The sequence below is a fragment of the Erwinia sp. E_sp_B01_1 genome (assembly GCF_036865545.1).
Classification (GTDB): Bacteria; Pseudomonadota; Gammaproteobacteria; order Enterobacterales; family Enterobacteriaceae; genus Erwinia.
In genome coordinates this window covers 4,542,916-4,600,586 of the sequence record NZ_CP142208.1, presented here as the reverse complement: position 1 = coordinate 4,600,586, position 57,671 = coordinate 4,542,916, and the positions used below count along the sequence as shown (strand labels likewise).

At 53.6% G+C, this 57,671-nt stretch carries 43 protein-coding genes, 9 tRNA genes, 3 rRNA genes and 3 pseudogenes (2 of these 58 only partly in view); 46 read left to right on the top strand and 12 right to left on the bottom strand.

Going from position 1 to position 57,671, the window contains the following annotated elements:
• The 9 genes from btuB to VRC33_RS21315 form a co-directional block, all read left to right on the top strand.
• Positions 1–1,615 carry the 3' portion of a TonB-dependent vitamin B12 receptor BtuB gene (btuB, locus tag VRC33_RS21355; RefSeq protein ID WP_338559240.1) on the top strand. It extends 260 nt beyond the left edge of the window, so the window shows 1,615 of its 1,875 coding nt (coding positions 261–1,875); the start codon falls outside the window, past its left edge; it ends in the stop codon at positions 1,613–1,615.
• The gene (gene murI, locus VRC33_RS21350) at positions 1,560–2,426 is read left to right on the top strand and encodes a glutamate racemase (RefSeq protein ID WP_338559238.1); all 867 of its coding nucleotides are present in this window, start codon (positions 1,560–1,562) and stop codon (positions 2,424–2,426) included. Before btuB ends, murI begins: the two co-directional genes overlap by 56 nt.
• Positions 2,427–2,784: 358 nt before the next feature.
• Positions 2,785–4,327, top strand: a 16S ribosomal RNA gene (locus tag VRC33_RS21345).
• A 75-nt stretch (positions 4,328–4,402) separates the two neighbouring features.
• Positions 4,403–4,479 (top strand) — tRNA-Ile (locus VRC33_RS21340).
• Between the two features lie 194 nt (positions 4,480–4,673).
• Positions 4,674–4,749 (top strand) — tRNA-Ala (locus tag VRC33_RS21335).
• Between the two features lie 202 nt (positions 4,750–4,951).
• Positions 4,952–7,858: ribosomal RNA gene (locus VRC33_RS21330) — 23S ribosomal RNA — on the top strand.
• A gap of 111 nt (positions 7,859–7,969) precedes the next feature.
• Positions 7,970–8,085, top strand: a 5S ribosomal RNA gene (rrf, locus tag VRC33_RS21325).
• Together the 16S, 23S and 5S rRNA genes with 4 tRNA genes alongside form the textbook arrangement of a ribosomal RNA operon.
• 115 nt (positions 8,086–8,200) lie before the next feature.
• Positions 8,201–8,277: transfer RNA gene (locus VRC33_RS21320), tRNA-Asp, on the top strand.
• A 7-nt stretch (positions 8,278–8,284) separates the two neighbouring features.
• Positions 8,285–8,360, top strand: a tRNA-Trp gene (locus VRC33_RS21315).
• A gap of 141 nt (positions 8,361–8,501) precedes the next feature.
• Here VRC33_RS21315 and hdfR read toward each other — a convergent pair.
• Positions 8,502–9,326: an HTH-type transcriptional regulator HdfR gene (gene hdfR / locus VRC33_RS21310; RefSeq protein WP_338559236.1), complete on the bottom strand. Its 825-nt coding sequence runs from the start codon at positions 9,324–9,326 to the stop codon at positions 8,502–8,504.
• 121 nt (positions 9,327–9,447) lie between these two features.
• Here hdfR and VRC33_RS21305 point away from each other — a divergent pair, with 121 nt between their 5' ends.
• Positions 9,448–9,786, top strand: a complete 339-nt coding sequence (locus tag VRC33_RS21305) for a DUF413 domain-containing protein (protein ID WP_338559234.1) — start codon at positions 9,448–9,450, stop codon at positions 9,784–9,786.
• 25 nt (positions 9,787–9,811) lie between these two features.
• On the opposite strand, the gene VRC33_RS21300 is transcribed toward VRC33_RS21305, so the two are convergent.
• Positions 9,812–11,332, bottom strand: a complete 1,521-nt coding sequence (locus VRC33_RS21300; RefSeq protein WP_338559232.1) for a YifB family Mg chelatase-like AAA ATPase — start codon at positions 11,330–11,332, stop codon at positions 9,812–9,814.
• Between the two features lie 347 nt (positions 11,333–11,679).
• Between VRC33_RS21300 and VRC33_RS21295 the strand changes: the two genes are divergently transcribed.
• The 6 genes from VRC33_RS21295 (at position 11,680) to ilvA (ending at position 18,229) form a co-directional block, all read left to right on the top strand.
• A complete protein-coding gene (locus VRC33_RS21295) occupies positions 11,680–11,778 on the top strand; it encodes an IlvGEDA operon leader peptide (RefSeq protein WP_338559229.1) in 99 nt (32 codons plus the stop codon).
• A 139-nt stretch (positions 11,779–11,917) separates the two neighbouring features.
• On the top strand, positions 11,918–13,567 hold the full coding sequence (gene ilvG, locus VRC33_RS21290) for an acetolactate synthase 2 catalytic subunit (protein ID WP_338559226.1): 1,650 nt from the start codon (positions 11,918–11,920) through the stop codon (positions 13,565–13,567).
• On the top strand, positions 13,564–13,821 hold the full coding sequence (gene ilvM, locus VRC33_RS21285; RefSeq protein ID WP_338559224.1) for an acetolactate synthase 2 small subunit: 258 nt from the start codon (positions 13,564–13,566) through the stop codon (positions 13,819–13,821). The genes ilvG and ilvM overlap by 4 nt, the downstream gene beginning before the upstream one ends.
• Positions 13,822–13,839: 18 nt before the next feature.
• Positions 13,840–14,769: a branched-chain amino acid transaminase gene (locus VRC33_RS21280; RefSeq protein ID WP_338559221.1), complete on the top strand. Its 930-nt coding sequence runs from the start codon at positions 13,840–13,842 to the stop codon at positions 14,767–14,769.
• A gap of 59 nt (positions 14,770–14,828) precedes the next feature.
• The gene (ilvD, locus tag VRC33_RS21275; RefSeq protein ID WP_338559219.1) at positions 14,829–16,679 is read left to right on the top strand and encodes a dihydroxy-acid dehydratase; all 1,851 of its coding nucleotides are present in this window, start codon (positions 14,829–14,831) and stop codon (positions 16,677–16,679) included.
• 5 nt (positions 16,680–16,684) lie between these two features.
• The gene (gene ilvA / locus VRC33_RS21270; RefSeq protein ID WP_338559217.1) at positions 16,685–18,229 is read left to right on the top strand and encodes a threonine ammonia-lyase, biosynthetic; all 1,545 of its coding nucleotides are present in this window, start codon (positions 16,685–16,687) and stop codon (positions 18,227–18,229) included.
• Here ilvA and ilvY read toward each other — a convergent pair whose 3' ends face one another.
• A complete protein-coding gene (gene ilvY, locus VRC33_RS21265; protein ID WP_338559215.1) occupies positions 18,230–19,111 on the bottom strand; it encodes an HTH-type transcriptional activator IlvY in 882 nt (293 codons plus the stop codon). It lies immediately after the preceding gene.
• A 164-nt stretch (positions 19,112–19,275) separates the two neighbouring features.
• Between ilvY and ilvC the strand changes: the two genes are divergently transcribed.
• Positions 19,276–20,754 (top strand): ketol-acid reductoisomerase, encoded by a 1,479-nt coding sequence (gene ilvC, locus VRC33_RS21260; protein WP_338559213.1) that lies wholly within the window; start codon positions 19,276–19,278, stop codon positions 20,752–20,754.
• 81 nt (positions 20,755–20,835) lie between these two features.
• Here ilvC and ppiC read toward each other — a convergent pair whose 3' ends face one another.
• The gene (ppiC, locus tag VRC33_RS21255; protein ID WP_338559210.1) at positions 20,836–21,117 is read right to left on the bottom strand and encodes a peptidylprolyl isomerase PpiC; all 282 of its coding nucleotides are present in this window, start codon (positions 21,115–21,117) and stop codon (positions 20,836–20,838) included.
• 89 nt (positions 21,118–21,206) lie between these two features.
• Here ppiC and rep point away from each other — a divergent pair, with 89 nt between their 5' ends.
• Positions 21,207–23,228 carry a DNA helicase Rep gene (gene rep, locus VRC33_RS21250; protein WP_338559207.1) on the top strand — a complete coding sequence of 674 codons (2,022 nt, stop codon included), beginning with the start codon at positions 21,207–21,209 and terminating at the stop codon, positions 23,226–23,228.
• Positions 23,229–23,257: 29 nt separating this feature from the next.
• Here rep and gppA read toward each other — a convergent pair whose 3' ends face one another.
• Together gppA and rhlB are read right to left on the bottom strand one after the other, a co-directional pair.
• A complete protein-coding gene (gene gppA / locus VRC33_RS21245; RefSeq protein ID WP_338559204.1) occupies positions 23,258–24,742 on the bottom strand; it encodes a guanosine-5'-triphosphate,3'-diphosphate diphosphatase in 1,485 nt (494 codons plus the stop codon).
• Between the two features lie 7 nt (positions 24,743–24,749).
• Entirely contained in the window at positions 24,750–26,042 is a 1,293-nt protein-coding gene (gene rhlB / locus VRC33_RS21240; protein WP_338559201.1) for an ATP-dependent RNA helicase RhlB, read from the bottom strand.
• A 116-nt stretch (positions 26,043–26,158) separates the two neighbouring features.
• Here rhlB and trxA point away from each other — a divergent pair, with 116 nt between their 5' ends.
• The 18 genes and pseudogenes from trxA (at position 26,159) to VRC33_RS21150 (ending at position 40,309) form a co-directional block, all read left to right on the top strand.
• A complete protein-coding gene (gene trxA / locus VRC33_RS21235; protein WP_034898144.1) occupies positions 26,159–26,491 on the top strand; it encodes a thioredoxin TrxA in 333 nt (110 codons plus the stop codon).
• 388 nt (positions 26,492–26,879) lie between these two features.
• Positions 26,880–28,139, top strand: a complete 1,260-nt coding sequence (gene rho, locus VRC33_RS21230; RefSeq protein ID WP_338559194.1) for a transcription termination factor Rho — start codon at positions 26,880–26,882, stop codon at positions 28,137–28,139.
• 308 nt (positions 28,140–28,447) lie between these two features.
• Positions 28,448–29,553 (top strand): annotated as a pseudogene (wecA, locus tag VRC33_RS21225) (UDP-N-acetylglucosamine--undecaprenyl-phosphate N-acetylglucosaminephosphotransferase).
• Between the two features lie 30 nt (positions 29,554–29,583).
• Positions 29,584–30,612 (top strand): ECA polysaccharide chain length modulation protein, encoded by a 1,029-nt coding sequence (gene wzzE, locus VRC33_RS21220; RefSeq protein ID WP_338559192.1) that lies wholly within the window; start codon positions 29,584–29,586, stop codon positions 30,610–30,612.
• Positions 30,613–30,658: 46 nt separating this feature from the next.
• Positions 30,659–31,789 carry a UDP-N-acetylglucosamine 2-epimerase (non-hydrolyzing) gene (wecB, locus tag VRC33_RS21215; protein WP_338559190.1) on the top strand — a complete coding sequence of 377 codons (1,131 nt, stop codon included), beginning with the start codon at positions 30,659–30,661 and terminating at the stop codon, positions 31,787–31,789.
• Positions 31,786–33,048 (top strand): UDP-N-acetyl-D-mannosamine dehydrogenase, encoded by a 1,263-nt coding sequence (gene wecC / locus VRC33_RS21210; protein WP_338564612.1) that lies wholly within the window; start codon positions 31,786–31,788, stop codon positions 33,046–33,048. The genes wecB and wecC overlap by 4 nt, the downstream gene beginning before the upstream one ends.
• Positions 33,045–33,188 (top strand): annotated as a pseudogene (locus tag VRC33_RS21205) (NAD-dependent epimerase/dehydratase family protein); the annotation flags it as partial. The gene wecC and the pseudogene VRC33_RS21205, both read left to right, overlap by 4 nt.
• A gap of 46 nt (positions 33,189–33,234) precedes the next feature.
• Positions 33,235–33,927 carry a dTDP-4-amino-4,6-dideoxy-D-galactose acyltransferase gene (gene rffC, locus VRC33_RS21200; protein WP_338559187.1) on the top strand — a complete coding sequence of 231 codons (693 nt, stop codon included), beginning with the start codon at positions 33,235–33,237 and terminating at the stop codon, positions 33,925–33,927.
• 4 nt (positions 33,928–33,931) lie between these two features.
• Entirely contained in the window at positions 33,932–35,062 is a 1,131-nt protein-coding gene (rffA, locus tag VRC33_RS21195) for a dTDP-4-amino-4,6-dideoxygalactose transaminase (protein ID WP_338559185.1), read from the top strand.
• Between the two features lies 1 nt (position 35,063).
• The gene (gene wzxE, locus VRC33_RS21190) at positions 35,064–36,356 is read left to right on the top strand and encodes a lipid III flippase WzxE (RefSeq protein ID WP_338559182.1); all 1,293 of its coding nucleotides are present in this window, start codon (positions 35,064–35,066) and stop codon (positions 36,354–36,356) included.
• Positions 36,310–37,382: pseudogene (locus VRC33_RS21185) on the top strand (TDP-N-acetylfucosamine:lipid II N-acetylfucosaminyltransferase). The gene wzxE and the pseudogene VRC33_RS21185 overlap by 47 nt, the downstream one beginning before the upstream one ends.
• Positions 37,379–38,719, top strand: coding sequence for an ECA oligosaccharide polymerase (wzyE, locus tag VRC33_RS21180; protein ID WP_338559180.1), 1,341 nt, complete (start codon positions 37,379–37,381; stop codon positions 38,717–38,719). The pseudogene VRC33_RS21185 and the gene wzyE overlap by 4 nt, the downstream one beginning before the upstream one ends.
• A gap of 53 nt (positions 38,720–38,772) precedes the next feature.
• Positions 38,773–39,513 carry a lipopolysaccharide N-acetylmannosaminouronosyltransferase gene (wecG, locus tag VRC33_RS21175; RefSeq protein WP_338576848.1) on the top strand — a complete coding sequence of 247 codons (741 nt, stop codon included), beginning with the start codon at positions 38,773–38,775 and terminating at the stop codon, positions 39,511–39,513.
• Between the two features lie 180 nt (positions 39,514–39,693).
• A tRNA-Arg gene (locus VRC33_RS21170) sits at positions 39,694–39,770 on the top strand.
• Between the two features lie 77 nt (positions 39,771–39,847).
• Positions 39,848–39,923, top strand: a tRNA-His gene (locus VRC33_RS21165).
• A 15-nt stretch (positions 39,924–39,938) separates the two neighbouring features.
• A tRNA-Leu gene (locus tag VRC33_RS21160) sits at positions 39,939–40,025 on the top strand.
• Between the two features lie 38 nt (positions 40,026–40,063).
• Positions 40,064–40,140, top strand: a tRNA-Pro gene (locus VRC33_RS21155).
• Between the two features lie 92 nt (positions 40,141–40,232).
• Positions 40,233–40,309 (top strand) — tRNA-Pro (locus VRC33_RS21150).
• 615 nt (positions 40,310–40,924) lie between these two features.
• Here the strand turns inward: VRC33_RS21150 and hemY are convergent.
• From hemY to hemC, 4 genes are read right to left on the bottom strand one after another with little or no spacing between them, the layout of a single operon-like run.
• A complete protein-coding gene (gene hemY, locus VRC33_RS21145; protein ID WP_338559178.1) occupies positions 40,925–42,115 on the bottom strand; it encodes a protoheme IX biogenesis protein HemY in 1,191 nt (396 codons plus the stop codon).
• A gap of 2 nt (positions 42,116–42,117) precedes the next feature.
• The gene (gene hemX / locus VRC33_RS21140) at positions 42,118–43,239 is read right to left on the bottom strand and encodes a uroporphyrinogen-III C-methyltransferase (RefSeq protein WP_338559175.1); all 1,122 of its coding nucleotides are present in this window, start codon (positions 43,237–43,239) and stop codon (positions 42,118–42,120) included.
• A 23-nt stretch (positions 43,240–43,262) separates the two neighbouring features.
• Entirely contained in the window at positions 43,263–44,003 is a 741-nt protein-coding gene (hemD, locus tag VRC33_RS21135) for a uroporphyrinogen-III synthase (protein ID WP_338559173.1), read from the bottom strand.
• Complete coding sequence (hemC, locus tag VRC33_RS21130; RefSeq protein WP_338559170.1) at positions 44,000–44,941, bottom strand: hydroxymethylbilane synthase; 942 nt, start codon at positions 44,939–44,941, stop codon at positions 44,000–44,002. The genes hemD and hemC overlap by 4 nt, the downstream gene beginning before the upstream one ends.
• Before the next feature lie 287 nt (positions 44,942–45,228).
• Here hemC and VRC33_RS21125 point away from each other — a divergent pair, with 287 nt between their 5' ends.
• The 8 genes from VRC33_RS21125 (at position 45,229) to corA (ending at position 54,896) form a co-directional block, all read left to right on the top strand.
• Positions 45,229–47,784 (top strand): class I adenylate cyclase, encoded by a 2,556-nt coding sequence (locus VRC33_RS21125; RefSeq protein WP_338576845.1) that lies wholly within the window; start codon positions 45,229–45,231, stop codon positions 47,782–47,784.
• A 116-nt stretch (positions 47,785–47,900) separates the two neighbouring features.
• Positions 47,901–48,185, top strand: coding sequence for a lipoprotein (locus VRC33_RS21120; protein ID WP_338564610.1), 285 nt, complete (start codon positions 47,901–47,903; stop codon positions 48,183–48,185).
• Positions 48,186–48,212: 27 nt separating this feature from the next.
• A complete protein-coding gene (dapF, locus tag VRC33_RS21115; RefSeq protein ID WP_338559168.1) occupies positions 48,213–49,037 on the top strand; it encodes a diaminopimelate epimerase in 825 nt (274 codons plus the stop codon).
• Positions 49,034–49,741, top strand: coding sequence for a DUF484 domain-containing protein (locus VRC33_RS21110; RefSeq protein ID WP_338559166.1), 708 nt, complete (start codon positions 49,034–49,036; stop codon positions 49,739–49,741). The genes dapF and VRC33_RS21110 overlap by 4 nt, the downstream gene beginning before the upstream one ends.
• Positions 49,738–50,646 (top strand): tyrosine recombinase XerC, encoded by a 909-nt coding sequence (xerC, locus tag VRC33_RS21105; protein ID WP_338559163.1) that lies wholly within the window; start codon positions 49,738–49,740, stop codon positions 50,644–50,646. The genes VRC33_RS21110 and xerC overlap by 4 nt, the downstream gene beginning before the upstream one ends.
• Positions 50,646–51,362: a 5-amino-6-(5-phospho-D-ribitylamino)uracil phosphatase YigB gene (gene yigB / locus VRC33_RS21100; protein WP_338559160.1), complete on the top strand. Its 717-nt coding sequence runs from the start codon at positions 50,646–50,648 to the stop codon at positions 51,360–51,362. The genes xerC and yigB overlap by 1 nt, the downstream gene beginning before the upstream one ends.
• Before the next feature lie 57 nt (positions 51,363–51,419).
• Complete coding sequence (gene uvrD, locus VRC33_RS21095; RefSeq protein ID WP_338559158.1) at positions 51,420–53,582, top strand: DNA helicase II; 2,163 nt, start codon at positions 51,420–51,422, stop codon at positions 53,580–53,582.
• A gap of 360 nt (positions 53,583–53,942) precedes the next feature.
• Entirely contained in the window at positions 53,943–54,896 is a 954-nt protein-coding gene (gene corA / locus VRC33_RS21090) for a magnesium/cobalt transporter CorA (protein ID WP_338559155.1), read from the top strand.
• Positions 54,897–54,940: 44 nt separating this feature from the next.
• On the opposite strand, the gene rarD is transcribed toward corA, so the two are convergent.
• Positions 54,941–55,837, bottom strand: a complete 897-nt coding sequence (rarD, locus tag VRC33_RS21085) for an EamA family transporter RarD (protein ID WP_338559153.1) — start codon at positions 55,835–55,837, stop codon at positions 54,941–54,943.
• Between the two features lie 58 nt (positions 55,838–55,895).
• Positions 55,896–56,366: a thioesterase family protein gene (locus tag VRC33_RS21080; protein WP_338564380.1), complete on the bottom strand. Its 471-nt coding sequence runs from the start codon at positions 56,364–56,366 to the stop codon at positions 55,896–55,898.
• A gap of 170 nt (positions 56,367–56,536) precedes the next feature.
• Here VRC33_RS21080 and pldA point away from each other — a divergent pair, with 170 nt between their 5' ends.
• The gene (gene pldA / locus VRC33_RS21075; RefSeq protein ID WP_338559151.1) at positions 56,537–57,415 is read left to right on the top strand and encodes a phospholipase A; all 879 of its coding nucleotides are present in this window, start codon (positions 56,537–56,539) and stop codon (positions 57,413–57,415) included.
• Between the two features lie 54 nt (positions 57,416–57,469).
• Positions 57,470–57,671, top strand: the beginning of a protein-coding gene (recQ, locus tag VRC33_RS21070; protein WP_338559149.1) for an ATP-dependent DNA helicase RecQ. The gene runs 1,625 nt beyond the window's last position; only the first 202 of its 1,827 coding nucleotides appear in the window; its start codon is at positions 57,470–57,472; its stop codon lies off the right edge, out of view.

The window sequence follows — 57,671 nt, the reverse complement described above, 5'->3', positions numbered from 1 at the left end:
AAGCTCTCTGTTTATTCGCGGCACCAACTCCAGCCACGTACTAGTCCTGATTGACGGTATTCGCCTGAACCAGGCGGGTATCACCGGTTCATCCGATCTCAGCCAAATCCCGATTTCGCTGGTTCAGCGTATCGAATATGTCCGTGGCGCACGTTCTGCTGTGTATGGTTCAGATGCAATTGGTGGTGTGGTGAACATCATCACCGGCCGTGATAAGCCGGGCACCACACTGACCGCCGGAGTCGGTTCTAAAGGTTATCAATCCTATGATGGCTCGACTCAGCAGATGCTGGGGCAAAATACCCGTGTCACGCTGGCCGGTAACTATACCTATACCAAAGGTTTCGACGCTGTAGCCAACTATCCGGATGTGTATGGCGATCCCGCGCAAAAAGATCGCGATGGCTTTATGAGCAAATCTCTTTATGGCTCTGTTGAACATCAATTCAGTGAAGAACTTAGCGGGTTTGTACGTGGTTATGGATATGACAATCGCACGGCTTACGACAACAGCCTCAGTTATAGCGTGCCGGGTGCGTTAGTAGATACGCGTCAGTTATACAGTCAGACGTGGGATACCGGACTGCGATTCAATCGTGACATTTATTCTACGCAGTTAATTGCCAGCTACAGTCATACCAAAGATTACAACTACGATCCTCGCCTGGGGCGTTATGCCGCTCCGGCCACGCTGGATGATGTGGAGCAATACAATCTGCAATGGGGAAATACCGTTGCGGTGGGTAATGGCACTGTTAGTGCGGGAGTGGACTGGCAGAAACAAACTTCTGAACCCAACACCAGTTATGTCAGTGAAGGGCAGGAGCAGCGTAATACGGGGATCTATGCCACCGCTCAACAGAAACTGGGTAGCGTGACGTTTGAAGGGGCTGTTCGCGGAGACGATAACAATGCTTTTGGCTGGCACAATACCTGGCAGACCAGCGCCTCCTGGGAGTTTGTTGATGGCTACAGCGCCTTCGCTTCCTATGGCACTGCTTTCAAAGCGCCTAACCTGAGCCAGGTTTACAGCGCTACTTACGGAAATCGCAATCTTGACCCTGAAAGCAGCAAGCAGTGGGAAGGGGGCTTCGAAGGACTGACCGGCCCGGTAAACTGGCGTCTTTCCGGTTACCGTAACGATATCGATAATCTTATCGATTCGGATCCCACAACTTACCGTTACGTTAATATAGACAAAGCTACTATCAAAGGCGTGGAAGCTACCGCTTCTTTCGATACCGGGCCAGTCAGTCATACGGTCTCTTATAACTATGTTGATCCCCGTGACGGCGACACCAATGAAGTCCTGCTTCGTCGCGCTAAGCAGCAAGTTAAATACCAACTTGATTACACTGTCTATGATTTCGACTGGTCACTGAGCTATCAGTATCTGGGCGAACGTTACGATAAGGATTACAACACTGATTATGTCACCCGCACGGTTAAACTGGGCGGCGTGAGTCTGTGGGATCTCGCCGTTTCGTATCCGGTCACTTCTCAGCTTACCGTTCGTGGTAGAATAGCCAACCTGTTCGATAAAGATTACGAGACAGTTTATGGCTATCAAACTGCAGGAAGGGAATATTACCTCAGCGGCAGCTACACCTTCTAAAGGGCGCCCCACCGTGCTGGTTTTTGATTCCGGCGTCGGTGGGCTCTCAGTCTATGACGAGCTCCGGCAGCTCATGCCGGATCTTCACTACCTTTATGCTTTCGATAACGTGGCCTTTCCTTACGGTGAAAAGTCCGAAGAGTTTATCGTCCACCGTGTTGTCGACATCGTAGAGGCTGTGACCCGCCGCTATCCCCTGGCGCTGGTGGTCATCGCCTGTAACTCTGCCAGTACCGTAACTCTCCCTGCGCTCCGCGCCCGTTTTGACTTCCCTGTAGTGGGCGTGGTTCCCGCTATTAAGCCTGCAGCACGTCTGACGCGTAATGGTATTGTAGGTTTACTGGCAACCCGTGGCACGGTTAAACGTCGCTATACCCATGAGTTAGTCTCGCGCTTTGCCAGTGAATGTAAAATAGAGATGCTTGGGTCGGCAGAGCTGGTGGAGCTGGCGGAAGCAAAACTGAAGGGTAAGCGGGTACCTGTTGAAGAGGTCAGGCGCATCCTGCAGCCGTGGCTACGAATGAAAGAGCCACCCGATACCGTAGTGCTGGGCTGCACTCATTTCCCTCTATTAAATGAAGAGCTACAACAGGTGTTGCCTGAAGGCACTCGTCTTGTTGATTCTGGCGCCGCAATAGCACGACGCACGGCCTGGCTTTTAGAGAATGAATCGCCAGAAGCATTATCTTCAGAGAGTAACTGCGCTTTTTGTATGGATATCACTGAAGAAGTTGTGCAATTAATGCCCGTTTTACAACGGTATGGCTTTGAAAAGCTCGAAAAACTGCCTCTTCAACCCATTTCTGGGTAAAAAGTAGTCGGTTGAAAAGTTTTTTGCATTTAGCGCTTGCGGCCTGTCAGGAACTCCCTATAATGCGCCTCCACTGACCCGGAACAACGACTTAACGGTCACCGCGTCAGGAAGAGAAAAGTGAGAAAATCCTTGACTCTTCAGCGGGAAAGAGTATTATCTCCTCCCCGCGCCACACGAAGATATGTGGCACCGCTCTTTAACAATTTATCAGACAATCTGTGTGGGCACTCGCAGGATTGATATCAGCGTCTTTGGACGCAAAAAATATCAAGCCTTAAGAGTGAACACATAATGAAATTCATTATGACGTTTTACACTTGAGCATCGCTGCACTTGTTGCAGCAAATCGAACTTTTAATTGAAGAGTTTGATCATGGCTCAGATTGAACGCTGGCGGCAGGCCTAACACATGCAAGTCGAACGGTAGCACAGAAGAGCTTGCTCTTTGGGTGACGAGTGGCGGACGGGTGAGTAATGTCTGGGAAACTGCCTGATGGAGGGGGATAACTACTGGAAACGGTAGCTAATACCGCATAACGTCTTCGGACCAAAGTGGGGGACCTTCGGGCCTCACGCCATCGGATGTGCCCAGATGGGATTAGCTAGTAGGTGGGGTAATGGCTCACCTAGGCGACGATCCCTAGCTGGTCTGAGAGGATGACCAGCCACACTGGAACTGAGACACGGTCCAGACTCCTACGGGAGGCAGCAGTGGGGAATATTGCACAATGGGCGCAAGCCTGATGCAGCCATGCCGCGTGTATGAAGAAGGCCTTCGGGTTGTAAAGTACTTTCAGCGGGGAGGAAGGCAATAAGGTTAATAACCTTGTTGATTGACGTTACCCGCAAAAGAAGCACCGGCTAACTCCGTGCCAGCAGCCGCGGTAATACGGAGGGTGCAAGCGTTAATCGGAATTACTGGGCGTAAAGCGCACGCAGGCGGTCTGTCAAGTCAGATGTGAAATCCCCGGGCTTAACCTGGGAACTGCATTTGAAACTGGCAGGCTAGAGTCTTGTAGAGGGGGGTAGAATTCCAGGTGTAGCGGTGAAATGCGTAGAGATCTGGAGGAATACCGGTGGCGAAGGCGGCCCCCTGGACAAAGACTGACGCTCAGGTGCGAAAGCGTGGGGAGCAAACAGGATTAGATACCCTGGTAGTCCACGCCGTAAACGATGTCGACTTGGAGGTTGTGCCCTTGAGGCGTGGCTTCCGGAGCTAACGCGTTAAGTCGACCGCCTGGGGAGTACGGCCGCAAGGTTAAAACTCAAATGAATTGACGGGGGCCCGCACAAGCGGTGGAGCATGTGGTTTAATTCGATGCAACGCGAAGAACCTTACCTGGCCTTGACATCCACGGAATTTGGCAGAGATGCCTTAGTGCCTTCGGGAACCGTGAGACAGGTGCTGCATGGCTGTCGTCAGCTCGTGTTGTGAAATGTTGGGTTAAGTCCCGCAACGAGCGCAACCCTTATCCTTTGTTGCCAGCGAGTAATGTCGGGAACTCAAAGGAGACTGCCGGTGACAAACCGGAGGAAGGTGGGGATGACGTCAAGTCATCATGGCCCTTACGGCCAGGGCTACACACGTGCTACAATGGCGCATACAAAGAGAAGCGACCTCGCGAGAGCAAGCGGACCTCATAAAGTGCGTCGTAGTCCGGATCGGAGTCTGCAACTCGACTCCGTGAAGTCGGAATCGCTAGTAATCGTAGATCAGAATGCTACGGTGAATACGTTCCCGGGCCTTGTACACACCGCCCGTCACACCATGGGAGTGGGTTGCAAAAGAAGTAGGTAGCTTAACCTTCGGGAGGGCGCTTACCACTTTGTGATTCATGACTGGGGTGAAGTCGTAACAAGGTAACCGTAGGGGAACCTGCGGTTGGATCACCTCCTTACCTGAAGATACTTTCCCGCGTAGTGTCCACACAGATTGTCTGATGAAAAAGTAACGAGCAGAAAAAAACCTCTACAGGCTTGTAGCTCAGGTGGTTAGAGCGCACCCCTGATAAGGGTGAGGTCGGTGGTTCAAGTCCACTCAGGCCTACCAAATTTCATCTCATGCGGCGTTATGCGCGCGGTCGTTTACGAAAGGTAAACTTCCCTTCCGCATGCCTTGCCTGAGAAGAAATTACATTTTTTCGTAAGAAAAAGAATGTAAGCGGTCGGAAGAAACGGTTATTCACGTCAGTGAAGAACAGCCTCCGGTTGAGTGGTAGTAGATGGTCTCTGCAGTAACTGTATGGGGCTATAGCTCAGCTGGGAGAGCGCCTGCCTTGCACGCAGGAGGTCAGCGGTTCGATCCCGCTTAGCTCCACCATACAGTTCACTAAAAAATACTTCAGAGCGTACCGGCAACGGTGTGCTGCGAAGTATTATGCTCTTTAACAATCCGGAACAAGCTGAAAATTGAAACGACGCGTCGTTTTCATTCTCCGTAATAAGAATGAAATTTACGATGCGGTCGAGTCTCTCAAATGCTTACAACAGACAGTGTCTTTCGGGACGCTTGTGGGTTGTGAGGTTAAGTGACTAAGCGTACACGGTGGATGCCTAGGCAGTCAGAGGCGATGAAGGGCGTGCTAATCTGCGATAAGCGTCGGTAAGGTGATATGAACCGTTATAACCGACGATACCCGAATGGGGAAACCCGGTGCACTTTGGTGCATCATTGCATGGTGAATACATAGCCATGCAAGGCGAACCTGGGGAACTGAAACATCTAAGTACCCAGAGGAAAAGAAATCAACCGAGATTCCCCCAGTAGCGGCGAGCGAACGGGGAACAGCCCAGAACCTGAATCAGTTTGTGCATCAGTGGAAGCGTCTGGAAAGTCGCAGGGTACAGGGTGATACTCCCGTACACGAAGATGCACTTGCTGTGAGTTCGATGAGTAGGGCGGGACACGTGACATCCTGTCTGAATATGGGGGGACCATCCTCCAAGGCTAAATACTCCTGACTGACCGATAGTGAACCAGTACCGTGAGGGAAAGGCGAAAAGAACCCCGGCGAGGGGAGTGAAACAGAACCTGAAACCGTGTACGTACAAGCAGTGGGAGCACCTTCGTGGTGTGACTGCGTACCTTTTGTATAATGGGTCAGCGACTTATATTCTGTAGCAAGGTTAACCGTATAGGGGAGCCGCAGGGAAACCGAGTCTTAACTGGGCGTTAAGTTGCAGGGTATAGACCCGAAACCCGGTGATCTAGCCATGGGCAGGTTGAAGGTTGGGTAACACTAACTGGAGGACCGAACCGACTAATGTTGAAAAATTAGCGGATGACTTGTGGCTGGGGGTGAAAGGCCAATCAAACCGGGAGATAGCTGGTTCTCCCCGAAAGCTATTTAGGTAGCGCCTCGTGAACTCATCTCCGGGGGTAGAGCACTGTTTCGGCTAGGGGGCCATCCCGGCTTACCAACCCGATGCAAACTGCGAATACCGGAGAATGTTATCACGGGAGACACACGGCGGGTGCTAACGTCCGTCGTGAAGAGGGAAACAACCCAGACCGCCAGCTAAGGTCCCAAAGTCATGGTTAAGTGGGAAACGATGTGGGAAGGCACAGACAGCCAGGATGTTGGCTTAGAAGCAGCCATCATTTAAAGAAAGCGTAATAGCTCACTGGTCGAGTCGGCCTGCGCGGAAGATGTAACGGGGCTAAACCATGCACCGAAGCTGCGGCAGCGACGCGTATGCGTTGTTGGGTAGGGGAGCGTTCTGTAAGCCGTCGAAGGTGGACCGTGAGGTCTGCTGGAGGTATCAGAAGTGCGAATGCTGACATAAGTAACGATAAAGCGGGTGAAAAGCCCGCTCGCCGGAAGACCAAGGGTTCCTGTCCAACGTTAATCGGGGCAGGGTGAGTCGACCCCTAAGGCGAGGCCGAAAGGCGTAGTCGATGGGAAACAGGTTAATATTCCTGTACTCGGTGTTACTGCGAAGGGGGGACGGAGAAGGCTATGTTGGCCGGGCGACGGTTGTCCCGGTTTAAGCGTGTAGGCTTGAGTTCCAGGCAAATCCGGAACTCTTTAAGGCTGAGGCGTGATGACGAGGCACCACGGTGCTGAAGCAACAAATGCCCTGCTTCCAGGAAAAGCCTCTAAGCATCAGGTAACACAGAATCGTACCCCAAACCGACACAGGTGGTCAGGTAGAGAATACCAAGGCGCTTGAGAGAACTCGGGTGAAGGAACTAGGCAAAATGGTGCCGTAACTTCGGGAGAAGGCACGCTGGCGCGTAGGTGATGGGACTTGCTCCCGGAGCTGAAGCCAGTCGAAGATACCAGCTGGCTGCAACTGTTTATTAAAAACACAGCACTGTGCAAACACGAAAGTGGACGTATACGGTGTGACGCCTGCCCGGTGCCGGAAGGTTAATTGATGGGGTTATCCGCAAGGAGAAGCTCTTGATCGAAGCCCCGGTAAACGGCGGCCGTAACTATAACGGTCCTAAGGTAGCGAAATTCCTTGTCGGGTAAGTTCCGACCTGCACGAATGGCGTAATGATGGCCAGGCTGTCTCCACCCGAGACTCAGTGAAATTGAACTCGCTGTGAAGATGCAGTGTACCCGCGGCAAGACGGAAAGACCCCGTGAACCTTTACTACAGCTTGACACTGAACATTGAGCCTTGATGTGTAGGATAGGTGGGAGGCTTTGAAGCGTGGACGCCAGTCTGCGTGGAGCCAACCTTGAAATACCACCCTTTAACGTTTGATGTTCTAACCTGGCGCCGTGATCCGGCGTGGGGACAGTGTCTGGTGGGTAGTTTGACTGGGGCGGTCTCCTCCTAAAGAGTAACGGAGGAGCACGAAGGTTAGCTAATCACGGTCGGACATCGTGAGGTTAGTGCAATGGCATAAGCTAGCTTGACTGCGAGAGTGACGGCTCGAGCAGGTGCGAAAGCAGGTCATAGTGATCCGGTGGTTCTGAATGGAAGGGCCATCGCTCAACGGATAAAAGGTACTCCGGGGATAACAGGCTGATACCGCCCAAGAGTTCATATCGACGGCGGTGTTTGGCACCTCGATGTCGGCTCATCACATCCTGGGGCTGAAGTAGGTCCCAAGGGTACGGCTGTTCGCCGTTTAAAGTGGTACGCGAGCTGGGTTTAGAACGTCGTGAGACAGTTCGGTCCCTATCTGCCGTGGGCGCTGGAAGATTGAGAGGGGTTGCTCCTAGTACGAGAGGACCGGAGTGAACGCACCACTGGTGTTCGGGTTGTCATGCCAATGGCATTGCCCGGTAGCTAAGTGCGGAAAAGATAAGCGCTGAAAGCATCTAAGCGCGAAACTTGCCTCGAGATGAATCTTCCCTGGGCCTTTAAGGCCCCTGAAGGGACGTTGAAGACTACGACGTTGATAGGCCGGGTGTGTAAGCGCAGCGATGCGTTGAGCTAACCGGTACTAATGACCCGTGAGGCTTAACCTTACAACACCAGAAGCGTTCTGGTGGGCGTCTGAGAGACGCAACGATTTTCAGCCTGTTCGATAACGGATTGATTTACGTGGCCTGCGAGGGCGGCGTGAACGACAGAATTTGCCTGGCGGCTTTAGCGCGGTGGTCCCACCTGACCCCATGCCGAACTCAGAAGTGAAACGCCGTAGCGCCGATGGTAGTGTGGGGTCTCCCCATGCGAGAGTAGGGAACTGCCAGGCATCAATTTAGAATAATGACAGGCTTTTAAGCGGTTATTGTTCATGACCTTACCCCTGACAAGGTAAGGGCGAAATACCTGATACAGACATTGTCTGCACTCAGTACAGAATCGGTGGAGCGGTAGTTCAGTTGGTTAGAATACCTGCCTGTCACGCAGGGGGTCGCGGGTTCGAGCCCCGTCCGTTCCGCCACCCTTTTAGGGGCGTAGTTCAATTGGTAGAGCACCGGTCTCCAAAACCGGGTGTTGGGAGTTCGAGTCTCTCCGCCCCTGCCATAAAAAAATAATCCTTTGCTTCGGCAAAGGATTTTTTTGCGTTGAATAAAGTCACTTTGGTTATTTAAAAGCCACCTTCCGGGCTTTACCCCACAAAAAATGGCCATTAATTGACCATTTTTTTGCTGATTAGCTTTTTTATTACTGTGTATTGACCGGGAATTTAAGCAGTTGTCGGATATGCGCTTGCTGATCGCTGTTCTGCAACCACACCGCATATAAAGGTCTTACAGCTACAGGCGTATCCGGAATAACGGTCAGATCGGGGTATTCGCCATGCCACATATCCGGTAAAAAAGCGCAGGCTCCGGTAGTATGCAGCAGCTGTCGGGTCAGATGAGCAGAGGTGGTAGTCAGCACGGGAATATCATCTGCCCCGGCCAGATAACTCTCATGTTGATGAAAATCCGCCCCCCATTCCAGCTTGATATAGTCATATTTCTCACGTTTTTCAGATTTTCGCGAGCGGTATAAGGTCAGGGAGATATGACCAATCTGCTGGCTGGTCAGTTCATCCATTTTCGGTGCCTCAGTGGTGATTAACAGATCCAACTGACGCTCATGAAGTTGTTTTACCAGCAAATGACGCTGTGCAACCCGGGCTTCAAGGTGCAGATTTTCCCGGTTCTCATAAAGCGTCTGTAGCCAGGGTGTCAGGTAGGCCTCCCATAAAGAGGCACTGGCCCCAATTGAGAGCTCATGCTGCTGCTGAGTATGAGAGACCTCCTTCTTGGCCATCATCCATGTACTCATCAAACTTTCGGCATAAGGTAACAGACGCTCACCAGCCGATGTCAGCCGTATGTTATTGCGGTGACGGGTAAAAAGGTTCACTCCAAGCTGATTTTCAAGCTGCCTTATGCGAAAGCTGACGGCAGATTGCGTGAGATAGAGCGCTTCTGCGGCACGTCCAAAGTGGCGTGTTCTGCTCACTTCCAGAAAGGTCTTCAGTAATTCCGTATCCACATCCATCTCCTAAAAAACATTTGTCGTTATGATTTAAATGTTTTGTTTTACACTCTGTCAAGCGTATCTAATACTCCGCGCCATAAATAGCACGGCCATATTAGAGTCAGGAGCGTGTAAAATGGCGGAAAGCTTCGCAACAACGAATCGATTTTTTGATAACAAACACTACCCTCGCGGTTTCTCACGTCACGGTGATTTCACCATCAAAGAAGCTCAACTTCTTGAGCGTTATGGATACGCTTTTAATGAGCTGGATTTGGCCAAGCGTGAGCCTCTGACGGAAGAAGAACGCCTGTTTATCGAAGTGTGTCGCGGTATCCGTGAACCTCAGACAGAAGCAGAGCGGGTCTGGTCAAAGTATATGACACGCATTAAACGTCCCAAGCGCTTCCATACCCTTTCTGGCGGTAAGCCGCAGATGGAAGGCGTGGAAGATTACACGGACAGCGATGATTGATAAAAAGGGGCTCAGGCCCCTTTTTTTATTCCAGACTTTTTTGCAAATGGATAAGCAGCCTGTCTATACCACGATAACTTAATGCCTCATTCAGATGTTCCCGTTGCACCCTTTCTTCAGCGCCTAAATCCGCAATGGTGCGGGCAACCTTCAGGATACGTTGCCAGGCACGAACGGAAAGGCCCAGCTGATTAAGCACTTCCTCCAGCCACCGGGCGTCTTCTCTGTTTAAAGGGCAATCACGCTGGATCTCCTTTGGCTTTAATCTGACATTAATCACCCCACTGCGTTGGAGCTGTCGCTGACGAGCAAGTAAAACTCTTTCCCGGACGGTCGCAGAGCTTTCACTCTGCATGATCCCACTGCTAAGCGTGCCCGAAGGAAGAAGGGGGACTTCAAGAGACAAATCGAACCGATCGAGAAAAGGACCTGAGAGCTTATTCAGGTAACGCAGCGTCTGCTGCGGCGTACTACGGTTATGCGTTCCGTGATAGTGACCAGTAGGGCTGGGATTCATTGCGGCAATGAGCTGAAATCGGGCGGGATAGGTAACTTTAGCTCTGGCTCGTGAGATACAAATTTCCCCGGATTCAAGCGGCTCTCTTAATGCATCCAGTGTCTTACGATCAAACTCTGGCAATTCATCAAGAAAGAGCACTCCGTTATGCGCCAGAGAAATTTCTCCCGGCCTGGGCAGAGTACCGCCGCCAACCAGTGCATAGCGTGACGAGGTGTGATGAGGCGCGCGGAAAGGGCGCTGACGCCACTGTTTCTGCATTACCCCCTTACTGACAAGGCTGGCTATTGCCGCGCTCTCCAGGGCTTCCTCATCGCTTAAGGGGGGCATCAAGCCGATGAGCCGGGTTGCGAGCATAGTCTTGCCGGTGCCCGGAGGCCCCGTTAGCAGCAGGTTATGGCCGCCTGCCGCGCAAATCTCCAGGGCCCGTTTTGCCTGTTGTTGACCGATAATCTCATTCAGATCGCCACCCAGCCAGGGGAGTTCAGGAAGGTCGCACCGGGCTTCCGCTAGCTGACAGTGGCCAGTCAGGAAACTACAGACTTCTAACAGGCTATGACTAAGAAGACCCGGGCCGTTTTGGATCAGCCCCACATCCCCGAGGTTATCGGTCGAGAGAATAAGTTGCCGCTGGGCGTCTCTGGCGGCAAGGGCCGCAGGGATTGCGCCCTGTACGCCCCGTAGAGCGCCTGTTAACGCTAACTCCCCCAGGAATTCAAACTGACTCAGCTTATTCGCTGGGATCTGCTCTGAGGCCGCCAGAATCGCTATTGCGATAGGTAAGTCATACCGGCCACCTTCTTTGGGCAGATCGGCAGGGGCAAGGTTGACCGTGATGCGTTTGGCGGGAAAGGTAAAGCCGCAGTTGATAATTGCACTTCTTACCCGATCGCGTGCTTCCTTCACTGTGGTTTCGGGAAGGCCCACCAGCGAGAGTGCTGGCAAACCATTGCTCAAATGTACTTCCACCGATACCAGCGGGGCTTCAATGCCGATGGCTGCACGGGTATAGGCCAGGGATAACGACATATACACTCCTTGTTTCGCAGCAGTCTCTCTCTGATGGCCGGATAATTCGAGTCTCTGCTTATCCTTTATCGGGCCTGTTTCCAGAAAATGTTCCCCTGCCGACAAAATTTCTCAAAAAGATCAGATCGTGCTTCCAGAACTCAGCGTGCATTTTTTCGCCAGTAATTATTACGGAGGGTGCGTAATGAATATTTTTCAGGATTTGGCTTATTCACTGAATACCCTTCGCTTTTCCGGTTATGGAGAAGGCTGACGTAAAATTAAGTAATGAAAAAAGTTGAATTCCGTTCACTAACTGTGATAACTCTGTAGGCATTACTTCGAACAAGCGAAATTATCGAATACTAATGAAAGCCCTTCTACGAGTCGTCAGCCTAATCGTCATTAACGTCGTCGTGATTATTATCACGCCGTGCGGGGCTACGCTCGGAGGAAGAAAGGCTTAAAAATCAAGCCTGAATTCAGAAGAACCCCCGCACCGAAAGGTCCGGGGGTTTTTTTTGGCAGATCATCAACGACAGAGGAACAGAAGATGAACAGTAGAATAAAATGCTGTTGTTCCCAGCGAGAGGCGGGGAAATAACTATGAATGGTGCTCAGTGGGTGGTTCAGGCGTTGCGTGCGCAGGGTGTCGAAACAGTTTTCGGCTATCCGGGTGGGGCCATTATGCCCGTCTATGATGCGCTTTATGACGGAGGCGTCGAACACCTACTCTGCCGCCATGAGCAGGGCGCCGCGATGGCCGCCATCGGTTATGCCCGTTCTACTGGAAAAGTTGGCGTGTGTATCGCCACTTCTGGTCCTGGCGCCACTAACCTGATTACAGGTCTGGCTGATGCCATGATGGACTCTGTTCCTGTTGTGGCAATTACCGGACAGGTTTCCTCAGCCTTTATCGGCACGGATGCTTTTCAGGAGATCGATGTGCTGGGGATGTCCCTGTCCTGCACCAAGCACAGTTTCCTGGTTGAATCACTGGACGAGCTGCCGGAAGTGATGGCAGAAGCCTTCGCCATTGCCCAGTCTGGCCGTCCGGGTCCGGTACTGATCGATATCCCGAAAGATATTCAACTGGCCAACGGCGACCTCACGGCCCACCTGATGCCAGTGGAAGCGGAAACTGTGCATCCGCATGAAGAATTACAGCAAGCCCGTGCCATGCTGGCTCAGGCGAAAAAGCCTGTTCTGTATGTTGGCGGTGGGGTTGGCATGGCCGGAGCCGTTACCGCACTGCGTGCCTTTGCTAAAGAGACAGGTATCCCTACCGTTGCTACCCTTAAAGGATTGGGCACGCCTGATGCACAAGACCCGTGCTACCTGGGCATGTTAGGGATGCATGGCACCAAAGCAGCTAACTTCGCCGTTCAGCAGTGCGACCTGTTGATTGCAGTTGGTGCACGCTTTGACGATCGCGTGACCGGAAAATTGAACACGTTCGCTCCGAATGCCAGTGTGATCCATATGGATGTGGATCCCGCCGAGCTGAATAAGTTGCGACAGGCTCATGTGGCATTACGGGGCGACCTGAATAAAATGCTGCCGGATTTGTACCACCCTGCAGTGGATATTACCGACTGGCGTGAACATGTTCAGGCTCTGAAGGCAGAAAACGGCTGGCGTTACGATCACCCCGGAGAGGCTATTTTTGCTCCTCTGTTCCTCAAACAGCTTTCCGACCGTAAACCGGATAGCGCAATCGTCACTACCGATGTGGGACAGCATCAGATGTGGACCGCTCAGCACATGAGCTTCAGCCGTCCGGAAAATTTCATTACCTCCAGCGGTCTGGGGACCATGGGCTTTGGTTTACCAGCGGCTATAGGAGCGCAGGTAGCCCGCCCTGATGACACTGTTATCTGTGTTTCCGGCGATGGATCTTTCATGATGAACGTGCAGGAACTGGGAACCATCAAACGCAAGCAGCTGCCGGTGAAGATCGTACTGATGGATAACCAGCGTCTGGGCATGGTTCGCCAGTGGCAGGAGTTGTTCTTCTCCGAGCGATACAGTGAAACCAATCTGTCCGACAATCCTGATTTCCTGACCCTGGCCAGCGCCTTTAATATCCCTGGCCAGCGCATTACCCGTAAAGACCAGGTCGACGCTGCATTAGACGCTTTGCTGCACAGTGAAGGGCCATACATGCTCCACGTCTCCATAGACGAACATGAAAACGTCTGGCCTCTGGTACCGCCTGGTGCCAGCAACGAAAATATGATGGAGAAAACCTCATGATGCAGCATCAATTGTCTATCGAAGCCCGTTTCAGACCCGAAATACTGGAGCGCATATTACGCGTTGTTCGCCACCGTGGTTTTCAGGTCTGCGCCATGAATATGGCCTCCGGCACTAATAACGACAATATTAATATTGAAATGACCGTTGCCAGCCAGCGCTCAGTCGATTTACTGTCAACACAATTAAGCAAGCTGATGGACGTTGCATGCGTCCAGATCCAACAACAGACAACACAACAAATCCGCGCCTGAGCGCGAAAGGAAATAAGAATGACGAAGAAAGCTGACTTTATCTGGTTCAATGGCGAGATGGTTAAGTGGGAAGAAGCAAAGGTCAGCGTGATGTCCCACGCCCTGCATTACGGTACGTCTGTCTTTGAAGGCGTCCGCTGCTACGACTCGCACAAAGGCCCGGTAGTCTTCCGCCATCGTGAACACATGCAGCGTTTGCGTGACTCAGCAAAAATCTACCGTTTCCCGGTCAGCCAGAGCGTTGATGAGCTGATGGAAGCGTGCCGCGAAGTGCTGCGCGTCAACAAGCTGAAAAGCGCTTATATCCGTCCTTTAGTCTTTGTTGGTGATGTGGGTCTGGGTGTGAACCCACCCGATGGCTTCAACACTGATGTCATCATTGCTGCTTTCCCATGGGGTGCATACCTGGGTGCAGAAGCGCTGGAGCAGGGTATTGATGCCATGGTCTCTTCCTGGAACCGTGTGGCACCAAACACATTGCCAACGGCAGCTAAAGCGGGCGGTAACTACCTTTCCTCGCTGCTGGTAGGCAGCGAAGCCCGTCGTCATGGTTATCAGGAAGGGATTGCGCTGGATACTCAGGGTTATGTTTCTGAAGGCGCTGGTGAGAACCTGTTTGAAGTGAAAGATGGCATTCTGTTCACGCCGCCATTCACCTCCTCTGCACTGCCAGGTATCACCCGTGATGCGATCATTAAACTGGCGAAAGATATGGGCATCGAAGTGCGTGAGCAGGTCCTGTCCCGTGAATCCCTGTATCTGGCTGACGAAATCTTCATGTCCGGTACCGCCGCCGAAATCACCCCGGTGCGCAGCGTTGATGGCATTCAGGTTGGCGAAGGCAAACGCGGCCCGGTTACCGCCCGTATTCAGTCTGCATTCTTTGGCCTGTTCACCGGCGAAACCGAAGACAAATGGGGCTGGCTGGATCCGGTTAACCCAGCATAAATAATATTTACGCGGGCCTCGGTTGACGCCCGCGCACTATCTGATTCTGGAGTATGAGCATGCCTAAGTACCGTTCCGCTACCACCACTCATGGCCGTAATATGGCCGGTGCCCGTGCCCTGTGGCGCGCAACCGGAATGACCGATGACGATTTCGGCAAGCCAATTATTGCCGTGGTTAACTCCTTTACCCAATTCGTACCGGGCCACGTTCACCTGCGTGACCTGGGGAAACTGGTTGCTGAGCAGATTGAAGCTTCCGGTGGCGTGGCAAAAGAGTTCAACACCATTGCCGTGGATGATGGGATCGCGATGGGACACGGCGGTATGCTCTACTCTCTGCCGTCACGTGAGCTGATTGCAGACTCCGTCGAGTACATGGTGAATGCCCACTGTGCAGACGCCATGGTCTGTATCTCCAACTGCGACAAAATCACCCCGGGGATGCTGATGGCTTCCCTGCGACTGAATATCCCGGTGATCTTCGTTTCTGGCGGCCCGATGGAAGCCGGTAAAACCAAGCTCTCCGACAAAATTATCAAGCTGGATCTGGTTGATGCGATGATTCAGGGCGCTAACCCTAACGTCAGCGATGCCGACAGCGAGCAGATTGAACGTTCAGCCTGTCCGACCTGCGGTTCCTGTTCCGGGATGTTTACCGCAAACTCAATGAACTGTCTGACCGAAGCCCTGGGTCTGTCCCAGCCGGGCAACGGTTCACTGCTTGCGACCCATGCTGACCGCAAAGATCTGTTCCTGAGTGCCGGTAAGCGGATTGTGGAGCTGACCAAACGTTACTACGAGAAAGATGACGAAACCGCATTGCCACGCAACATCGCCAACAAGGCCGCTTTCGAAAATGCGATGACGCTGGATATCGCCATGGGCGGATCGACCAACACCGTTCTGCATCTGCTGGCGGCTGCGCTGGAAGGCGAAATCGATTTCAACATGTCCGATATCGACCGTCTGTCCCGCAAAGTACCGCACCTGTGCAAAGTGGCACCAAGTACCCCGAAATACCATATGGAAGATGTCCACCGTGCTGGCGGCGTGCTGGGTATTCTTGGCGAGCTGAGCCGCGCAGGTCTGATGGATGACAGCGTGCGTAACGTGCTGGGCCTGAGCCTGCAGGAAACGCTGGACCGGTACGACATCATGCTGACCAAAGATGAAGCCGTGAAGAAAATGTTTCGCGCCGGTCCGGCAGGCATCCGCACCACCCAGGCATTCTCACAGGACTGCCGCTGGGATACGCTGGATGACGATCGTCAGGAAGGCTGTATCCGTTCCCGCGAATTCGCGTTCAGTCAGGAAGGTGGTCTGGCCGTGTTGTACGGCAACATGGCAGAAGATGGCTGTATTGTGAAAACGGCTGGTGTGGAAAAAGAGAGCCATATTTTCCGCGGCCCGGCCAAAGTGTATGAAAGCCAGGATGACGCGGTAGCGGCTATTCTGGGCGGGAAAGTCGTAGCCGGTGATGTGGTTGTGATCCGCTATGAAGGCCCGAAAGGCGGACCAGGCATGCAGGAAATGCTCTATCCGACGACCTATCTGAAATCGATGGGACTGGGTAAAAGCTGTGCGCTGATCACCGATGGTCGCTTCTCCGGAGGCACTTCAGGCTTGTCCATTGGTCACGTCTCACCAGAGGCAGGCAGCGGCGGCACCATTGCCCTGATCAAAGATGGTGACATCATTGATATCAACATTCCTGAACGCGGCATCAAGCTGGTCGTGCCGGATAACGAATTGCATGCCCGCCGTGAAGAAGAAGAGGCGCGTGGTCATGAGGCTTATACTCCTCATGGACGTGAGCGTGAGGTCTCCTTCGCCCTGCGTGCTTATGCCTTACTGGCTACCAGCGCGGATAAAGGCGCGGTTCGTGACAAGAGTAAGCTGGGAGGCTAACGACTATGGCTGAGTCTCAACCGCTACCTGCCGAACCTTGCGGCGCGGAGTATCTGCGGGCGGTTCTCCGCTCGCCGGTGTACGAAGTGGCGCAGGTCACCCCGTTGCAGAAGATGGAGAAAATCTCTTCCCGTCTGGGTAATACCATTCTGGTAAAACGTGAAGATCGTCAGCCGGTACACAGCTTCAAGCTGCGTGGCGCTTACGCGATGATCTCCACGCTGAATGAAGAGCAGAAAGCACGGGGTGTGGTCACCGCATCAGCAGGGAATCATGCTCAGGGTGTGGCTCTGTCGGCAACACGATTAGGGATCACATCTCTGATTGTGATGCCGGTGACCACCGCCGATATCAAAGTGGATGCGGTACGGGCGTTTGGCGGTGAGGCTTTCCTGTATGGTGCCAACTTTGACGAAGCCAAAGCCAAAGCGCTCGAACTGGCGGAGCAGAAAGGTTATACCTTCGTGCCACCGTTCGATCATCCGATGGTGATTGCCGGACAGGGCACACTGGCGATGGAGTTGTTGCAACAGGATGCTCATCTCGATCGGGTATTTGTGCCGGTGGGTGGTGGTGGCCTGGCGGCTGGCGTGGCGGTACTGATCAAACAGCTGATGCCGCAGATCAAAGTGATCGCGGTGGAAGCGGAAGACTCTGCCTGTCTGAAGGCGGCGCTGGATGCCGGTCATCCTGTGGATCTGGCCCGTGTTGGCGGATTCGCTGAAGGTGTGGCGGTAAAACGCATCGGTAACGAAACCTTTCGCCTGTGCCAGGAATATCTGGATGACATCATCACCGTAGACAGCGATGCCATCTGTGCGGCGATGAAAGACCTGTTTGAGGATGTTCGTGCCGTGGCAGAGCCGTCAGGCGCGCTGGCGCTGGCCGGCATGAAAAAATATATCCAGCAGCATCAGATCAAAGGTGAACGTCTGGCGCATGTGCTTTCCGGGGCAAACGTAAACTTCCACGGTTTACGTTATGTCTCTGAGCGGTGCGAGCTGGGTGAGCAGCGCGAAGCGTTGCTGGCTGTCACCATTCCCGAGCAGAAGGGCAGCTTCCTGAAATTCTGTCAGTTGCTGGGTGGCCGTGCGGTAACCGAGTTCAACTATCGCTATGCGAATGCCGATAACGCCTGCATTTTTGTTGGCGTGCGGCTGACACGTGGCCTGGAAGAGCGCAGTGAAATATTGCAGTTGCTGGCTCAGGGCGGCTACAAGGTTGTCGACTTGTCCGATGACGAAATGGCCAAGCTGCATGTACGCTATATGGTGGGTGGGCGTCCTTCAAAACCCCTGCGTGAACGTCTGTTCAGCTTTGAGTTTCCTGAAGCGCCAGGCGCGCTGCTGCGTTTCCTGCAAACCCTGGGTACGCACTGGAACATCTCGCTGTTCCATTATCGCAGCCACGGTACTGACTATGGCCGGGTGCTGGCAGGATTTGAGCTCAGCGACAACGAGCCACAGTTTGAAGAGCACCTTGCGGAACTGGGTTACGATTTCCATGATGAAACCGATAACCCGGCATTCAGCTTCTTCCTGGCTGGCTAATTACATCAGCGACCAGAATGCATCGATAAGCGGCTCAGTGAGCCGCTTTTTTTGTACACATACGCCCAGCTCAAAGGGCGCCACCATCTCTACATTATCCAGCTCAAGGATACGGTTACGCACCGGTTCCGGGCTGTTCTCCAGCACCACATCCGGCAAAAGTGCAATACCGCATCCCAGTGCTACCATTGACACAATGGCTTCGTGGCCGGAGACGGTGGCATAAATCAGCGGATTGGGTATACGACGACGGCGGAACCACAAATCAATACGCTGCCGCGCGGGCCCCTGATCGGGCAGGATAAACGGGATTTCTGACCAGTCCGGCTCGGATTGTGTGGCCTGAGCACGTACCGGACAGGGTAGCGCCGGGGCTATCAGCACCAGGGGGATCAGCCCAATCGGGGTAAAGCCAATACTGGCTGGCAGCGTCTCGGGACGGCCTGCAATGGCAATATCCGCCTCGGCGCTCTGCACTTTCTCCACCGCATCCGCCGCATCGCCAGTAGTGAGTTTGATTTCAACCAGCGGATGTTCAGCGCGGAAACGATCCAGAATCGGCGGGAGATGGCTATAGGCGGCGGTTACCGAGCAAAACAGGCGAAGCTCTCCGCTCAGTGACGGGCCGTTCTGACCAATGGCATGAAGAAGCTGCTGATATTGCAACAGCGTGTGCTGAGCAAACTGGCGGAGCTGTTCTCCGGCATCCGTTAGCGTCACCGTGCGGTTATCCCGCAGAAAGAGAGCCTGGCCCAAATCTTCTTCGAGCCGCTGAATTTGCCGTGACAGAGTGGAAGGGCTGACGTGCATTGCCCTTGCGCTGCGGCCAAAGTGGCGGCTCTCAGCCAGGTGAAGAAACAATTTAAGATCGCGTAAATCCATGCATCACAGGCCTCATTTTGACGTTGCAGATCTTGCAATATCACGTTGTTAATATATCAATTTAAGCAATACATTTCCTGTCATATGATAGGGATTATACAGGGTGAGCAGATCAGAGACTCACCAGCAGATAAAAGACCTACCTAACCCTATACGGAGTACCCATGGCTAACTATTTCAACACTTTGAACCTGCGCAACCAGTTAGCGCAATTAGGTAAATGTCGCTTCATGTCGCGTGATGAATTTGCTGATGAAGCAAGCTACCTGAAAGGCAAAAAAGTCGTCATCGTTGGTTGTGGTGCTCAGGGCCTGAACCAGGGCCTAAACATGCGCGACTCCGGTCTGGATATCGCCTATGCGCTGCGTGCCGAAGCGATTGCTGAGAAGCGTGCCTCCTGGCGTAAAGCCACCGAAAACGGCTTTAAAGTTGGCACTTACGAAGACCTGATCCCAGGAGCCGATCTGGTTGTTAACCTGACGCCAGACAAGCAGCACAGTGCTGTGGTTCAGGCTGTTCAGCCGCTGATGAAAGAGGGCGCTGCACTGGGTTATTCACATGGCTTCAACATCGTTGAAGTGGGCGAGCAGGTTCGTAAAGACATTACTGTAGTGATGGTTGCGCCAAAATGTCCAGGTACTGAAGTGCGTGAAGAGTATAAGCGTGGCTTCGGTGTGCCAACGCTGATCGCGGTTCACCCGGAAAACGATCCTAAAGGCGAAGGCATGGCGATTGCTAAAGCCTGGGCTGCAGCGACCGGCGGTCACCGTGCGGGCGTGCTGGAATCTTCCTTCGTAGCCGAAGTGAAATCTGACCTGATGGGTGAGCAGACTATTCTGTGTGGCATGTTGCAGGCGGGTTCTTTGCTGTGCTTCGACAAGCTGGTGGCTGAAGGTACCGATGCCGCCTACGCTGAAAAACTGATTCAGTTCGGCTGGGAAACCGTGACCGAAGCGCTGAAGCAGGGCGGCATCACGCTGATGATGGATCGCCTCTCTAACCCGGCTAAAGTCCGTGCTTACGCGCTGTCTGAGCAGCTGAAAACCATCATGGCTCCGCTGTTCCAGAAGCACATGGATGATATCATCTCCGGCGAATTCTCCTCCGGCATGATGGCAGACTGGGCAAACGACGATAAAAACCTGCTGGGCTGGCGCGAAGAGACCGGTAAAACTGCGTTCGAAACCGCAGCCCAGTACGAAGGTAAAATTGCCGAGCAGGATTATTTTGATGAAGGCGTAGTGATGATCGCCATGGTGAAAGCGGGCGTTGAGCTGGCCTTTGAAACTATGGTTGATGCCGGCATCATTGAAGAGTCTGCTTACTACGAGTCCCTGCACGAGCTGCCGCTGATTGCGAACACCATCGCACGTAAGCGCCTGTATGAGATGAACGTGGTTATCTCTGATACTGCCGAATACGGTAACTATCTCTTCTCGTACGCCGCTGTGCCTTTGCTGAAAGAGTTTATGACCACGCTGCAGGCTGGCGATTTGGGCAAAGCAGCAGCAACGTCCACGACCATTGATAATGCTCAGCTGCGTGACGTTAACGAAGCTATCCGTCAGCACCCAATTGAAGCTGTTGGCCGCAAGCTGCGTGGCTACATGACCGACATGAAACGCATTGCGGTTGCGGGCTGATATAAATAAAAAAGGGCCGCTGCTGGCCCGGATATGAAAAAAGAGCGGATTCCGCTCTTTTTTTCGTCTGCATAAAGAGAATCAGTTGCGGTAAAGCACCTTGATGATGTGATAACCGAACTGGGTGTGCAGAGGACCGTAAGGCACGATAAGCGGGCAGGAGAACACCACTTTATCGAAAGCCGGTACCATTGCACCCTGCTTAAATTCACCTAAATGGCCGCCTTTCTTGCCTGACGGGCAGGTAGAGTGCTTTTTGGCCAGTTTTTCAAAATCAGCGCCCTGTTCCAGCTGAGCCAGAATGTCCTGCGCCTGTTTCTCTTCCTTAACAAGGATATGGAGTGCTGCTGCGGTTTTTGCCATGATCGTACCTTGAGTCGTAGGGATGCTGCTGGCTATACTACCACGCTAATTTTCTGTTTCCCTCTGTCATTTCATCGAGCGACTTTCCTATGCGTCTTAATCCTGGTCAGCAACATGCGGTCGAATTTGTCACCGGGCCCTGCCTCGTGCTGGCTGGTGCGGGGTCAGGTAAAACACGCGTGATCACCAATAAAATTGCACACCTGATCCGTGAATGTGGTTATCAGGCCCGGCATATTGCAGCGGTCACCTTTACCAATAAAGCCTCGCGCGAAATGAAAGAGCGTGTGGCGCAAACGCTGGGACGCAAAGAAGCACGAGGCCTGATGATCTCCACTTTCCATACGCTGGGGCTGGAGATCATTAAGCGCGAATATGCCGCGTTAGGGATGAAATCCAACTTCTCGCTGTTTGACGATCAGGATCAGCTGGCTTTGCTGAAGGATCTGACGGAAGAGTGGCTGGAAAATGATAAAAATCTGCTGCAGCAGCTTATCTCGACGATCTCCAACTGGAAAAACGATCTGATGGATCCTTCCCGTGCAGCGGCGGGAGCGCAATCGGAACGCGATAAACTTTTTGCACACTGCTACGGTCTGTATGACCGGCATCTGAAGTCATGCAACGTGCTGGATTTTGACGATCTTATTCTTTTGCCGACGTTGTTGTTCCAGCGCAATCTTGAAGTGCGGGAACGCTGGCAGCAGCGCATTCGTTACCTGCTGGTGGATGAGTATCAGGACACCAACACCAGTCAGTACGAGCTGGTAAAATTGCTGGTGGGTGCCCGCGCACGCTTTACGGTGGTAGGCGATGACGACCAGTCTATCTACTCCTGGCGTGGTGCCCGGCCACAGAATCTGGTGCTGTTGAAGGAAGATTTTCCTGCACTGCAGGTCGTTAAGCTTGAGCAGAACTATCGCTCTTCTGAACGCATCCTGAAAGCGGCGAATATCCTGATTGCCAACAATCCCCACGTATTCGAAAAGCGCCTGTTTTCAGAGCTGGGCTACGGCGCTGAACTGAAAGTGGTGACGGCCAATAATGAAGATCATGAAGCTGAACGAGTTGCTGGCGAGCTGATCGCCCATCACTTTATCAATAAAACCCAGTATAAGGATTACGCCATCCTCTATCGGGGTAACCATCAGTCGCGCGTGTTCGAAAAAATGCTGATGCAAAACCGTATCCCATATCGTATTTCGGGCGGTACATCCTTCTTTTCCCGGCCGGAAATCAAGGATTTGCTCGCCTATCTCCGGGTGCTGACCAATGCTAATGATGACAGTGCTTTTATGCGCATTGTAAACACGCCCCGACGTGAAATTGGGTCGGCAACCTTGCAAAAACTGGGTGAGTGGGCGATGCAGCGTAACAAAAGCCTGTTCACTGCCAGCTTTGATATGGGGCTTGAACAGACGCTGTCAGGGCGTGGGCTGGAATCGCTACAGCGCTTCACCTATTGGTTGCAGGAAGTGGCACAACTCGCGGAGCGTGAACCCATTGCCGCCGTACGGGATTTGATTCGCGGCATCGATTACGAAAGCTGGCTGTTTGAAACCTCTGCCAGCCCGAAGGCCGCCGAAATGCGGATGAAAAACGTCAACACGCTGTTCCAGTGGATGACCGAAATGCTGGAAGGCAGTGACATTGATGAGCCCATGACCCTGACTCAGGTTGTTACCCGCTTTACCCTGCGCGATATGATGGAGCGGGGCGAAAGTGATGAGGATACCGATCAGGTGCAGTTAATGACGCTACATGCGTCGAAAGGCCTGGAGTTCCCCTATGTCTATCTGGTGGGAATGGAGGAGGGATTGCTGCCGCATCAGAGCAGTATTGATGAGAATAACGTCGAGGAAGAGCGGCGTCTGGCATATGTGGGCATTACCCGTGCGCAGAAGGAGATGACCTTTACTCTGTGCCGCGAACGCCGTCAGTACGGTGAAGTGATCCGTCCGGAGCCAAGTCGTTTCCTGCTGGAACTGCCGCAAGACGATCTTAAGTGGGAAAGCGAACGTAAGGTCGTCAGCGCTGAACAGCGGATGCAAACCGGACAAAGCCGCGTGGCCAATCTCAAGGCGATGCTGGAAAAGGCGAAAGCTAAATAAAGGTGTAAAAGGTTTTGGCTGCTGGTGGATTATCCGACAGTCAGCGGCCAGTGAACGTAACTCTGCCAGTGGCACTCCTGCTCCAGCAGCTCTGCGCGGAGCGGATGCGCCTCAAGCCAGCCAGAAGGTAAAGTCACGTGCAGCGAATCCTCATCCGCATGTAACCGTACCGCAGGCAGCGTGTCATCCCGTCGACGACTGGAGAAAATAATGGCCAGACGCAATAAACGGCAAAGTCGCTCTGCCATTCTTGGTGGGATAGCATTCTGCTGGCTGAGTACCGCCAGATCGATGCTGTTCACCTGATTTTGCAACAAAGTCGCTAAGAGTTTTTTCTGTGCCGGGGTAAAGCCGGGGAGGTCGAGATGGCGAATCAGGTAGGCAGCGTGGAGCGGAGCCTGTTTGAAATCGACGCTAAGTCCGATTTCATGCACCAGGCAGGCACTGTCCAGCAGTTCCCGACATCGGTCATCGAGTTTCCAGCTGTGGCTGACCTGACGTGCGAAAGTTTCCGCCAGGCTGCGAACGCGCTCGGCCTGTTCGGCATCAATGGTAAAGCGCCGCTGAATGTTGTGCAGCGTACGGGTGCGGATATCGCGATCTACCGGAAGGTGCAACATGCCATAGACCAGACCTTCACGCAGTGCACCACCGGCCAGCGTCATGCTGCTGATGTTCAGTTCGGTGAAGATGGCGATCAAAATGGAGAGCCCGCTAGGGAAAACCAGCGCCCGCTCCAGCGTCAGTCCTTCGATTTCCAGCTCTTCCAGTTTGCCACACTGAATAGCGCGCTGTTTCAGCTGTTGCAGTTTGCTGAGGGTGATGCGTTCATCCATCCCCTGAGCCATCATGATTTCCTGCAGTGCCTGCACGGTGCCTGATGCACCTACACAAACCTGCCAACCCTGTTCCCGCAACTGTGCAGCAACCGGACGGATCATTTCACGTGCTGCCTGTTCTGCCTGCCCGAAGTTTTCTTTACCCAGATGACGATTGCCAAAATAGCGTTCGAGCCAGGTCACACATCCCATCGACAGGCTGAAGAGCGAGGTGGTTTGTGAACCGCTTCCCGTCACCAACTCTGTGCTGCCGCCGCCAATATCGACGACCAGGCGTTTTGCAGCGCCACCGGTGGTATGTGAGACGCCCTGGTAAATCAGACGTGCTTCCTCTTCGCCGCTGATGACATTCACCGGGCAACCAAGGATTTGCTGAGCAGTATGCAGAAAGGTTCCCGCATTAGCCGCAAGCCGGAGAGTGGCAGTAGCGACTACGCGAATTTGATCGGCTGGAATATCCTGTAACTGTTCTGAGAATAACCGCAGGCACTGCCAGCCACGCTCCATCGCCTCAGCTGAGAGATGACTGTCGGTGTCCAGGCCGGCAGCCAGACGCACTTTGCGCTTGATACGCGCCACGGTCTGGATAGTGCCAGCCACCTCGCGCACCACCAACATATGAAAACTGTTCGATCCCAGATCGATAGCAGCATAGAGTGATGACGCGCTCAGCATGGTTGTTTTAACCCGAACGTTTACGGTTGTTGTTACGTGGTGCACTGCTGCGGCGATTGTTATTGCCGCCACGACGTGGACCGTTGCCGGAACGATTGCGGGTCAGGCGTTTCGCAGGCGGTAAGTCGCTCATCAGCGCATCACTGTTATAACGGCTGACGGTAATGCTGTGGCCAATATACTCTTCAATGGCCGGCAGGTTCAGCGCGTACTCTTCACAGGCCAGGCTGATGGAGTGCCCGTTTGCGCCAGCACGTCCGGTACGGCCAATACGGTGAACATAATCTTCACGATCGTCCGGCAAATCGTAGTTGAAGACATGCGTAACCGCAGGGATATGCAGGCCGCGGGCGGCAACGTCGGTTGCTACCAGAATGTCCACATCGCCTTTGGTGAAGTCATCCAGAATACGCAGGCGCTTTTTCTGTGCGACATCACCGGTCAACAAACCGACACGGTGACCATCGGCAGCCAGATGGCCCCAGATATCTTCACAGCGGTGTTTGGTGTTGGCAAAGATAATGGCGCGATCTGGCCACTCTTCTTCCAGCAGGGTCTGCAACAGACGCATTTTCTCTTCGTTAGAAGGGTAGAAAAGTTCTTCTTTAATGCGGTGCCCGGTTTTCTGCTCTGGCTCAACTTCCACGTATTCGGCATTGTTCATGTTTTCGAACGCCAGTTCACGCACACGGAAAGAGAGTGTCGCGGAGAAGAGCATATTCAAACGTTGGTTTGCCGCAGGCATACGACGGAACAGCCAGCGAATATCTTTAATGAACCCGAGATCGAACATGCGATCTGCTTCATCGAGCACAACGACCTGGATAGCGCCCAGGTTAACGTGATTCTGTTTAGCGTAATCAATTAACCGGCCAGTGGTGCCGATCAAAATGTCCACGCCGCTTTCCAGCACTTTTAGCTGTTTGTCGTAGCCGTCACCGCCGTAAGCCAGACCAAGCTTAAGGCCGGTTGCCTGCGTCAGAGGTTCAGCATCGGCATGAATCTGCACGGCTAATTCACGGGTTGGAGCCAGGATCAACGCACGTGGTTGATTGACCTGACGGCCTTCTGGCGCAGGGTGAGAAAGAAGATGATGGAACGTTGACGTCAGAAACGCCATCGTTTTCCCGGTACCGGTTTGCGCCTGTCCCGCTACATCACGCCCTGAGAGCGTGAAAGGTAATGCCAGCGCCTGGATAGGCGTGCAGTTATGAAAGCCTTTAGTTTCAAGGGCTTCAATCACCTGAGGGTGCAGGGCGAAGTCGGAAAACTTCTGTTCAGTTAAGTGTGTTTTGCTCATAGTGTGGTAGAATATCAGCTTACTATTGCTTTACGAAAGCGTATCCGGTGAAATAAAGTCAACCTAAGTTGGCAGATTTTACGCCAACCAGCCAGGCATAACTTTTGGAGTAAGACATGAGCAGCGATAAAATTGTTCACCTGACCGATGACAGCTTCGAATCTGACGTATTAAAAGCAGAAGGTTTAACGTTGGTCGATTTCTGGGCAGAGTGGTGTGGTCCTTGTAAAATGATCGCCCCGATCCTCGATGAAGTCGCTGAAGAGTATGACGGCAAGCTGACAATCGCAAAACTGAATATCGACGATAACCCAGGCACCGCGCCTAAATACGGTATTCGTGGTATTCCTACTTTGTTGCTGTTCAAAAACGGCGAAGTAGCGGCGACCAAAGTGGGCGCCCTCTCTAAAGGCCAGCTCAAAGAGTTCCTCAACGCGAACCTGGGCTAACAGCCTGTCCGGCTGCTGGTGGCGAGTCTGTTTTTGCTCTCTGCCAGATGGCCGGCATATTTTTAGTTCACCGCTAGACGTTTGCCATCAGTCATGCTAAGTTGATTTTACTGCACTACGTACTTACCTGTAGTTTGAATCTTAGATTTACTCCTTGTTGAACACTGTATTCATCTCTCACAGACGTTCAGCAATCTGACGGTAGCATCATCAGAATCAGAATTTCCGGCGTCTTGTCCTTACCGTCCCCTCGTTTCAGATTTGCGTTTTCCTGCACGTGATCATCGAGCGGATCCTGACAAGAATGCCATTAACAGGCATGGATTTTTCACCATACCACTTACGACAAACATCCCGAGATTTACCCCGAGTTTAAGAACCCACCATTATGAATCTTACCGAATTAAAAAATACGCCGGTTTCTGACCTGATTACACTCGGCGAAAACATGGGGCTTGAAAACCAGGCTCGCATGCGCAAACAGGACATTATTTTCTCTATCCTCAAGCAGCATGCAAAAAGCGGCGAAGACATCTTCGGCGACGGCGTCCTTGAGATATTGCAGGATGGATTTGGTTTCCTCCGCTCAGGAGACAGCTCCTACCTCGCCGGTCCAGATGATATCTACGTTTCCCCAAGTCAAATCCGCCGCTTCAACCTCCGCACTGGTGACACCATTTCCGGCAAGATCCGTCCGCCGAAAGAAGGTGAGCGTTATTTCGCCCTGCTGAAGGTTAATGAAGTTAACTTCGACAAACCAGAAAACGCCCGCAACAAAATCCTGTTCGAAAACTTAACCCCACTGCACGCAAACTCTCGTCTGCGCATGGAACGTGGTAACGGTTCGACTGAAGATTTGACCGCACGTGTTCTGGATCTGGCTTCCCCAATTGGCCGTGGCCAGCGTGGTCTGATCGTGGCACCGCCAAAAGCCGGTAAAACGATGCTGCTGCAGAACATTGCAACCAGCATTGCTTACAACCACCCAGACTGCGTGCTGATGGTGCTGCTGATCGACGAGCGTCCTGAAGAAGTTACCGAGATGCAGCGTCTGGTGAAAGGTGAAGTTATTGCTTCCACCTTCGATGAACCCGCTTCCCGCCACGTGCAGGTTGCCGAAATGGTTATCGAGAAAGCCAAACGCCTGGTTGAGCACAAGAAAGATGTGATCATCCTTCTGGACTCCATCACCCGTCTGGCTCGTGCCTATAACACCGTTGTCCCGGCTTCCGGTAAAGTGTTGACCGGTGGTGTGGATGCTAACGCCCTGCATCGTCCTAAGCGTTTCTTCGGTGCTGCCCGTAACGTAGAAGAGGGCGGAAGCCTGACCATTATCGCCACCGCGCTGGTTGATACCGGCTCGAAAATGGACGAAGTGATCTACGAAGAATTTAAAGGTACCGGCAACATGGAACTGCATCTGGCGCGTAAAATCGCTGAGAAGCGCGTGTTCCCTGCTATCGACTACAATCGTTCCGGTACGCGTAAAGAAGAGTTGCTTACCAGCTCTGAAGAACTGCAGAAAATGTGGATCCTGCGCAAAATCATCCATCCAATGGGTGAAATCGACGCAATGGAGTTCCTCATCAATAAGTTGGCCATGACCAAAACCAACGATGAGTTCTTCGACATGATGAAACGCTCTTAAGACGTGTTACCTGCCGTAAAAAGTGCGGGGTTGGCCTGCTCAATCCGCGCTTTTTGGCCTCTCCGTAGAGGGAGGTCGCCAGCGGCTGCAAAGATTTGAAAACTCGGGGAACGCCACGCTCAGACGTGGCGTTTTTCGTTTTTGAATCCTAAGATATTCAGGAATTTGACCCGATTTACGCAGGCCGGAAGAGCAATTATTTGATGCAGTACGTTCTTCCTGCTGAAAAAAATACAGAATCTTATCGATGTGTTTGGCACAATGTACGCCGTCAATATTATTAGGTTCATTGCAGAGAGCTGGTTAATGTGAATTTACTCAATTTGAGTACAGAGCTTGCGTTCATCTTCCTGTTTTCACTTGCATTTCTTTTTTTGCACGGAAAGCAGCTAAGCGAATTGGTTTAGTGGACAAGCCTAATTATCGTAAGCGCCATCAGGGGGTGATCCCTCTTGTTGGCGGTATCTCTGTGTTTGCAGGGATATGCTTCACTTTTTCCATCACGGATTATTACATCCCCCATTCCCTTCTTTATCTCGGATGTGCGGGGACTCTGGTCCTCGTTGGGGCAGTGGATGACCGTTATGATATCAGCGTCAAATTCCGCGCGGCCGTGCAGGCGGGCGTAGCGGGTGTGATGATGGCTGCGGCGAATCTTTATCTGCTCAGCCTGGGCTATATTTTTGGCCCCTGGGAGCTGGTGGTAGGGCCGTTTGGCTATGTGCTTACCCTGTTTGCCGTCTGGGCTGCGATCAACGCCTTTAACATGGTTGATGGGATTGATGGCCTGCTGGGCGGACTTTCATGCGTTACCTTCCTCGCTATGGGGATCATTTTGCTGTTCGACGGACAGCAAAGCCTGGCTATGTGGTGTTTTGCAATGATTGCCGCGATTGTGCCCTACATTCTGCTCAACATGGGCATGTTAGGCCGTCGATACAAGGTTTTCATGGGAGATGCAGGCAGCACGTTAATCGGCTTTACGATTATCTGGATCCTGCTTGAGGCGACTCAGGGAAAAAATCATCCTATTACCCCTGTCACCGCGCTATGGCTCATTGCGATTCCGCTGATGGATATGGTGGCGATCATGTACCGACGCCTCAGTAAAGGAATGAGTCCCTTCTCTGCCGACCGTCAGCACATTCATCACTTGATCATGCGTGCCGGGTTTACTTCCCGTCAGGCGTTTGTGCTGATCACCGCTGCTGCCGCTCTTCTGGCAGCCGTTGGCGTGCTGGGTGAATACCTCTCGTTCATTCCCGAATGGATGATGCTGGTGCTGTTCCTGCTGGCCTTTATGCTTTATGGCTACTGCATAAAACGCGCATGGCGGGTGGCTCGTTTTCTGAAACGCATCAAGCGGCGTATGCGCCGTAACAGCGAGACTAACAAACCTTCACAAACAGACTGATTTTTTGCCCTGACAACAAGGAATTTGAGTATGACGCATCCCGACGTTAACCATAACGAGCTGGATATTCGCGGGCTTTGCTGCACCTTATGGCAGGGTAAAAAATGGATTGCAGGGGGCGCGTTGCTGCTGGCTCTGCTGGCCTGGGGCTGGTCCCTGCTGGTCACGCCGAAATGGAGCACCACCGCCGTTACCGATCGTCCTACCGTGAACATGCTGGGCAGCTACTACTCCCAGCAGCAATTCCTGAGTAATCTGGATTTCAGAGGCAGCCAGACCACCGCGCTGCCGCCTTCAGCGATGGATGAAGCTTACCAGGAGTTTGTGATGCAACTCTCTGCGTATGACACCCGCCGTGAATTCTGGCTGCAGACCGATTATTTCAAACAGCGCCAAAGCGGCAGTGCCCGCGACGATGCCGCGCTACTGGATGAGATGATTGCCAACATCCAGTTCCAGCCTGCCGATGTCGCTAAAAACCTCAATGATTCCGTGCGCCTGGTCGCCGAAACGTCTAAAGATGCCAACACTTTGCTGCGTCAGTATGTTGCTTTTGCCAGCCAGCGTGCCGCAACGCATCTGAATGAGGAGCTCACCGGGGCCTGGGCGGCACGTACCATCCAGATGAAAGCGCAGGTCAAAAGGCAGGAAGCCGTAGCGAAAGCCATTTATGACCGACAGGTAAACAGCGTTCAGCAGGCGTTGAAAATTGCTCAGCAGCAGGGCTTCGAGCAGGCAAAAACGGAGACGCCCTCTGAACAGCTTCCTGACTCTGAACTCTTTATGTTAGGCCGCCCGTTGCTGCAGGCAAGGCTGGAGAATCTTCAGGCAAGCGGACCTGGTTACGATCTGGACTATGATCAAAACAGAGCCATGCTGTCGACCCTGAACGTAGGGCCTACGCTGGTTAAGACTTTCCAGACTTATCGCTATTTGCGCACGCCGGAAGAACCGGTAAAACGTGACAGCCCTCGTCGCCTGTTTTTGATGATCATGTGGGGTGCTGTAGGTGCCTTAATTGGAGCAGGAACCGTGCTGATTCGCAGGACGCGTCAGTAATCGTCCGGCTTACCGTTATCAGACAGACGAATGAAAGAGAGTAACAGTGAAAGTATTAACTGTGTTTGGCACGCGCCCGGAAGCAATAAAAATGGCGCCCCTGGTCCATACGCTCGCACAGGATAGCGAGATCGACGCTCGTCTGTGCGTCACTGCACAACATCGCGAAATGTTGGATCAGGTGCTGAAATTGTTCGCCATTGTGCCGGACTATGATCTGAATATTATGAGCCACGGACAGGGCCTGACAGAGATCACCAGCCGTATTCTTGAAGGGCTGAAGGCCGTACTTGATGACTTCAAGCCGGATGTGGTGCTGGTACATGGCGATACCACCACCACTTTTGCTGCCAGCCTGGCGGCATTTTACCATCGCATTCCTGTCGGGCACGTAGAGGCAGGGCTGCGGACTGGCGATCTCTACTCTCCCTGGCCTGAAGAAGCTAACCGGACCTTAACCGGGCATCTGGCCTCTTATCACTTCACGCCCACCGAAAATGCCCGGCAGAATCTCCTGCGGGAAAACCTGCGCAGCGATCGGATGTTTGTGACCGGTAATACCGTCATTGATGCCCTGTTCTGGGTCAGGGATCGGGTGCTGAGTGATGAAGTATTACGCGAGAGCCTGGGCACACGTTATCCCTTCCTGGACAGCAATAAAAAACTGATTCTGGTCACCGGCCATCGCCGCGAGAGCTTTGGTGGCGGTTTTGAGCGCATCTGCAGCGCCCTGGCGGAAATTGCTCGTCTGCATCCTGAAGCGCAGATTGTCTATCCGGTCCATCTGAATCCCAACGTCAGCGAACCGGTCAACCGCATACTCAGCGGTATCGACAATATCATCCTGATTGAGCCGCAGGAGTACCTGCCGTTTGTCTGGCTGATGGTGCATTCCTGGCTGATCCTGACTGACTCTGGCGGCATCCAGGAGGAAGCGCCTTCGCTTGGTAAACCCGTGCTGGTTATGCGTGAAACCACGGAGCGGCCAGAAGCGATTGAGGCGGGTACCGTCAGGCTGGTTGGCACTGACGTGCAGAAAATCGTCAGTGAAGTCACCCGTCTGCTGACGGATGAAGAGGCCTATCACTCCATGAGCCGTGCCCACAACCCTTATGGGGACGGTCTGGCCTGCGAACGTATCGTGCAGGCACTGAAAAAGAACAGGGTTACGTTATGACATTTTCTACCATTTCCATTATTGGGCTTGGCTATATTGGGCTGCCCACCGCTGCCGCTTTTGCATCCCGACAAAAAAAGGTGCTGGGTATTGATATCAATGCGCACGCCGTAGAGACCATTAACCGGGGTGAGATTCACATCGTTGAGCCGGATCTGGATCTTGTGGTGAAAACAGCCGTGGAACAGGGCTTTCTGCGTGCATCAACGAAACCTGAACCCGCTGATGCCTTTCTGATTGCGGTGCCAACGCCGTTCAAAGAAGATCATCAGCCAGATTTGAGTTGGGTAAAGGCTGCGGCAGAATCGATCGCGCCGGTGCTGAAAAAAGGGGACCTGGTGATCCTCGAATCCACGTCACCGGTCGGGGCTACCGAGCAAATGGCCGCGTGGCTGGCAATGGCACGTAGCGACCTGACTTTCCCCCAGCAGGTGGGAGAAGCCGCCGATGTGCATATCGCTTATTGCCCGGAACGGGTACTGCCTGGCAAAGTGATGGTCGAACTGATCAAAAATGACCGGGTGATTGGCGGTATGACGCCAGCATGCTCTCAGCTCGCCTGCGATCTGTACAACATTTTCCTTGAAGGCGAGTGCGTGGTGACCAATTCCCGCACCGCTGAAATGTGCAAGCTTACTGAAAACAGCTTCCGTGACGTCAACATCGCTTTTGCAAACGAACTTTCGCTGATCTGTGCCGATCAGGGGATCAACGTCTGGGAGCTGATTAGGCTGGCGAACCGGCATCCCCGCGTGAATATTCTGCAGCCTGGTCCTGGAGTAGGCGGGCACTGTATCGCGGTCGACCCCTGGTTTATCGTTGCCCAGAATCCCGTGCAGGCACGTCTGATTCGTACCGCGCGGGAAGTGAATGACAGTAAACCATTGTGGGTGCTTGAGCAGGTTAAGAAAGCCCTTGCCGAGAGTCTGACCACCAGCGACAAACGCGCCAGTGAGCTGACCATCGCCTGCTTTGGCCTGGCCTTTAAACCGGATATTGACGACCTGCGCGAGAGCCCGGCCATGCATGTGGCCGGGATGATTGCTGACTGGCATCTTGGCACCACGCTGGTGGTGGAACCCAACATTCATCAACTGCCCAAAGTGCTTAAAGATAAGGCCGAACTGGTTCAGCTGGAGCCAGCTTTGCAGCAGGCGGATGTGCTGGTGATGCTGGTCGATCATGCGCAGTTCAAAACGATGGATATCGGGCAGATCAGCACGCATCAGATCGTGGATACCAAAGGGGTCTGGCAATGAAGCGGGTGCTGGTAACGGGCGGCGCCGGTTTTATTGGCTCGGCGGTAGTGCGACATATCCTCGCCACCACTGACGATCATGTCAGGGTGGTCGATAAACTCAGTTATGCCGGCAACCTTGCTTCACTGGCCCCGGTGGCTAAGGAAGTGAAAACCGGCTACGGCCAATATCTGGTGGATCTATTACATGCCCGTCCACGCCAGTATTAATCCCCTGCAGTGGGAGAACACCTTCTTCCAGCGGCAAAGTGGCCTGATCGAGTTCGGGGGCGACACGCCATTGAGCGAAGCCCTGTTCGCAGGCTACGATCTCGTTCAGGCTAAAGTGCTCTCGCAGCAGACAGCGGAGCTGGATGCACTGACTGCCCTGGGTTTCAGGCTGGTCGAAGGGGAAGCTGACTTTGTGTTGGGCGTCTCCTCAGCAGGCCGTCCTGAGGGCATCCGCATTGCCCGGAAGGAACATATTCCCGCACTGCGGGATGCAGCAGCAGAGGCTTTCACCCAGAGTCGTTTCCGTATGCCCTGGTACCAGCCTGGCGACAGTGGCCGTTTCTATGCCCAGTGGATTGAAAATGCCGTGCTCGGCGCTTTCGATCATCAATGCCTGCTGGCTGTTGACGCGCAGGGAATCCTTCAGGGATTTGTTTCACTCCGCGAACTGCCGGATGGCGGTGCAAGAATTGGGCTGCTGGCCACCCTGCCAGCAGCGCAGGGGCTGGGTGTGGGTCAGCGGATGATCGAAGCGGCTTCCGACTGGTGCCGTGCCCGACGCCTTACACGCCTGCATGTTGCCACCCAGTTGGGCAACTTACCGGCACTCCGACTTTATCACCGCTGCGGTGGCGTCATTGAACGTACCGCCTGGTGGCTTTACAGGTAACGTTATGATCCCGTTTAATGCCCCACCGATAGTGGGAACCGAACTCGACTATATGCAGTCGGCCATGGGAAGCGGCAAACTGTGCGGCGATGGTGGATTTACCCGTCGCTGTCAGCAGTGGATGGAAAACAAATTCGGCAGCAGAAAAGTGTTGCTGACGCCTTCCTGCACCGCTTCGCTGGAAATGGCGGCTATTCTGATCGACATCCAGCCTGGCGATGAAGTGATCATGCCAAGCTACACCTTCGTCTCTACCGCCAATGCCTTTGTTTTGCGTGGGGCGACCATCGTCTTTGTCGATATCCGCCCGGATACGCTGAACATGGATGAGACGTTGATTGAAGCGGCGATTACGGAGAAAACCAAAGCGATTGTGCCGGTCCACTACGCAGGCGTCTCCTGTGATATGGACGTGATTATGGCGCTGGCCGAAAAACATCGCCTGTTCGTCATTGAAGATGCCGCGCAGGGCGTGATGTCGACCTGGAAAGGCAAAGCGCTCGGCACCATTGGGCATATCGGCTGTTACAGCTTCCATGAAACCAAAAACTACACGGCAGGTGGGGAAGGCGGGGCTACGTTAATTAACGATCCTGCTCTGGTCGAACGCGCAGAAATCATCCGCGAAAAGGGCACCAACCGTAGTCAGTTCTTCCGTGGGCAAGTAGATAAATACACCTGGCGCGATATCGGCTCCAGCTACCTGATGGCCGATTTGCAGGCTGCTTACCTCTGGGCGCAGCTTGAAACCGCGACGCGCATCAACGATCAACGTCTGCGCCTCTGGCAAAACTATTACACTGCGCTGCAATCTGTTGCAGCCAGCGGCCGCATTTCGCTGCCGGCTATCCCGTCCGCCTGTCAGCACAATGCGCATATGTTTTATATCAAACTGCGCGACAATGACGATCGCTCAGCCCTGATCACCTGGCTGAAGGAAGCGGAGATCATGGCGGTTTTCCACTATATTCCACTGCACTCATCGCCAGCCGGGCAACGTTTTGGCCGTTTCCAGGGTGAAGACAACCACACCCAGGTTGAAAGCGAGCGGCTGTTACGCCTGCCCCTGTTTTATAATCTTTCTGACAATAATCAGCAGACGGTCATTAACTCCCTGCTGAGCTATTTTTCCTGATATGTCACTGGCGAAAGCTTCGGTGTGGACGGCAGCGTCCACCCTGGTCAAAATTGTGGCCGGTCTGCTGGTGGTTAAAATGCTGGCCGTTTCATTTGGTCCGACAGGTGTGGGGCAGGCGGGCAATTTCCGTCAGTTAATCACCGTACTTGGCGTGCTGGCAGGGGCCGGAATTTTTAACGGCGTGACCAAATATGTCGCCGAGTACCAGCAAAGCCCCCACCAGTTACAGGCGGTGACCGGAACCGCCTCGGCTATGGTGCTGGGCTTTTCCACTCTGCTGGCGGTGGTTTTTCTGCTGTTCGCCGGGCCGATAAGTACCGGCTTGTTTGGTCACCGTGATTATCAGAATGTCGTGCGGGCCGTCGCTTTCCTGCAGGCTGGTATCGCCTGGGCTAACCTGGCGCTGGCGGTGGTCAAAGGCTTCCGTGATGCCAAAGGCAATGCGCTGGCGCTGATCCTTGGCAGCCTCATTGGCGTGATGGCCTGGTTTGTCTGTTACTGGCTGGGAGGCTACAGCGGCGCGCTGGCAGGCATGGCGATGGCGCCGGCCTTAGTGGTGATCCCTGCGGCGATAGTGCTGGCAAAACGCGATCATATGCCGCTACGCTTTTTGAAACCGCGCTGGGATGGGGAAGTTGCCCGTAATCTCAGTAAATTCACGCTGATGGCACTGATGACCTCCATCACCCTGCCGGTAGCCTGGATCATGATGCGGAATCTGCTGGCTGAACATAATGGCTGGGAGCAGGTCGGATTATGGCAGGGCGTCTCCAGTATTTCAGATGCCTACCTCCAGTTTATTACCGCTTCTTTCAGCGTTTATTTGCTGCCGACGTTATCGCGCCTGACCAGCAAGCAGGAGATCTCCCGTGAAATTTTCCGCTCGCTGAAATTTGTTTTGCCAGCGGTCATGGCGGTCAGTCTGCTGGTCTGGCTGCTGCGTGATGTGGCTATCTGGCTGCTGTTTTCCAGCCAGTTTACCGGCATGCGAGATCTGTTCGTCTGGCAGTTGACTGGCGATGTCTTCAAAGTGGGATCTTACGTATTTGGGTATCTGGTGATCGCCAAAGCCTCTCTGCGTTTTTATGCCCTGACTGAAATCAGCCAGTTTGTTCTGCTGACGCTCTTTGCGCGCTGGCTGATCCCGCTACACGGAGCTGCCGGGGCTGCACAGGCTTATATGGCGACCTACATTGCTTACTTTGCGCTCTGCGCGGGCACCTTTTTCTCTATCGTAGACAAGTATGACAACATTGATTCACGTCCTCGGCTCGGCCATACCGCACCATAATCAGACCGTGCTGCGCTTCTTTAACGATGTCGTGGCAGATGCGGTGCCGCGAGCAGAACCCCGCCAGTTTTGGGTGGCAGGTGAACCACCGGTGTCAGGTGAGACACCTCAACTGGCCATTCGCTGGTTTGCCGATAAAGGTGCTATAGCCGAAGCGGTGATCGCACGGGCTCAGTCCGACAGGCAGACGCGCTTCTTTTTCCACGGGCAGTTCAATCCTTCCCTGTGGATGGCAATCCTGTGCCGCAAGCTTAAACCGGGTCAGATTTACTGGCATGTCTGGGGTGCTGATTTGTATGAGCAGGCTGGCGGCCTTAAATTCCGTCTGTTCTATCTCCTGCGCCGTCTGGCGCAAAAAGGGTGGGGCAGGTATTCGCCACTCGTGGTGATATCAACCACTTCCACCAGCGACATCCCGACGTCCCGGCGTCACTGCTCTATTTTCCAACCCGGATGGCACAGACTGACCTGCCAGCTGCTGACAAGCACCAGACTATGACCATTCTGGTGGGGAACTCGGGAGATGCCAGCAATCGCCATCTTCAGGCGTTGAAGGAGATCCATCAACAATTTGGTGATGAAGTAAACGTAGTGGTGCCACTGGGCTATCCGGCTAATAACGAACTCTATATCCAGCAGGTTCGTGAGGCAGGTGAAGCCCTGTTTGCCGCAGGAAAATTACATATCCTCACGGAAAAGCTCGAGTTTGACGCCTATTTGCAGCTGATCTCGCAATGTGATTTGGGGTATTTTATCTTTGAACGCCAGCAGGGTATCGGTACTTTATGCCTGCTGATCCAGGCAAATATTCCCTTTGTGGTTAACCGTAAGAATCCATTCTGGCAGGATTTGACCGAACAGCAGATTCCGGTGTTATTTGCAGGTGATGAGCTGAGCGCTCAAATTGTCGGTGAGGCTAAAAGGCAAATGACGCTGCTGGATAAGCCCTCAATAGCCTTTTTTGAACCTGCCTATGTAGAGGGCTGGAAAACGGCACTGGCTCAGGCAGAAGGAGGAGCAGCATGACGCTGACGCAATTTGCTGGTCTGCTGGTGGTGTACCTGCTCTCACTTGGCCTGATCCTGACGCTAACCTGGCAGGAATTTCGCCGGGTAAAATTCAACTTCAACGTGTTCTTTTCGCTGCTGTTCCTGCTGACGTTTTACTTCGGATTTCCGCTGACCTGCATGCTGGTTTTTGGGTTCGACGTTCAGGTTGTGCCGGCCGACTATCTGCTCCAGGCATTGCTTTCTGCCACGGGTTTTTATGCCATCTATTATGTCAGCTACAAAACCCGTCTGAGGAACGCTTCTGCTCACTCCGGCCGGCCGGGCTTTAGCATCAATCGGGTAGAGGCGCATCTGATATGGGGGCTGCTTGCCCTGATCGCCCTAGGCACCGTTCTGGTGTTCTTCCTGCATAACGGATTTCTGCTCTTCAAGCTGCACAGCTACAGTCAGATCTTCTCAGCAGATGTCTCTGGTGTGGCCCTTAAGCGCTTCTTCTACTTCTTTATCCCCGCAATGCTGATGGTCTATTTCCTTAAGCCTGACTTCCGCAACTGGCTGTTTTTCCTGGTTGCCACTGTGGGCTTCGGTTTGCTGACCTATGTGATTGTCGGCGGCACGCGGGCTAACATTATCATCGCTTTTGCGCTGTTTTTGTTTATCGGCATTATTCGCGGCTGGATTACGCTCTGGATGCTGGCTGCGGCCGGTGTGGCCGGCGTGGTGGGTATGTTCTGGCTGGCTCTGCGCCGCTATAACCTCGACGTCAGCGGATCTGAAGCGTTCTATACCTTCCTGTATCTGACCAGAGACACCTTCTCCCCCTGGGAGAACCTTGGGCTGCTGCTGCAAAATTACGACAAAATAGATTTTCAGGGACTGGCACCTGTAGTGCGGGATTTCTATGTGTTTATCCCCAACTGGCTGTGGCCGGAGCGTCCTTCACTGGTACTGAACAGCGCAAACTACTTCACCTGGGACGTGCTGGATAACCATTCTGGCCTGGCCATTTCCCCTACGCTGATAGGCTCTCTGGTGGTGATGGGGGGAGCCTGGTTTATACCATTAGGCGCGGTAGCTGTGGGAATGATCATTAAATGGTTCGACTGGCTGTACGAAAAGGGTCAGCAGGAAACCAACCGCTACAAAGCTGCTGTCCTGCAAAGCTTCTGCTTTGGCGCAGTGTTTAATATGATTGTGCTGGCACGTGAAGGGCTGGATGCGTTTGCTTCCCGGGTGGTGTTCTTCTGCCTGATATTTGCTTTCACCGTTGTGGTGGCAAAACTGCTGTTCTGGCTGCTGGATAGCGCAGGCCTGATCCGCCCCCGTAAAATGCCTTTGCCGGTATCGGACTAATTTTTCTCGGTTGTTATGGCCGATTTGCTGCATTTGACCAAAAGGAACTCTTCATGGATGCCCCCTCTCCTGTACCGCAGTACCAAATCCGTGGCTTCACGCTGGTGGGTTTCCGCGATATGGCCGGGTTTCTTGACTACCTCTACGTCGGTAACTCGCTGAGAAGCGGCACGCTGGTGGCGATCAATGCTGAAAAGGTTCTGACCGCGGAGAGTCAGCCGGAAATCCATCAGCTGATTGACGAGGCGGAATATAAATATCCGGATGGCATCAGCATTGTAAGATCGATCAGAAAAAAATACCCGCAGGCGGAGGTCTCCAGAATTGCAGGCGCCGATCTCTGGGAAGCGCTGATGGAGCGTGCCGGGCGAGAGGGAACGCCGGTTTTCCTGGTGGGAGGCAAGCCGGATGTGCTATCACAAACTGTCGATAAACTCCGCCGTCAGTGGAAGGTAAACATTGTGGGTGCGCAGGATGGCTACTTCAAGCCAGCCGACCGTGAGGCTCTATTTGCGCGTATTGCTGCGAGTGGCGCACAAATCGTGACGGTGGCGATGGGGTCTCCCCGCCAGGAGATTCTGATGCGTGACTGCAAGACCGTCTGGCCTCAAGCCCTCTATATGGGCGTAGGAGGGACCTATGACGTTTTCACAGGCCATGTGAAGCGTGCCCCTAAGATCTGGCAGAAAATGGGTCTGGAGTGGCTTTACCGACTGATAATGCAGCCTTCACGATTGACCAGACAGCTCAGGCTGCTGAAATATCTGAACTATCACTGGCGCGGCGATCTTTAATTTTCGAATTAATTTTAGGGTGTTTGCTGCAAAAGCAACCGTTTCGACCCTTAAAGCAGGTAAAAACGTTCGTCATTTAGACAGAACGCACAAAGCGTAATCAAACGCGATATTTAGTGATAAAAAGGACTGGACAGGATCGGCTCCAGTACGTAGTATGCCCATCCGCAACGGCGCTATGCGCCCGTAGCTCAGCTGGATAGAGCGCTGCCCTCCGGAGGCAGAGGTCTCAGGTTCGAATCCTGTCGGGCGCACCATTAATTTAGTGTTGCAGGAGCTGCGGTGGTAGTTTTACCGCGTTAGTAAAGCAGTAAGAAGTGCAGAAGTAGATGTGGTGGCTATAGCTCAGTTGGTAGAGCCCTGGATTGTGATTCCAGTTGTCGTGGGTTCGAGTCCCATTAGCCACCCCAGATTTTGTCAGGTATGCGAAGGTGGCGGAATTGGTAGACGCGCTAGCTTCAGGTGTTAGTGTCTTAACGGACGTGAGGGTTCAAGTCCCTCTCTTCGCACCACAAAATCAGCAGTAGGGTGAAGCAGTAAAAGCAGTATTCGGCGAGTAGCGCAGCTTGGTAGCGCAACTGGTTTGGGACCAGTGGGTCGGAGGTTCGAATCCTCTCTCGCCGACCACTTTCAAGAACTTGCTGAGGCAGGTTTTTTTGCTTAAGGTCCGAGGATCTGAGCAGTAGCAGTAAAGCAGTATCAGAAGTAACAGCAGTATTCGGCGAGTAGCGCAGCTTGGTAGCGCAACTGGTTTGGGACCAGTGGGTCGGAGGTTCGAATCCTCTCTCGCCGACCAATTTAGAAAAGGCCAGCTTTCGAGCTGGCCTTTTTGCATCTGTAGTTCAAAGAGGATGAGAATCTCCGAAGGAGGTTTGAGCCGAGCGCAGCGAGACAACCCTCACCCCGGCATTCTTCGATGTTGTCTCCTTCAGGAGACGCATAGTCTATTGTAATTAAAGGCTTTTAATTAAACCGGGTTAGTGTGTCGTTAATCAGAGACGCTGAAATCACCTTTTGTCTCAAATATCCAACGAATAGCCAGAGACTACAGCAATCAAATCCCCTATAAACTATTGAATATCAGTATCTTAAATTAAAATTACGCATATTCCTTTTTTCTGGCACGACTCCTGCAATAATTACTTTGTAGATGCTCATTCCACTCCTTATGTTTGCTAACGCTTCATAAACCCGGGAATGATGCAGAGCCCTTTACGGTACCTGTTGTCCACCCGCCAGTATCGCTTCGGCCTTACTGGAGTCCAGGACAGTGCGTTGAGTCAGGTACCAGCCAAATTGTCTTACCGACCTGATATTTACACCTGCCAGTCTGGCAGGTGTTTTTTTTGCCGGAAGCCGGGCATAAAAAAACCGGGCACAGGGCCCGGTTAGTGAAGAGATATCGTAACGACTATGGCGTATTCTTCAGGGTCAGCAAAAGCCCGTCACGCCGCATCTCAGCGGCCTCTTCCGGCTTATGCTGACGATCCAGCGTATCCGCCAGCCAGGCATAATCAAACGCATCAGGACGCTGCTTAAGCGCTTCTCTGAACGCTTCTGCTGCCTGTTCCCACTCACCGTGCTTCATCAGCAACTGCCCCAGCGTACTGTGCAATAGCGGGGTAGCTCCATGCTGTTTGATTTGCTGACGCAAAGCTTTTTCAAGCTGTTCAGGATTCCCGGTTTTCAGGCGAGGCATCAGCAGGATCAATCGTTCATCGTAAGCGCGTTTCAGGCTATCGAGCACGATGCTCTGAGCCGTTTCATGATCGTCACAAACAATCAGATGGTCAGCCATGGCAACCTGAAGGGCCGTCTCATGACGGGTTTTCCGGCTCTGATCCTGCCACCAGCGTTTCAGACCCTCGCTACCCTGATCGGCCATCGCCTGATTCATCAACCCCAGCCAGGCTTCCTGTTGCAGGGCCAGACGATGCGTTTCATCAGAGACCTGGGATTTCTCCATTGCCGGCAGGATATCCAACAGGGCACCCCAGGCGCCGGTGCGGACAAAGGCCTGCTCTGCCAGACGCAGAACTTCAGGGTGACGGGGAGCCACTTCCAGCAGACGATCAATACCGTGGCGTGCGGCGTGATCTTCATTACGAGCCAGTTGCACACGAACGCGGGTAATTTCTACCGGAAGCTGATCGTTACCGGCCAGTTCGGCTGCGCGTTCAAGATGCTGATTGGCACGAACTTCATCGCCGCGCTGCTGTGCAGCTTCTGCGGCCAGCAGATAGTTCACCACGGGTTGTTCAGCATGATCGGCATTGCGTGAAAGCAGCTTCTCAACCTGGCGATAATCCCCTTCGGCCAGTTTTACCAGCGCCGCATTGGTCTGCTTACGGGCACGGCTCCGTTTGCGGCCCATAAACCAGCCGCGGGTTTTAACGCCGGTGCGGAAAATACGACGCAGTACCCACTCAACCACCAGAATCACAATCAGCGAAAGGATCAGGATGATCGCCAGACCAGTCACGCTGGTTTCAATATTCCAGCTGTCGGTCTGGATCAGGACATAGCCCTGGTGACCGGCCAGCATCGGGCCAAGCACCACACCAGCGACCAGCAGAAGAAAAAGGATCAGGACTTTAAGCATGCTTATTCTCCCTGCTGCTGTTGCCCGGCACTGGGCTGTGCCAGCAGGTTACGCACGCGCGTCTGCATCAGTTTATCGAGCATTGGCTGGCTTTGCAGCGCATCCGGAACGTCCATCGACACGCTTTGCTGGCTCAGCTCATCAAGCTGGCTGAGGAAGGCTTTGGTGGCCGGATCGTTGGTATCGAACCAGGCCCGAACCCACGCAGAGACCGTATCAATAGACTGCTTATAAATCTGATCCTGGTGACGTGGTACGGCCTGGGCGGCAATCAGCAGACGTGAACGAATATTTTCACGCAGATAAACATCCTGATTAGGTGCCAGCAGCGGTTCAGCGGTGGTATCACGACGGCGGATGGTGATGAAGTCATCCATAAAGTTGTGCCAGCTTTTTACCAGGTTTTGACGCCACTCATGCAGGGAAGAAGAGAGTTCACCACTGTCCTGATCCATCGGGCTGTCGTCGCTGTCATTATCCGCAAGACGCAAATTATCCACGCCGTTTGAGAGCTGGTTCAGATTCAAAATAATGCCGTCGTAGTCGACCTGAGTGATGGCGGACAGGGCGCTGATATCCTGGGTTAATGCCTGGCGGACGGTGATTAAACTGGGATCGTTCATGTCGGCCAGGCTGGCATCGGCGCTTTTTAGCAGGGCAGCGGCGGTAGTGACATCCTGATCGCTCCACAATTTGCGGCCAGCCAGTTTCACCAAATAGTCAGCCTGGGCAAGGAGCCAGGTATGGGCATCATTACCGGAAATCGTGGCAACTTTTTCTTTCAGCTCATCCAGCTGTTGGCTCGTCGCCGCCTGCTGCTTATGGGCAGTATCCAGCGCGCTGGTTTGCGTAGCCAGTTGCTGAACCAGCGTTTGCTTATCGCTGGCTGCCTGCTGCTGTAAGTCAGAAAGTTGATTAGCCAGCGTCTGATTGGTCGCAGCCTGCTGTTGAGCCTGGTGTTTACCATTGATATAAAGTCCAACGCCTGTAGCCAGCGCGATCGCTATCGCCAGAACACCCAGCGCCGTGCCGGTATTTTTCCGCTTGCGGGGTTCTGGTTTAGTGGTCTCAACCGCTGGGGTGGTCTCTTCAACCATGGCGGAGGAATCTTTTTGTTCCGTCATTGTGGCACATCCCATATTTAAGTTTATTGTAACGCGCGCAGCAACGCGTCGTTATCGGCACCATCGGCCACCGTGATGTCGCGCCAGCCCAGTTCCCTGGCGCGGGTAGCCAAACGTTCACTGACGACAACTAATCGGCAGTGCAGAAGCCATTCCTCACGATCGATCTCGGGGAACAGCGAATAAAGCTGTTGCAGCATTTCACCGCTGGTCACCACCAGCGTATCAATCTGTCGATCTCGCCAGCGCCGGCCTTCCGTGGCGCCCTGGTAAATCTTCGCACAGCGTTGATAGCACTCAACAAACTGTACATCAGCACCGCGCGCCTGCAAGGTTTCAGCCAGGAGTTCGCGGCCGCCATTGCCTCGCAGTATCAGTGCCCGCTTGCCTTCAACCTGCTGCAATGCCGGTAATTGTATCAGCACTTCGCTGGTTTCACGCTCATGGGGCCAGACCACATCCAGCCCGCTGGCGGCGTGCAATGCCATCGCCGTAGTCCGGCCAATAGCATAATAGTCCAGGCTGGCGGGCCAGGCAGCTTTTGCCCGCATCATTGCAGGCTGAGCGTAGTGAATAGCGTGTTGTGACAGAATAAAGACCAGGTCCCGATCCTGAAGTTCAGCCAGGGAATCTGGCAACTTGTCCAGATCAACACCCGGCGTGAATTCAATCAAAGGCATGGCCCAGGCCTCCCGTCCCTGCAGGCGTAAACGACTGACCAGCTCTTCAGCCGCTGGTGCGGGGCGGGTGACCAGGATACTCATTCCGGCGGGTTTCCTTTATAGACTTCCGCCAGAATTTCGCGCGCGCCATTATTCAGCAACTCTTCTGCCAGCGAGATGCCCATTTTTTCTGCATCTTCTCTTGGCCCGCGGCGTTCACCGCAAATCATCGCCTTGCCATCAGGTGACCCTACCAGGCCACGCAACCACAATTCATCATCCTGCAGCAGCGCAAAACTGCCGATCGGCACCTGACAGCCCCCCTCAAGGCGGGTGTTCATTGCCCGCTCCGCTTTAACGCGAACGGCAGTGTCCTCATCATTCAGGGCAGAGAGCAGGGCAATGGTCTGGGCATCATCCAGACGGCACTCAATGCCAACAGCCCCCTGGCCTACTGCGGGCAGAGACTCTTCCGCTGGCATGGCGTGGCGAATACGATCGCCCAGGCCAAGGCGCTTCAGACCGGCAACGGCCAGAATGATGGCGTCATAATCACCCGCATCAAGTTTACCCAGGCGGGTGCCCACGTTGCCGCGCAGCGAGCGGATCACCAGGTCCGGACGGCGTGCGCTTAGCTGACACTGTCGGCGCAGGCTGGAAGTGCCCACGACCGCACCCTGTGGCAGCGCATCAACCGAGTCATACTGGTTAGAAACGAAAGCATCCAGCGGATCTTCACGTTCGCAGATGGTCACCAGCCCCAGCCCCTCGGGAAAATCGATCGGCACGTCTTTCATTGAGTGCACGGCAATATCCGCACGATCTTCCAGCATCGCGAGCTCAAGTTCTTTGACGAATAATCCTTTGCCCCCCACCTTGGCCAGCGGCGTATCCAGGATCACATCACCTTTGGTCACCATCGGGACCAGTTCCACGCGAAGCCCCGGATGGCAAGCCATCAGGCGCTGTTGAACATAGTGTGCCTGCCAGAGCGCAAGCGGACTTTGCCTGGTGGCAATTCTTAAAATTTTGTCTAACATGCTTCTTACCGTTTTGATCGTTCATTGATTATCCTATCATTGATTCGGGAATGCTGTCAGTTTCCACGGTTTTAAACGGCAGAGAACGGCCGGATAAAGGGATTGCAGGCAGGGTCGAACGTAAAACGTGCTAAACTGTTGTGTAGCGCAACTTTCTTTACGGTCAAACTGTCAGGTGTTAGATTGATCACGTTTCCAGCAATAATTCGCACGACTATTTTTAAATCAAGCGGCGGATTTCGGAAACAAGGTTTTTTGTAAGCACTGGGATAATCAGGCGAGACGTCTTGTACCTCTACATAGAGACATTGAAGCAGAGACTGGATGCCATAAACCAGCTGCGTGTTGATCGCGCACTGGCTGCTATGGGACCCGCGTTCCAACAGGTTTACAGTCTGCTGCCAACCTTATTACATTATCATCATCCGCTGATGCCGGGTTACCTCGCAGGTAACGTTCCACATGGCATCAGCTTTTACACGCCTGATGAAAGCCAGATTGACTATCTCAATGATTTAGAAAGCAAATCTGGATCCGTCGCCGCCATTCCTCCCAAGGGCGAACTGCCGATTACCGGCGTTTACTCCATGGGCAGCACCTCTTCCGTAGGACAAAACCTCACTTCTGACCTCGATATCTGGGTTTGCCATCAGTCCTGGCTGGATAACGAAGAACGGCTGTGCCTGCAGAAAAAATGCACCCTGCTGCAAAAATGGTGCGCTTCGATGGGCGTGGAAGTCAGTTTCTTCCTGATCGACGAAAACCGTTTCCGCCACAATGAAAGCGGCAGCCTGGGCGGTGAAGACTGTGGTTCCACGCAGCATATCCTGTTGCTTGATGAATTTTACCGTACTGCCGTTCGCCTGGCAGGTAAGCGTATTCTGTGGAATATGGTGCCGGGAGAAGAAGAAGAGCATTACGATGATTACGTTATGTCACTCTATCAGAAGGGAGTGTTGACCCCGAACGAGTGGCTTGATTTAGGCGGCCTTGGCACGCTTTCTGCGGAAGAGTATTTCGGCGCCAGCCTGTGGCAGCTCTATAAAAGTATCGACTCGCCTTACAAGGCCGTGCTGAAAACCCTGCTGCTGGAAGCTTACTCCTGGGAATATCCAAGTACGCAACTGCTGGCAATGGATATCAAGCAGCGCCTGCACGATGGTGAAATCGTCTCTTATGGTCTTGATCCTTATTGCATGATGCTGGAAAGAGTGACGCACTATCTCACCAGTATTGACGATCATGCCCGACTGGATCTGGTTCGCCGTTGCTTCTATCTGAAAGTCTGCGAAAAACTGTCAGTTGATAATGGCGAGTCTGGCTGGCGCCGTGAAATTCTCAACCAGCTGGTGACGGAGTGGGGATGGGATGCCGGGCGCATCGCCATTCTGGACAGCCGTGCCGACTGGAAAATCAGCCGTGTGCGTGAAGCCCATAATGAACTGCTGGATGCGATGATGCAGAGCTATCGCAACCTGATCCGCTTCGCACGTCGCAATAATCTCAGCGTCAGCGCCAGTCCTCAGGATATCGGCGTATTGACCCGTAAGCTGTATGCGGCTTTTGAAGCCTTACCGGGTAAGGTAACGCTGTTAAATCCGCAGATCTCACCCGATCTTTCTGAACCTCACCTGACCTTTATTCATGTGCCGCATGGCCGTGCCAACCGCGCTGGCTGGTATCTTTATAACCAGTCGCCGGATATGGCCTCAATCATCAGTCACCAGCCGCTGGAATATAACCGCTATCTCAACAAGCTGGTGGCGTGGGCATGGTTTAATGGATTGCTGACCAGCAAAACCCGCCTGCATATCAAGGGCAACGAGATTTGTGACCTGGCAAGGTTGCAGGAGCTGGTGGCAGATGTTTCTCACCACTTCCCACTGCGTCTGCCGTCGCCTACGCCGAAAGCGCTCTACAGTCCGTGTGAAATCCGGCATCTGGCCATTATCGTTAATCTGGAATATGACCCGACGGCTGCTTTTCGCAACCAGGTAGTTCACTTCGATTTCCGCAAGCTGGATGTGTTCAGCTTTGGTCAGCAGCAGCAGTGTCTGATTGGCAGTATCGATCTGCTTTACCGCAACTCGTGGAATGAAGTGCGCACGCTGCACTTTAATGGCGAGCAGGCGATGATTGAAGGGCTTAAAACCATCCTGGGCAAAATGCATCAGGATGCGGCTCCCCCCGATTCGGTCGAGGTTTTCTGTTACAGCCAGCATCTGCGTGGGTTGATTCGTACCCGCGTTCAGCAGCTGGTGTCAGAATGTATTGAGCTGCGCCTCTCCAGTACCCGACAGGAACCTGGCCGCTTTAAAGCGGTACGCGTAGCGGGCCAGACGTGGGGGCTGTTCTTCGAACGCCTCAGCGTATCGGTGCAAAAGCTGGAGAATGCCGTGGAGTTTTATGGCGCAATCTCCAACAACAAACTCCACGGGCTGTCGATCAAAGTAGAAACCGATCAGACACGCCTGCCTGCGGTAGTGAACGGCTATGCCAGCGAAGGGATCATCCAGTTCTTCTTCGAGGACACCAAAGACGACCACGGCTTCAATATTTACATCCTGGATGAAACTAACAGGGTGGAGATCTACCATCACTGCGAAGGCAGTAAAGAGGAGTTAGTCCGTGATGTGAGTCGTTTTTACTCCTCATCACATGACCGCTTCACCTACGGTTCCAGCTTCATTAACTTCAATCTGCCGCAGTTTTACCAGATAGTGAAGGTTGACGATCGCTTCCAGGTTATTCCTTTCCGCAGCCAGACACTGGCCCAACTTTGTGCCACCGTCCCGGATAACGATGCAAACAGCGATTACGCTCAGCGCTATCAAATGCATTGATGCCCGACCCTGTTCCGGCGCAGAGTGCGACACCGGATCAGCTTTTTCCTGTTGCTTTTAGCACTTCACCTGCGATGATAGACAACCAACAGGCACCGATAACGAGCAGAATAAGCATGAACAAAATGATTTGCCGGATGGCGCTGGTGCTGGCTGTAACCAGCCTGGCAGGTTGCGGACTGAAAGGACCTCTCTATTTCCCCCCGCAGGAAAAGCCAAAGCAGCAAACCACTGAGAGCACCGATCCGGCTGCCGGAACGTCCACGGATCAGACCGGTGAAACGTCCGCTACCACTGAACAGACTTCCGGCACGACTACGGATCAGAGTTCGGGCGTGGCTCAGGATGGAACACAGGGCAGGCTTTTGACCACCGAACCGGAAACGCAATCGGCTCAGTAAACTATGAAGCACTCACTGGAGCCAAAAATGCAGTTCTCCAAAATGCACGGCCTGGGCAATGACTTTATGGTGGTCGATGCCGTGACGCAAAACGTCTACTTTTCTCCAGAGTTGATCCGGCGACTGGCGGATCGTCACCTGGGGATCGGCTTCGATCAGCTGCTGATCGTCGAGCCTCCCTACGATCCCGATCTCGATTTTCATTACCGCATCTTTAATGCTGATGGCAGTGAAGTTGCCCAATGTGGCAACGGCGCCCGCTGTTTCGCTCGTTTTGTCCGGCTTAAAGGGCTGACCAATAAAAACGATATCCGCGTCAGTACGCAAACTGGCCGTATGGTGCTGAGCGTGACGCAGGATGAGCTGGTCTGCGTCAATATGGGCGAGCCTGAGTTTGAGCCGCAGAAGGTGCCTTTCCGGGCCCATAAAGCGGAAAACCTCTATCTGATGCGGGCAGCCGAACAGACGGTGATGTGCGGTGTGGTGTCGATGGGCAATCCCCACTGCGTCTTACAGGTAGACAGTGTGAAAACGGCACCCGTTGAGAGCCTTGGCCCCGTGCTGGAGAGCCATGACCGGTTCCCTGAGCGGGTCAACGTAGGGTTTATGGAAGTGGTGAGCCGGGAACACATCCGTCTTCGCGTCTATGAGCGCGGCGCCGGCGAGACTCAGGCCTGCGGAAGCGGAGCCTGTGCAGCGGTTGCCGTAGGTATTCAGCAGGCGCTGCTGGCGGAAAAAGTGCGTGTCGATCTGCCTGGCGGCAGCTTAAACATCGCCTGGAAAGGGCCCGGACATCCGCTCTATATGACCGGCCCAGCCACTCACGTATATGACGGATTTATCCATTTATGAAAAATCTCGGAGAACAACAGGCTGCCAGCGACGTTCTGCTGGACGATCGTGCAGTCAGCGATTACCTGCTGCAAAATCCGGACTTCTTTATCCGCAATGCCCGTCAGGTTGAACAGATGCTGGTGCCGCATCCGGTTCGCGGCACGGTCTCTCTGGTGGAGTGGCAGCTCGCTCGTCAGCGGAACCACATCAGCCAGCTGGAAGAAGAGATCACCTTGCTGATGGAGCAGGCCAGCGCTAATCAGCAGTTATTTGGCCGGCTCTTGTCTCTGCAGGCCCGCCTGGCTTCTGCCGACAGTCTGCATGAGATGCTGAATCGTCTGCATCGCTGGGCAAGAGAACTCGGGCTGGCAGGCGCCAATGTGCGTCTGTTCAGCGATAAATGGCGCATTGGCGCACCCTCTGATTTTACGCAGCTGGCGCTCTCCTCGCATGCTTTTGAATCCGTGCGTATCCAGCGGCTGGGTAATCAGCAACATTATCTGGGGAGCCTGAATGGCCCTGAACTACTGTTGCTGCTGCCCCAGGCAAAAGCCATTGGCTCCGTAGCCATGTCGTTGATGGGCGAGCGGGGCGATCTTGGCGTGCTGATTTTCAGCAGCCGTGACAGCCAGCATTACGAGTCAGGCATGGGAACGGTATTACTGCAGCATCTGTCGCAGATGCTTCCGGAGTTACTGACCCGCTGGGTAGAACGCGCATGAGCAGCGACTCGCCTCTACAACCTGCCGTAGAGGGCTTCCTGCGTTATCTGAAGGTTGAGCGCCAGCTCAGCCCGCTGACCCAGACCAACTACCTCCGTCAGCTCACCGCCTGCACTGCGTTGCTGGATGAGATGAAGCTGACGGCATGGGATAAGCTGGATGCTTCTCAGGTCCGCTCGCTGGCAGCCCGAAGCCGCCGTGCCGGCCTGAAACCCGCCAGCCTGGCCCTTCGCCTCTCGGCACTGCGCAGTTTTCTTGACTGGCAAATCAGCCAGGGCGCGCTGAAAGCCAATCCGGCTAAAGGGGTTGCGACCCCGCGTGCGCCACGCCATCTGCCAAAAAATATTGATGTGGATGAAGTCAGTCGCCTGCTGGATATCGATCTTAACGATCCTCTGGCCGTACGTGACCGGGCGATGCTGGAAATTATGTACGGTGCCGGGCTGCGTCTCTCCGAGCTGGTAGGGATAGATACCGGGCATCTGGATTTAGCCTCAGGTGAAGTCTGGGTGGTGGGTAAAGGCAGCAAAGAGCGTCGCCTGCCAATTGGCCGTACGGCGGTGCAATGGATGGAACACTGGCTTGAGATGCGTGAACTTTTTGCGCCGGAAGATCAGGCCGTTTTCCTCTCTAAGCACGGTAAGCGAATGTCGGCACGCAACGTTCAGAAGCGGTTTGCCGAATGGGGGGTTAAGCAGGGCGTCTCCAGCCATATCCATCCGCATAAACTTCGTCACTCCTTTGCCACGCATATGCTGGAGTCCAGCGGCGATTTACGTGCGGTTCAGGAGCTGCTGGGCCATGCCAACCTCAGCACCACACAAATCTATACCCACCTTGATTTCCAACATCTGGCGTCGGTTTATGATGCCGCCCATCCCCGTGCTAAACGAGGAAAATCCTGATGCACTTTTACCGACCGCTGCGCCCCATCGCGGCGATGACCTTCGATCTGGACGATACGCTTTATGACAACCATCCGGTCATCCTCCGGACCACACGGGAATCGCACGCTTTTCTGCAGTCATATCATCCGGCGTTAAACGGGTTCAGCGTGGAACGTTACCAGCAGTTGCGCGACACTCTTCGTGAGCAGGAACCGGACATTTATCATGATGTCAGCGAATGGCGTCGTCGTGCGGTTGAGCTGGCGATGCTTGATGCCGGGCTGACTTCAGCCGAGTCTGAGAGTGGCTCACGGGCAGTGATGGCGCATTTTGCTCAGTGGCGCAGCCAGATCGAGGTGCCGGAAGAGACGCACCATACGCTGGCCGCGCTGGCTGAGCGCATCCCGCTGGTGGCGATCACCAACGGTAATGCGGAACCTCACCTTTTTGGTCTGGATAAATATTTTAAATTTATTCTCCGTGCCGGGCCGGACGGGCGTGCCAAACCTTACCAGGATATGTATCACCTGGCCGCAGAGAAGCTTGCTCTGCCGCCGGAAAGTATCCTGCATGTGGGTGATGACCTGACCACGGACGTTGCTGGGGCAGTGCGTTGTGGGATGCAGGCCTGCTGGATCAACCTGCGTAAAGGCAACCTGATGCACATCAGTGACAGCCGCCTGCTTCCCACGCTGGAAATTTCGCAGTTGGCATCGCTGACTGCGCTGATATAATAAACTGGTTAAATATCCAGTGGAGCGCCGCGCGCTCCCCCTTTCCTGACGGTGCCTATGGACGTTTCTGACCTGCTAGACAGCTTGAATGACAAACAACGCGAGGCCGTAGCCGCGCCTCGCAGCAATCTGCTGGTGCTGGCAGGGGCTGGCAGTGGCAAAACCCGTGTGCTGGTTCACCGCATTGCCTGGCTGATGGCCGTTGAGAACTGCTCCCCTTATTCCATTATGGCCGTGACCTTTACCAACAAGGCTGCGGCGGAAATGCGCCACCGTATTGAGCAGCTGATAGGGACCAGTCAGGGCGGGATGTGGATCGGAACTTTCCACGGCCTGGCTCACCGTCTGCTGCGTGCGCATCATCTGGATGCCAACCTGCCGCAAGATTTTCAAATTCTCGACAGTGAAGATCAGCAGCGCCTGCTTAAACGCCTGATCAAAGCGATGAATCTCGACGAGAAGCAGTGGCCTGCCCGTCAGGCCATGTGGTACATCAACGGCAAAAAAGATGAAGGGCTGCGGCCTAAACATATTGAGAGCTACGGCAATCCGGTTGAGCAAACCTGGCTGCGTATCTATCAGGCCTATCAGGAAGCCTGTGACCGTGCCGGGCTGGTCGACTTTGCCGAGTTGCTGCTGCGTGCCCACGAGCTGTGGCTCAACAAGCCGCACATTCTGAACCACTATCGTGAGCGCTTTACCAACGTGCTGGTGGATGAGTTTCAGGATACCAACAATATCCAGTATGCCTGGATTCGCATGCTGGCCGGGGAGACCGGCAAGGTAATCATTGTCGGGGATGACGATCAGTCGATCTATGGCTGGCGCGGTGCGCAGGTGGAAAACATTCAGCGCTTCCTCAACGACTTCCAGGGCGCGGAAACTATCCGTCTGGAACAAAATTACCGCTCCACCAATAACATCCTGAAAGCGGCGAATGCCCTGATTGCCAACAACAGTGGCCGTATGGGCAAAGAGCTGTGGACGGATGGCAGTGATGGCGAACCTATCGCGCTCTATTGTGCGTTCAACGAGCTGGATGAAGCCCGCTTCGTGGTCAACCGTATCAAGGTCTGGATGGAAAACGGCGGGGCCCTGAACGACTGCGCCATTCTGTACCGCAGTAACGCCCAGTCGCGCGTGCTGGAAGAGGCGCTGCTCCAGACCAGTATGCCGTACCGTATCTATGGCGGCATGCGCTTCTTCGAACGTCAGGAGATCAAAGATGCGCTGGCCTATCTGCGCATGATAGCCAACCGCAATGATGACGCGGCGTTTGAGCGGGTGGTCAACACGCCAACGCGCGGCATTGGCGATCGCACCCTGGATGTGGTGCGGCAGACGGCGCGTGAACGTCAGCTGACTTTATGGCAAAGCACCCGCGTGCTGTTGCAGGAAAAAGCGCTGGCAGGACGGGCGGCCTCTGCACTTCAGCGTTTCACCGAGCTGGTGGATTCTCTGGCACAGGAAACCAGTGAACTCTCGCTTCACGTGCAGACAGACCGGGTGATCAAAGATTCCGGCCTGTGGCTGATGTATGACCAGGAGAAAGGCGAGAAGGGCCAGGCCCGTATTGAGAACCTTGAGGAGCTGGTCAACGCCACCCGGCAATACAGCTATCAGGATGAAGATGAAGATCTGATGCCGTTGCAGGCCTTCCTGTCTCACGCCGCGCTGGAAGCGGGTGAAGGTCAGGCCGACAAGTGGCAGGATGCGGTGCAGTTAATGACCATGCATGCTGCAAAAGGCCTGGAGTTTATGCAGGTCTTTATTGTCGGCATGGAAGAGGGCATGTTCCCCAGCCAGATGTCGCTGGAGGAAGGCGGCAGGTTAGAGGAAGAGCGCCGTCTGGCCTATGTAGGCGTTACGCGGGCAATGCAAAAACTCACGCTGACCTATGCCGAAACCCGTCGCCTGTATGGCAAAGAGGTTTACCATCGCCCATCACGCTTTGTCGGTGAGCTGCCGGAAGAGTGTGTGGAAGAGGTTCGCCTGCGGGCCAGCATCAGCCGTCCGGTAAAACATCAGCGGATGGGGGCGCCTGTGACCCAGAACGACAGTGGCTTTGCGCTGGGTCAGCGGGTTCGTCATGCCAAGTTTGGCGAAGGCACTATTGTGAATCTGGAAGGCAGTGGCGATCACAGCCGTCTGCAGGTGGCGTTCCAGGGCCAGGGGATCAAATGGCTGGTTGCCGCCTACGCGAAGCTCGAAACGGTCTGACTCCTTTCACGGGGCGGTTTTCATCGCCCCGTCACGCTGTTTCCACAGATGTTTCCCTGTTAATTCTTGTTGCGTATTTATCCAGATCCGGCTGTTGACGCGATTTTCGGCACAGCGTAACATGCGCGCACCATTACCCTTAGAGGACACTCGCCTTGGACACACCCAGTAGATACTGGCTCATTGACCTGCAAACCAGGTACAACTCCTAAGGCTATCCTCTTCTGCCGATAGCCTTCGTGGTTGTTGGCGACCCCGCACTTCCGTCGCTCTGAGTCAGATTTTGTCGCTGACTGAAACTGCCGTTTCCCGTGTTCATCGCGTCGTCCCAAATTGTGACTGTAAATTGGGAGTACAGCTATGCTGAGCGCATTTAAACTGGAACAGAGCCGCTTAACCCGCCTCGAACTGGAAGAGCCCAATGATGAGCTGAGCAGCTCAGTCTGGGTCGATCTTATTGAGCCGGAAGAGAATGAGCGCGATCGCGTCCAGACCGAGCTGGGTCAGAGCCTGGCAACCCGCCCCGAACTGGAAGATATCGAAGCCTCGGCGCGTTTCTTCGAAGATGAAGACGGCCTGCATATCCACTCCTTTTTCTTTTATGAAGATGCCGAAGACCATGCCGGTAACTCCACGGTGGCCTTTACCATTCGTGAAGGACGTCTTTATACCCTCCGTGAGCGTGAGCTTCCGGCGTTTCGCCTCTACAGGATGCGCGCCCGTAATCAGGTTCTGACCGACGGCAACGCCTACGAGCTGTTGCTGGATCTGTTCGAAACCAAGATTGAACAGCTCGCGGACGAAATCGAAAATATCTACAGCGATCTGGAAAAGCTCAGCCGGGTCATTATGGAAGGGCACCAGGGCGATGAGTTTGACGCTGCGCTCTCCACCCTGGCGGAGCTGGAAGATATTGGCTGGAAGGTGCGTTTGTGTCTGATGGATACCCAACGCGCGCTAAACTTCCTGGTGCGTAAAGCCCGTCTGCCCGACAATCAGCTGGAGCAGGCGCGTGAAATTCTGCGGGATATCGAATCCCTGCTGCCGCACAATGAGTCGCTGTTCCAGAAGGTGAACTTCCTGATGCAGGCGGCAATGGGCTTTATCAACATTGAGCAGAACCGTATCATTAAGATCTTCTCGGTGGTGTCCGTGGTTTTCCTGCCGCCCACGCTGGTGGCCTCAAGTTACGGCATGAACTTCGAATTTATGCCTGAACTGAAATGGAGCTTTGGTTATCCGGGCGCCATTACCCTGATGATCCTGGCCGGGCTGGCCCCTTACGCTTACTTCAAGCGGAAAAACTGGCTCTGATCCCTGCCGGTAACAAAAAACCCCGCTGATGCGGGGTTTTTTGCTTATAACGCGGGCTGTCTGCGCTTGAGCGTCCAGACAGCATCGACAATAAACAGCGCCAGCGCTGCCCAGATAAATGAGAAGGTGACCGCTTTATCCGGCGTCATCTGTTCACCATAGAACACTACCGCAAGCAGGAACATCAGCGTCGGGCCCAGATACTGGAAGAAGCCCACGGTAGATAAACGCAGACGATTACAGGCCGCGGCAAACAACATCAGTGGAATAGTGGTGATAATCCCGGCGGCAATCAGCAGAAGATTCAGCGACAGGGGGTTCTGAGTCAGATGGCTGGTGCTGCTCTCAGCCACACCAAACAGATAGATGGCGGCAACCGGAAGCAGCCAGCTGGTTTCGATCAGCATGCCGGTTTGGGCATCAACGTTAATCTTTTTACGGATCAGTCCATAAAGGGAGAAGGTCACCGCCAGACCCAGCGCAATAATCGGCACTGAACCAAATCGCCACAGCTGCACAAGCACGCCACAGGCTGCCAGCGCGACAGCGAGCCACTGTAACCGACGAAAACGCTCTTTCAGGAACACCATCCCCACCAGTACGTTAAGTAACGGGTTGATAAAGTAGCCCAGGCTGGCTTCCAGCATATGATGATTGTTGACCGCCCAGATAAAAATAAGCCAGTTGCCGCAGATAACCGTGGCTGATACTGCCAGCAGCAGCACTTTTTTTGGCTGTTGCAGGATGTTTTTCACCTTGTCCCAGTTACGGCTGAGACTGACCAGCAACAGCATAAAGAAGAATGACCAGATAACCCGGTGAGTCATGATCTCTCCCGGTGCCACTTGCTGGATCAGCTTGAAATAGGCCGGAGCAATGCCCCAGATAAAATAGGCACCGAGAGCAAAGAAAATTCCTTGTCGGGTTTGTTGTGCATCCATGTAAAGAGACTCCGTAATATCAGGGTTATTAACAGGGAAAAATGGCGTTTACTTGTCGCTAGCCCGTAAGATAGGTGGCAGTGGCACTGGCAATATAGACGCCAGCATCATTGTGCAGTTCCACGCGAGCCACTGAGACTTTATTGCCGCCCCGGAGCAGGCTGCTGGTGGCAATAAAGCGTTCACCGCGCCCTGGACGCAGATAGTCCACGCGCAGATCGATGGTGCCCATTCGCGATAACCGCTGACGGAGCTCCTCTTCGGTGATGCTCTCCTGGCGGGTCAGTGCACTGCTCACGCAAACCAGGCCGGCAGCCACATCCAGCACGGAAGCAATCACGCCACCATGCAGGATCTTCTGGGCGACATTTCCTACCAGCTGAGTCTGGTTTGCAAAGCTAAGTTCAGCATAATCCGGCTCCAGCCGATCCAGTTGCAGGCCCAGAGCCCGGTTAAAAGGCATATCATCAACAAAAATGCCACCAATAAGGCGACGTGCGGCGTCCTGGGCCAGGGGAACAGCAGACATCATGAAAATTCCTTGCAACAAAATGATGAGAGAAGAATAACAGACTGGCTATTTCAGGCTCAGGCAGAAATGCATTCCTTTTACAAAAACAGCACTAATGCCCCCAGGCTTTTCTGTGTAAAATGGCCTGCTTTTTACACACCTGTCCCGTTTCTGCTCTGGAGCACACTATGCCTATGCTGAGAGGATTGCTGGTTGCAGCCTTCCTGTTTCCCACGTTAGCTCTGGCACAAGAAGCCACGGTTACTGAGGTTCATGACCAACCTGCCGTGCCTGGCAGTATCATTGCTAACCTGCTGGAAAAGCATGACAATCCTTTCGTACTTTTCCCGTATGAAAGTAACTATGTTCTGTATACCGATACCAGCAACATTAATAAAGAAGCGATCGAAAGCTATAACTGGTCGGATAATGTTAAACACGATGAAGTGAAATTCCAGCTCAGTCTGGCCTTTCCTTTATGGCGTGGCATTTTGGGTGATAACTCGGTGCTGGCAGCGTCTTATACTCAGGGGTCCTGGTGGCAGCTCTCTAACCGTGCCGGATCTTCACCTTTCCGTGAAACTGACTACCAGCCACAGATTTTCCTGGGATGGGCGACAGACTACAGCTTTGCAGGCTGGACGCTGCGTGATGTGGAAATGGGTCTGAACCACCAGTCTAACGGGCGTTCTGAACCGACCTCCCGTAGCTGGAATCGTGTCTATGCCCGTCTGATGGCGCAGAACGGAAACTGGATGGTGGAAGCCAAACCCTGGTACCGCCTTCCAGAAAGTGAAAATAATGATGATAACCCGGATATCACTAAGTACATGGGGTATTATCGCCTGACGGTTGGCTATCAGTGGGGCGAGAGCATTTTCAGCGTGAAGAGCACCTATAACTGGAACAGCGGTTATGGCGGCGCGGAAATGGGCTGGAGCTACCCCATCACTAACCACGTTCGCTTCTACACTCAGGTGTACAGCGGCTACGGCGAATCACTGATTGACTACAACCACCGCCAGACGCGCGTGGGTGTGGGTGTAATGTTGAACGACCTGTTTTAAAGCTTTCGGGTGAGCGGCAATCGCAGCTCACCCATCATCAGATTTGGGGAATACGTGTCTACGGCTGCAGTAATTAATCAGGAAGCGCTGGCGGAACAGATTCTGCAAGATACCTTTGGCTACCAGCACTTTCGCCCAGGACAGCAATCCATCATTCAGGCTTCGCTGAATGGCCGTGACTGCCTGGTGGTTATGCCCACCGGCGGCGGCAAGTCGCTCTGCTATCAAATTCCTGCCCTGATCAAAGAAGGGCTGA

Bases quoted from the DNA above. Each gene is read 5' to 3' on its own strand.
- rhlB (WP_338559201.1), bottom strand. From the start codon at position 26,042: ATGAGCAAAACACACTTAACTGAACAGAAGTTTTCCGACTTCGCCCTG.
- ilvD (WP_338559219.1), top strand. From the start codon at position 14,829: ATGCCTAAGTACCGTTCCGCTACCACCACTCATGGCCGTAATATGGCC.
- VRC33_RS21080 (WP_338564380.1), bottom strand. From the start codon at position 56,366: ATGTCTGCTGTTCCCCTGGCCCAGGACGCCGCACGTCGCCTTATTGGT.
- wzxE (WP_338559182.1), top strand. From the start codon at position 35,064: ATGTCACTGGCGAAAGCTTCGGTGTGGACGGCAGCGTCCACCCTGGTC.
- hemC (WP_338559170.1), bottom strand. From the start codon at position 44,941: ATGTTAGACAAAATTTTAAGAATTGCCACCAGGCAAAGTCCGCTTGCG.
- wecG (WP_338576848.1), top strand. From the start codon at position 38,773: ATGGATGCCCCCTCTCCTGTACCGCAGTACCAAATCCGTGGCTTCACG.
- VRC33_RS21120 (WP_338564610.1), top strand. From the start codon at position 47,901: ATGAACAAAATGATTTGCCGGATGGCGCTGGTGCTGGCTGTAACCAGC.
- hemD (WP_338559173.1), bottom strand. From the start codon at position 44,003: ATGAGTATCCTGGTCACCCGCCCCGCACCAGCGGCTGAAGAGCTGGTC.
- wecC (WP_338564612.1), top strand. From the start codon at position 31,786: ATGACATTTTCTACCATTTCCATTATTGGGCTTGGCTATATTGGGCTG.
- rffC (WP_338559187.1), top strand. From the start codon at position 33,235: ATGCCCGTCCACGCCAGTATTAATCCCCTGCAGTGGGAGAACACCTTC.
- VRC33_RS21305 (WP_338559234.1), top strand. From the start codon at position 9,448: ATGGCGGAAAGCTTCGCAACAACGAATCGATTTTTTGATAACAAACAC.
- wzzE (WP_338559192.1), top strand. From the start codon at position 29,584: ATGACGCATCCCGACGTTAACCATAACGAGCTGGATATTCGCGGGCTT.
- ilvY (WP_338559215.1), bottom strand. From the start codon at position 19,111: ATGGATTTACGCGATCTTAAATTGTTTCTTCACCTGGCTGAGAGCCGC.
- trxA (WP_034898144.1), top strand. From the start codon at position 26,159: ATGAGCAGCGATAAAATTGTTCACCTGACCGATGACAGCTTCGAATCT.
- rffA (WP_338559185.1), top strand. From the start codon at position 33,932: ATGATCCCGTTTAATGCCCCACCGATAGTGGGAACCGAACTCGACTAT.
- hemX (WP_338559175.1), bottom strand. From the start codon at position 43,239: ATGACGGAACAAAAAGATTCCTCCGCCATGGTTGAAGAGACCACCCCA.
- ilvC (WP_338559213.1), top strand. From the start codon at position 19,276: ATGGCTAACTATTTCAACACTTTGAACCTGCGCAACCAGTTAGCGCAA.
- VRC33_RS21110 (WP_338559166.1), top strand. From the start codon at position 49,034: ATGAAAAATCTCGGAGAACAACAGGCTGCCAGCGACGTTCTGCTGGAC.
- ppiC (WP_338559210.1), bottom strand. From the start codon at position 21,117: ATGGCAAAAACCGCAGCAGCACTCCATATCCTTGTTAAGGAAGAGAAA.
- ilvG (WP_338559226.1), top strand. From the start codon at position 11,918: ATGAATGGTGCTCAGTGGGTGGTTCAGGCGTTGCGTGCGCAGGGTGTC.
- VRC33_RS21280 (WP_338559221.1), top strand. From the start codon at position 13,840: ATGACGAAGAAAGCTGACTTTATCTGGTTCAATGGCGAGATGGTTAAG.
- rarD (WP_338559153.1), bottom strand. From the start codon at position 55,837: ATGGATGCACAACAAACCCGACAAGGAATTTTCTTTGCTCTCGGTGCC.
- VRC33_RS21295 (WP_338559229.1), top strand. From the start codon at position 11,680: ATGAAAGCCCTTCTACGAGTCGTCAGCCTAATCGTCATTAACGTCGTC.
- ilvA (WP_338559217.1), top strand. From the start codon at position 16,685: ATGGCTGAGTCTCAACCGCTACCTGCCGAACCTTGCGGCGCGGAGTAT.
- VRC33_RS21300 (WP_338559232.1), bottom strand. From the start codon at position 11,332: ATGTCGTTATCCCTGGCCTATACCCGTGCAGCCATCGGCATTGAAGCC.
- pldA (WP_338559151.1), top strand. From the start codon at position 56,537: ATGCCTATGCTGAGAGGATTGCTGGTTGCAGCCTTCCTGTTTCCCACG.
- xerC (WP_338559163.1), top strand. From the start codon at position 49,738: ATGAGCAGCGACTCGCCTCTACAACCTGCCGTAGAGGGCTTCCTGCGT.
- rep (WP_338559207.1), top strand. From the start codon at position 21,207: ATGCGTCTTAATCCTGGTCAGCAACATGCGGTCGAATTTGTCACCGGG.
- corA (WP_338559155.1), top strand. From the start codon at position 53,943: ATGCTGAGCGCATTTAAACTGGAACAGAGCCGCTTAACCCGCCTCGAA.
- uvrD (WP_338559158.1), top strand. From the start codon at position 51,420: ATGGACGTTTCTGACCTGCTAGACAGCTTGAATGACAAACAACGCGAG.
- wzyE (WP_338559180.1), top strand. From the start codon at position 37,379: ATGACGCTGACGCAATTTGCTGGTCTGCTGGTGGTGTACCTGCTCTCA.
- dapF (WP_338559168.1), top strand. From the start codon at position 48,213: ATGCAGTTCTCCAAAATGCACGGCCTGGGCAATGACTTTATGGTGGTC.
- ilvM (WP_338559224.1), top strand. From the start codon at position 13,564: ATGATGCAGCATCAATTGTCTATCGAAGCCCGTTTCAGACCCGAAATA.
- rho (WP_338559194.1), top strand. From the start codon at position 26,880: ATGAATCTTACCGAATTAAAAAATACGCCGGTTTCTGACCTGATTACA.
- yigB (WP_338559160.1), top strand. From the start codon at position 50,646: ATGCACTTTTACCGACCGCTGCGCCCCATCGCGGCGATGACCTTCGAT.
- hemY (WP_338559178.1), bottom strand. From the start codon at position 42,115: ATGCTTAAAGTCCTGATCCTTTTTCTTCTGCTGGTCGCTGGTGTGGTG.
- gppA (WP_338559204.1), bottom strand. From the start codon at position 24,742: ATGCTGAGCGCGTCATCACTCTATGCTGCTATCGATCTGGGATCGAAC.
- murI (WP_338559238.1), top strand. From the start codon at position 1,560: ATGGCTATCAAACTGCAGGAAGGGAATATTACCTCAGCGGCAGCTACA.